Here is a 56,877-nt window from a genome sequence, read left to right as displayed (position 1 = left end):
CGCCCCCCGCCACAAGGAACTGCGTACCGAGGCCCTCGGCCTGCGTATGCACGGACCGTTCGGTCTCGCGGCCGGCTTCGACAAGAACGCCATCGCGATCGACGGCATGTCGATGCTCGGCTTCGATCACATCGAGATCGGTACGGTCACCGGCGAACCGCAGCCCGGCAACCCCAAGAAGCGCCTCTTCCGCCTCGTCGAGGACCGTGCGCTGATCAACCGCATGGGGTTCAACAACGAGGGTTCCGCGGCCGTGGCCGAGCGGCTGGCAGCCCGTAACCCCGTCTTCCGGACGACCGTCGGCGTCAACATCGGCAAGACCAAGGTCGTCCCGGAGGCCGAAGCGGCCGGCGACTACGTGAAGTCGACCGAGCGCCTGGCCGCCCACGCCGACTACCTCGTCGTGAACGTCTCCTCGCCCAATACCCCCGGCCTGCGCAACCTCCAGGCGACCGAGGCGCTGCGCCCGCTGCTCTCGGCCGTGCGCGAGGCCGCCGACCGGACCGTCACGGACCGGCGGGTCCCGCTCCTCGTCAAGATCGCCCCCGACCTCGCCGACGAGGACGTCGACGCGGTCGCCGACCTCGCGGTGGAGCTCGGCCTGGACGGCATCATCGCCACCAACACCACCATCGCCCGTGACAGCCTCGGCCTGAAGTCCTCGCCGTCCCTGGTCGAGGAGACCGGCGGCCTCTCCGGCGCGCCCCTCAAGGAGCGCTCCCTCGAGGTCCTGAGCCGTCTGTACGCCCGGGTGGGCGACCGGATCACGCTCGTCGGAGTCGGGGGCATCGAGAACGCCGAGGACGCCTGGCAGCGCATCCTCGCCGGTGCCACGCTCGTCCAGGGCTACAGCGCCTTCATCTACGAGGGCCCGTTCTACGCCCGCGCGATCCACCAGGGCCTGGCCGCACGCCTGGCCGCCTCCCCGTACGCCACCCTCGCCGAAGCCGTCGGCGCCGAGACACGGAAGGTCATGAAGTGACCCTTGAACCCTTCGGCGCACGTCTGCGCCGCGCCATGGACACCCGCGGCCCGCTCTGCGTGGGCATCGACCCGCACGCCTCGCTGCTCACCTCCTGGGGCCTGAACGACGACATCGCGGGCCTGGAGCGCTTCACGCGTACGGTCGTCGAGGCGCTGGCCGACCGGGTCGCGGTGCTCAAGCCGCAGTCCGCGTTCTTCGAGCGCTTCGGCTCGCGGGGCGTCGCCGTCCTGGAGAAGGCCGTCGCGGAGGCGCGGGCGGCCGGCGCCCTGGTCCTGATGGACGCCAAGCGGGGCGACATCGGCTCCACGATGGGCGCCTATGCGGCGACCTACCTGGACAAGGACTCGCCGCTGTTCTCCGACGCGGTCACCGTCTCGCCGTACCTGGGCTTCGGTTCGCTGCGCCCGGCGCTCGACGCGGCGGCGGTCTCCGGCGCCGGTGTCTTCGTGCTCGCGCTCACCTCCAACCCCGAGGGTGTGGAGGTGCAGCGCGCGACCGCGGCCGACGGCCGGTCGCTGGCTCAGGTGATGCTCGACCACATGGCCGCGGAGAACGAGGGCGTCACGCCGCTCGGCTCGGTGGGCGCGGTGGTCGGTGCCACGCTCGGCGACGCCGGGGTGAATCTGGCGATCAACGGTCCGCTGCTCGCTCCCGGCATCGGCGCCCAGGGTGCGACCCCTGCGGATCTTCCGGGTGTGTTCGGCGCCGCGGTGGGCAATGTGGTGCCCAGCGTGAGCCGGGGAGTGCTGCGTCACGGTCCGGACGTTTCCGGGCTGCGCGAAGCCGCCGGACGGTTCGCGGACGAGGTCCGTGCGGCCGTCTCGGAAAGCTGACCATGCCATGTAACAGCGTGTTGACGAATTCCTGACCAAAATCCGGGTCAATATGCCGGAAAAGTCCCGGTAGGCTGAGGCTGACCAGGACTTTTACTGCGTTCTCGCTGACTCTGGCGCCCTTGGCCGCTAGTCTCCGTCGAGAGTCAACGAGCACACGTTGTCCGTTGCTCACGTGGTGTGGGGCGACTAGGTTCCTCACCGGTCCGTATCCGACAGATCGACATCCGAGGTGACGTAGGCGTGGCTCTTCCGCCCCTTACCCCTGAACAGCGCGCAGCCGCGCTCGAAAAGGCCGCCGCGGCTCGCCGGGAGCGGGCCGAGGTCAAGAATCGACTCAAGCACTCCGGCGCCTCGCTCCATGAGGTCATCAAGTCGGGCCGGGAGAACGACGTCATCGGCAAGATGAAGGTCTCCGCGCTCCTGGAGTCCCTGCCCGGTGTGGGCAAGGTCCGTGCCAAGCAGATCATGGAGCGGCTCGGCATCTCCGAGAGCCGCCGGGTGCGGGGTCTCGGCTCCAATCAGATCGCATCTCTGGAGCGTGAGTTCGGCGGCAGCGCCGCCTGAGGTTCTCAGGCACTCCTGAGAACCTGGATAATCGCTCCATGGCTGCAACATCCCGGGGGACGTCCCCCGTACCCCCGGACGTACGTCCGCGGCTGACCGTGCTCTCCGGCCCTTCGGGTGTCGGCAAGAGCACGGTCGTCGCGCATATGCGCAAGGTCCACCCCGAGGTCTGGCTCTCCGTATCGGCCACGACCCGCAAGCCCCGACCCGGCGAACGCAACGGTGTCCACTACTTCTTCGTGGAGAACGAGGAGTTCGACAAGCTCGTCGCCAACGGCGAGCTGCTGGAGTGGGCGGAGTTCGCGGGCAACCGCTACGGCACACCGCGCCGCGCCGTCCTCGACCGCCTGGAAGCGGGCGAGCCGGTGCTGCTGGAGATCGATCTCCAGGGCGCCCGGCTGGTCCGCGAGTCGATGTCCGACGCACAGCTGGTCTTCCTGGCTCCGCCGAGCTGGGACGAACTGGTGCGCCGGCTCACCGGCCGCGGGACAGAAGCACCCGACGTGATCGAGCGCAGGCTCGCGGCCGCCAAGATCGAGCTGGCCGCCGAGTCCGAGTTCGATACGACGCTTGTCAACACCTCGGTCGAGGATGTAGCACGCGAGCTGCTAGCCTTGATGCTGCAGGCTTCCGGCAACCGTGACAGCAGCGGCTGACGCCACTGACACGGAGAGCCACCAGCACGGAACCCAGCGCGATCAAAGATTCTCTTTGATCTCTACCCCCTTCGGAAGGCAGAGAGTGTCCTCTTCCATCACCACGCCCGAGGGCATCATCAACCCGCCGATTGATGAGCTCCTCGAGGCCACCGACTCGAAGTACAGCCTCGTGATCTACGCCGCCAAGCGCGCGCGTCAGATCAACGCGTACTACTCGCAGCTCGGCGAAGGTCTCCTTGAGTACGTCGGCCCGCTTGTCGACACCCACGTTCACGAGAAGCCGCTCTCGATCGCGCTCCGCGAGATCAATGCGGGTCTGCTGACCTCCGAGGCCATCGAGGGCCCCGCGCAGTAAGCAGAAACCAGCACCTTCACCACAGGCCCGGCGGTCCCACCGCCGGGCCTGTGGTGTCTTATGGGACGGTGCGTACGCAGCCGGGTGCGCCGGGATCACGAGTGCGGGGAGAGGCAGTGGACAAGCCGAAGGTCGTCCTGGGGGTCAGCGGAGGCATCGCCGCCTACAAGGCGTGCGAGTTGCTGCGCCGGCTGACCGAGTCCGGTCACGACGTCCAGGTCGTGCCGACCGAGGCGTCGCTGCACTTCGTGGGGGCCGCCACCTGGTCCGCGCTCTCCGGCCACCCCGTGTCGACCGAGGTCTGGAACGACGTCCACCAGGTGCCGCACGTCCGTACAGGACAGGCCGCCGATCTCGTCGTCGTGGCGCCCGCGACCGCCGACATGCTCGCCAGGGCCGCCCACGGCCTCGCGGACGACCTCCTCACCAACACGCTGCTCACGGCCCGCTGTCCGGTGGTCTTCGCGCCCGCCATGCACACCGAGATGTGGGAGCACCCGGCCACCCAGGAGAACGTCGCCACGCTGCGCAGGCGCGGGGCCGTCGTCATCGAGCCGGCCGTCGGCCGGCTCACCGGAGTCGACACCGGCAAGGGCCGGCTGCCCGATCCGGGCGAGATCTTCGAGGTCTGCCGGCGGATTCTCGCCAGAGGAACCGCCGCCCCCGACCTCGCCGGCCGCCACGTGGTCATCAGCGCGGGCGGCACGCGAGAGCCGCTCGACCCCGTCCGCTATCTCGGTAACCGCTCCTCCGGGAAGCAGGGCTACGCCCTGGCCCGCACCGCGGTCGCCCGGGGCGCCCGCGTCACCCTCGTCGAGGCCAACACCGGCCTGCCGGACCCGGCGGGAGCCGATGTCCTGCGGGCCGGGACCGCCGTACAGCTGCGCGAGGCCATGCTGAAGGCCGCAGCAGACGCCGACGTGGTGGTGATGGCGGCGGCCGTCGCCGACTTCCGCCCCGCGGTGTACGCGACAGGCAAGATCAAGAAGAAGGACGGGCGGGAGCCGGAGCCCGTGGCCCTGGTCCGTAACCCGGACATCCTCGCCGAAATCTCCGCCGACAGGGCCCGGCCCGGTCAGCTCGTCGTCGGATTCGCGGCCGAGACGGACAACGTGCTGGCCAACGGTCGCGAGAAGCTCCGCCGCAAGGGCTGCGACCTGCTGGTCGTCAACGAGGTGGGGGAGCGCAAGACCTTCGGCTCCGAGGAGAACGAAGCCGTCGTGCTGGCCGCGGACGGCGGCGAGACCCCGGTGCCGTACGGGCCCAAGGAGGCCCTTGCCGACACGGTCTGGGACCTGGTGGCAGCGCGTTTCGGCTAGATTCCAGGTTCCCTCTTCTGGGTGGCCGAAAATATTGGAAATTGGATGTTTATGTCGCCCAGCAGGAGGGATTGTCACACTGGTGTCATCAGTGCCGCATGTCACAGAACTCCCAAGGAGCGAGACGCGTGGCCCAACCGCCGGAAGCGACCGATAAACTGGCCGACGGAATGTGCCGGGCGCAGCTCCCGGACGTTCCATCAATGATCAGCCAGCAGCCGCTGCAACCCCAGGGAGCGATGTGTCCCGCCGTCTCTTCACCTCGGAGTCCGTCACCGAGGGTCACCCCGACAAGATCGCTGACCAGATCAGCGACACGATTCTCGATGCGCTCCTGCGCGAGGACCCTTCCTCGCGCGTCGCCGTCGAGACCTTGATCACAACTGGTCTCGTGCATGTCGCGGGTGAGGTCACGACCAAGGCCTACGCCGACATCCCCAACCTTGTACGCAACAAGGTCCTGGAGATCGGCTACGACTCCTCCAAAAAGGGCTTCGACGGCGCCTCCTGCGGCGTCTCGGTATCCATCGGCGCGCAGTCCCCGGACATCGCGCAGGGCGTCGACACGGCGTACGAGCAGCGCGTCGAGGGCGACGAGGACGAGCTCGACAAGCAGGGTGCCGGCGACCAGGGCCTCATGTTCGGCTACGCCTGCGACGAGACGCCCGAGCTGATGCCGCTCCCGATCCACATCGCGCACCGGCTCTCGCGCCGGCTGTCCGAGGTACGCAAGAACGGGACCATCCCGTACCTGCGCCCCGACGGCAAGACGCAGGTCACCATCGAGTACGACGGCGACAAGGCCGTCCGCCTCGACACGGTCGTCGTCTCCTCGCAGCACGCGTCGGACATCGACCTGGACTCGCTGCTCGCGCCGGACATCCGTGAGTTCGTCGTCGAGCACGTCCTGGCGCAGCTCATCGAGGACGGCATCAAGCTGGAGACCGAGGGCTACCGCCTCCTGGTGAACCCGACCGGCCGCTTCGAGATCGGCGGCCCGATGGGCGACGCCGGCCTCACCGGCCGCAAGATCATCATCGACACCTACGGCGGCATGGCCCGTCACGGCGGTGGCGCCTTCTCGGGCAAGGACCCGTCGAAGGTCGACCGTTCGGCGGCGTACGCGATGCGCTGGGTCGCGAAGAACGTCGTCGCGGCCGGGCTCGCCGCCCGCTGCGAGGTCCAGGTGGCCTACGCGATCGGCAAGGCCGAGCCCGTCGGTCTGTTCGTCGAGACCTTCGGTACGGCCACGATCGACACGGAGATGATCGAGCACGCGATCGGTGAGGTCTTCGACCTCCGCCCCGCCGCGATCATCCGCGACCTCGACCTGCTGCGCCCGATCTACGCCCAGACCGCGGCCTACGGCCACTTCGGCCGCGAGCTCCCCGACTTCACCTGGGAGCGCACCGACCGCGTGGAAGCACTGCGCAGGGCCGCGGGTCTGTAACGAACGCCCGCAGCCGTCTGGCTCATGCCGGGGCCCGGACACCGATCGTGGTGTCCGGGCCCCGGCGTCGTGACGCCCGGCGCCGCTGTCAGTGCCGTCTGGTAGGAATTTGGCTGTGAGCAGCGACAACGAGCGATCCGCTGAACCCGACGCCGGGGCGCCGGAGCAGCTTGCGCTGATCCGGGAGGCCGTGCGCAAGGCACAGGTGCCGCGGGCCAAGCCGCGCACCTGGCGCGGGGCCGCGCTGGCCAAGGAGCTGCCCGTCGCCCGGGTCCTGGTCAACAAGGGCGTGCTCCATCTCGACCAGTACTTCGACTACGCCGTCCCCGAGGAGCTCGACGCCGACGCCCAGCCCGGTGTCCGGGTGCGGGTGCGGTTCGGCGCGGGGGGGCGCAACGTCCGCGGCGGCCGACGCGAGGGCGGCGGGCTGATCGACGGATTCCTCATCGAGCGGCGCGCCGAATCGGACTACCAGGGGGCGCTCGCCGCCCTCGCCTACGTCGTCTCGCCCGAACCGGTGCTCGGCCCGGAGCTGCTCGCGCTCTCGAGGGCCGTCGCCGACCGGTACGCGGGCAGCCTCGCCGATGTCCTCCAGCTCGCCGTGCCGCCCAGGAACGGCAGGGCCGAGTCCAAACCGTCCCCGGAGCCCTTGCCACCGCCTGCCCCGCCGGAGCCCGGGAGCTGGGAGAGATACGGCCAGGGGCCCGCGTTTCTCCGTGCCCTGGCCGAAGGCGGAGCGCCGCGCGCCGTATGGACCGCTCTGCCGGGCCCGCACTGGCCCGAGGAGATCGCCAGGGCGGTGGCCGCCACGCTCGCCTCGGGACGGGGCGCGCTCGTCGTCGTACCGGACGGCCGGGTCGCCGCGCGGGTGGACACTGCGCTGACCGGACTGCTGGGAGAGGGGCGGCACACGCTCCTGACAGCGGACTCCGGTCCGGAGAAGCGCTACCGGCAGTGGCTCGCGGTGCGCCGCGGTTCCCTGCGGGCGGTCGTCGGGACGCGTGCCGCGATGTTCGCACCCGTCGCCGATCTCGGCCTCGTCGTGATCTGGGACGACGGCGACTCCAGCCACAGCGACGACAACGCGCCGTTCCCGCATGTCCGGGAGGTGCTGGAGCTACGGGCCGCGCACGGCAGATGCGCCTTTCTGCTCGGCGGCACGAGCTGCACCGTGGAGGCCGCCCAACTCGTCGAGACCGGCTGGGCACTGCCCCTGAGCGCGGACCGGGAGCAGCTGAGGAGCGCGGCGCCCCTCGTGCGTACCGTCGGGGACGGCGAGCTGGCGCGGGACGGCGCGGCCCGGAGTGCGCGGCTGCCCAGCCTCGCCTGGCAGACCGTCCGGGACGGACTGCGCACCGGTCCGGTCCTGGTCCAGGTGCCCCGCCGGGGTTACGCGCCCCGGCTGGCCTGTGAGCGCTGCCGGACGCCCGCGCGGTGCCGGCACTGCGCCGGGCCGCTGGAGGCCCCGGACCAGCAGGACCTCAACTGCGCCTGGTGCGGGCGCGCCGAGACGTCCTGGCACTGCGAGAGCTGCGGGTCCTTCCGGTTGCGGGCCCAGATCGTCGGGGCCCGCAGGACGGCGGAGGAGCTGGGCAGGGCCTTCCCCGCCGTGCCGGTCCGGACGTCCGGGCGTGACCACATCCTGGATTCGGTGCCGGACGCGCCCGCGTTGGTGGTCAGCACCCCGGGCGCCGAACCGGTCGCCGAGGGCGGGTACGCCGCGGCGCTGCTGCTGGACGGCTGGGCCATGCTCGGCAGACCCGACCTGCGGGCCGGTGAGGAGGCGCTGCGCCGGTGGACCTCCGCCGCCTCGCTGGTACGCGGGCAGAGCGAGGGCGGCACTGTTGTGATCGTCGCGGAGCCGACGCTGCGGGCCGTGCAGGCACTGGTGCGCTGGGACCCCGCCGGGTACGCACGGCGTGAGCTGGCGGAGCGGGCCGAGCTCGGCTTCCCGCCGGTGTCCCGGATGGCCTCCGTCACCGGTCCCGCCGAGGCGCTGGCCGCGTTCCTCGCCGCCGCCGAACTGCCGCCGGAGGCGCAGATCCTGGGACCTGTTCCGGTGCCGGCCGCCGAGCCCGGACGGCCCCGCAGGCCGTGGGACGCCCCGCCGGGCGAGACCTGGGAGCGGGCGCTGGTCCGGGTGGAGCCAGGGCGGGGAGCGGCGCTCGCCGCGGCGCTGAAGACGGCGCAGGCGGCGCGGATGGCGAAGGGCGGTGGAGACCCCGTCCGGATCAGGATCGATCCGCCGGACATCGGCTGATCCACCGGACATCGGCTGAGGAAGAGCGGAGCAGCGGCGCACATGGGACTGCCCCGCCGTGCGCACGGCACGGAGGGGCAGAGGGTGTGGCGGCGCCGTCAGCCGTTGCGTGGGCCGGGGAAGGCGCCGGGGCGCAGCTCCTCCCGCAGCGAAGGACCGGCCGTCGAGGGCTGGGGCGGCATCGAGCGGGCCGCGGGTACGGAGGGAAGGGTGGGACCGGAGGGGGTAACAGGAGCCCCAGGCATACCGGGGACCATGGCCACGGGCCGCTGCGTGGCGTTCTCGGCGGCGACGGCCCCCTCGGCCGCTGCGGGGTTGGGCGCATTGCGGCGGGCACCGTAACGGCGGTGTACCGCCTGCTTCGTGACCCCGAGGGCCGAGCCCACCGCGTCCCAGGAGAATCCGAGCGAGCGGTCGAAGTCGACCGCCGCCGTGACCAGGGTTTCGACGCTGTCCCGCAGTTCCTGGGCCAGCCGGACGGTGGGGGCCGGGGCCCTGCCGTAGACGACGAAGCCCGCTGACGGGCCGGAGCGGCGCGGACGGTAGACGTTGCCCAGCTGGGCGGTGAGGGTGCGCAGCGCGTCCACCTGCCGCCGGACCCGCTCGATGTCCCGCACCAGAAGATGCAGACTGGCCCGCGCTTGGGCGTCGTGGGTTGCGTGGTCGGCCATGAAGAAGCCTCTCGAACCGGCGATGAAAGGGATCGGGGCCACACCGAGGCGGCCCACTTCGGTCAATCTCCTTTGACCAACGCGCCACCGGGGGATGTGGTCACGCTATCGGGGCGTATGTGCATTTGCGAGGGGCGCACGGCCACGCGTACGCCCCCGGCACGGGCGCGGTTCCGGGGCAAACGAGAGGCCCTAGACTGGTGTGCTGCTCATCACCGTACGTTTCGGCCCGAGAGGCAGTCAGCCCCCATGAAGCTCGTCTTCGCAGGCACCCCAGAGGTAGCCGTACCCGCCCTGGACGTCCTGCTCGCCTCCGGCCGACATGAAGTGGCCGCCGTCGTCACCCGGCCCGACGCACCCGCAGGGCGGGGGCGCCGGCTGGTCGCCAGCCCCGTCGCCGAGCGCGCCGAGGAGGCCGGGATCGAGGTCCTCAAGCCCCTCAAGCCGAGGGACGAGGACTTCCTCGCGCGGCTGCGGGAGATCGCGCCGGACTGCTGTCCCGTCGTCGCCTACGGGGCGCTGCTGCCCAAGGCGGCGCTCGCCGTGCCCGCCCGTGGCTGGGTCAACCTCCACTTCTCGCTCCTGCCCGCATGGCGGGGCGCCGCACCCGTGCAGCACGCGGTCATGGCGGGCGACGAAGTGACCGGCGCCTCGACGTTCCTGATCGAGGAGGGGCTGGACTCCGGACCGGTGTACGGCGTCCTGACCGAGGAAGTGCGTCCCACCGACACCAGCGGCGACGTCCTGACCCGGCTCGCCTTCGCCGGTGCGGGGCTGCTCGCCGCGACCATGGACGGCATCGAGGACGGCACGCTGCACGCGGTGCCGCAGCCGGCCGACGGCATCACCCTCGCGCCCAAGATCACCGTCGAGGACGCCCAGGTGCATTGGTCCGCACCCGCGCTGCGGGTCGACCGGGTGATCCGGGGCTGCACCCCCGCCCCCGGCGCCTGGACGCTCTTCCGCGGGGAACGCCTCAAGCTGATCCAGGCCGTGCCGGTCCTCGACCGCACCGACCTGGCCCCGGGCGAGCTGTCCGCCGCCAAGAACAACGTGTACGTCGGCACCGGCTCGCACGCCGTGGAGCTGCTGTGGGTGCAGCCGCAGGGGAAGAAGCCGATGCGGGGCGCCGACTGGGCGCGCGGGGTACGGATCGTGCCGGGCGAACTGGTGGGGATGTAGCCGCGACGTACCCTGTGAGGGTTCGTCCTCTCACCATCAGCGGAGCACCTTTCTCGTGACAGACCAGCAGCGTCGCCGTCCTGCCAAGCCGCATCGCCGTCCCCAGAAGGACCCTGTCCGGTTCCTCGCCTTCGAGGCGCTGCGGGCCGTCGACGAACGCGATGCGTACGCCAACCTCGTCCTGCCTCCCCTGCTGAAGAAGGCACGGGCCAAGGGCGACTTCGACGGCAGGGACGCGGCGCTCGCGACCGAGCTGGTCTACGGGACGCTGCGCCGGCAGGGGACGTACGACGCGATCGTCGCCGCCTGCATCGACCGGCCGCTGCGCGAGGTCGACCCGCCGGTGCTGGACGTCCTCAACATGGGCGTGCACCAGCTGCTGGGCACCCGGATTCCGACCCATGCCGCCGTCTCGGCCAGCGTGGAGCTGGCCCGGGTGGTGCTGGGCGAGGGGCGCGCCAAGTTCGTCAACGCCGTACTGCGGAAGGTGACGGCGCACGACCTGGACGGCTGGGTGGAGCTGGTCGCCCCGTCGTACGAGAAGGACGCCGAGGACCATCTCTCCATCGTCCACTCGCATCCGCGATGGATCGTCTCCGCTCTATGGGACGCCCTCGGCGGCGGCCGTGCGGGCATCGAGGACCTGCTCGAAGCCGACAACGAACGGCCCGAGGTGACCCTGGTCGCCCGGCCGGGCCGCTCCACCACCGAGGAACTCCTGACCGCTCTCGGCGAGGACAACGGTCTTCCCGGCCGCTGGTCGCCCTATGCCGTACGGATGGCCGAGGGCGGCGAGCCGGGCGCTCTGACCGCCGTCCAGGACGGCCGGGCCGGAGTGCAGGACGAGGGCAGTCAGCTCGTCGCCGCCGCGCTGGCCAACGCGCCGGTGGAGGGCAGGGACAGCCGCTGGCTCGACGGCTGCGCGGGACCCGGCGGCAAGGCCGCTCTGCTGGCGGCTCTCGCGGCCGGCCGGGGCGCGGCACTGCTCGCCGCCGAGAAGCAGCCGCACCGCGCGCGGCTCGTCGAGCGCTCGCTGGCCGGCAACCCGGGCCCGTACCAGGTGATCACCGCCGACGGCACCCGTCCGCCGTGGCAGCCGGGCTCCTTCGACCGGGTCCTGATGGACGTTCCGTGCTCCGGACTGGGCGCGCTGCGCCGTCGCCCGGAAGCACGCTGGCGGCGCAAGGCGGCGGACCTCGAAAGCTTCGCTCCGCTCCAACGAGGCCTGCTGCGCGAGGCGTTGAAGGCCGTGCGGATCGGTGGAGTCGTCGGCTACGCGACTTGTTCGCCGCATCTCGCGGAGACCCGGGTCGTCGTCGACGACGTACTCAAGGGCCGCGGCGGACAGCCCTTCGAGGCCGAGTGGGTGGACGCGCGTCCCCTGATGCCGGGAGTGCCCGCGCTGGGCGAAGGACCCGACGTGCAGCTCTGGCCCCACCTGCACGGCACGGACGCGATGTACCTCGCGCTGCTGCGCCGCACCGGCTGAACCGGAGGCAAAAGAGCGGCGAAAAGCCGGGATTGCGCGAACTGTGATGATCCCGTGAGGCTTTGAGACGCACCGAGGCGGGGAAGTGGCGCGGAACGTGGCAGGCTGGGGGCATGGCCCAGATCAACCCCAGCATCCTGTCCGCCGACTTCGCGCGTCTCGCCGAGGAGGCGAAGGCCGTCGAAGGCGCCGACTGGCTCCATGTCGACGTGATGGACAACCACTTTGTGCCCAACCTGACGCTCGGCGTGCCGATCGTGGAGGCGCTGAGCAAGGCCACGGACACTCCGCTGGACTGCCATCTCATGATCGAGGACGCGGACCGCTGGGCGCCGCAGTACGTCGAGGCGGGTGCCGGTTCCGTCACCTTCCACGTGGAGGCCGCGGCGGCGCCGGTGCGGCTGGCCAGGGAGATCAGGGCGAAGGGGGCGCGCGCCTCGATGGCGCTCAAGCCCGCCACGCCCATCGAGCCGTACGAGGATCTCCTCCCCGAACTCGACATGTTGCTGATCATGACGGTGGAGCCGGGCTTCGGCGGCCAGTCGTTCCTCGACATCATGCTGCCGAAGATCCGCCGCACCCGTGAACTGATCTCGAAGCACGGTCTCGAACTGTGGCTCCAGGTGGACGGCGGAGTCTCCGCCACGACCATCGAGCGGTGCGCCGAAGCCGGCGCCGATGTGTTCGTCGCGGGCTCGGCGGTGTACGGAGCCGCGGACCCGGCCGAGGCGGTGCGGGGACTGAGGGCCCAGGCGGACGCGGCCACGGCCGCCTCCTCCTGGGCATGCAACCACTGAACCAAGGGCAGATGAACGCGGCCCGACGTGGCTGATCAAGGATCGCCGGATCTGACAGGATGAACGGCGTATCGAGCGTGTGAACAGCAGTGAGGAGATCGCGGTGTCTGGCATCTCGGCGGGTCGGTCAGCCATGCGGATGGGACCCGCGGAGCTTGTGCAGGCGGCGGCCATGGCCCGCCGGTTCTACCTCGAGGGAAAGTCGAAGATCCAGATCGCCGAGGAGTTCGGCGTCAGCCGCTTCAAGGTGGCCCGGGTTCTGGAGACCGCCCTCGAGCGTGATCTCGTACGCATCGAGATCCGGGTGCCGGCCGAACTGGACGCGGAGCGCTCCGATGCGCTCAGGGCCCGCTACGGGCTGCGCCACGCGGTCGTCGTCGAGTCCCCGGCCGAGGAGCAGGAGGACGCCCCCGACCCGGAGAACCTGGGTGAGGTCGCGGCCGACCTTCTCGGCGAACTGGTGAACGAAGGCGATGTGCTGGGCCTGGCCTGGGGCCGGTCCACCATTCATATGGCAGCAGCCCTCGACCGGCTGCCGCCCTGCACGGTCGTGCAGCTCACCGGGGTGTACGACGCGGGAACGGCCGAGCGCGGCTCGGTCGAGGCGGTCCGCCGTGCCGCACAGGTGTCCGGCGGCGAGGCGCACCCGATCTACGCGCCGATGCTGCTGCCGGACCCGGCGACGGCGGCCGCGCTGCGGCACCAGACGGGCATCGCCCGCGCCTTCGAGTACTTCGACAAGGTGACGGTCGCCGCGGTCTCCATCGGTTCCTGGGAGCCGGGCATCTCCACCGTCCACGACATGCTCTCGGACGAGGAGCGGGCCCACTACGCCTCGCTCGGCGTCGCGGCCGAGATGTCCGCGCACCTCTTCGACACCGAGGGGCGCAGGGTCGGCCGTGACCTCGGCGAGCGGTGCATCACCGTGGAGGCGGACCGGCTGCGCCGGATTCCCGAGGTGGTGGCGATCGCGGGCGGCCAGCGCAAGGCGGCGGCGATCGGCGCGGTCCTGCGGTCCGGCCTGGTCACCAGCCTGGTGACGGACACGGCCGCCGCGGACTTCCTGCTGACGGAGTCGGCGCCCGGACCCCGTCCGGCGCTGGAGCGCGCGGACCCGGACAGCGTCTGAACAGCGGGAGAGCGGGCAGACGGAAGGCCGGGCGCAGGGTGCGCCCGGCCTTCGTCGTCGCTCAGCCCTTCCGGGCGTCGCTCACACTTTCCGCGGCGCGGCCGGCGGAGAAGCCGAGGACCGTCTCCTCCAGATACTCCTCAGGCTCCTCGTACTGGCTGACGTCCGCCGGGTTGTAGCGGGGGGTGAGCCGGGACCAGTCCAGATTCCCGCGCATCCAGCTGCGCATGCCGTCCAGATACGGGACGAGCACCTCGGCCAGCTGCGGATACATCTCCAGGAGCTCGTCCTCGGCGGTGAGGAACCGCTCGGTCTCGGTGGCTATCCGGGCGCAGACGTGGTCGATGGCCTGCTGTTCCCCGTAGCCCCGGTGATGGCGGACCAGATGCACGAGGTTGTGGATCTCGCCGAGGACCTGCTCCTTCTCGAAGGAGTAGACGTCATTGGCCCAGCACACCACGTTGCACGAGGCCTCCAGCGCGGTGATGAAGCGGGGATCGTTGTGAATCGACTCCGGTGCCTCGATTCCGGCCACGATCTCTATCAGGTCCATGCAGACATGGATCGCACCGGTGTGCCGGCGCTTGGCGATGTACGTCTCCTCCGAGGGCACCACGCCGTCGGCCCGGTTGCCGGCCTCCCAGCTGGTGGCCGTCGTCAGATACGTGGTGAGGTGCCAGGCGAAGCGTCTGCGCCAGTGTGCGGCCATGCCGGGAATCGTTCGCGCCCACAGATCCTCCAGGGCGACGACGGCGGCCGGGAGCTCCGCGTCCGGTACGGGGGCGGTGTCCATGCCGTCGACCACGGCCAGCATCCGGGCGACCACGTCGCGTACACGTTCCGGATCGCGGCCGAGCTGGCCGTCGTCGAGCTGGTCGTCGACGAGGAACAGCCAGACGAACCAGTCGGCCACCAGATCGAGGTGCTCGCCGCCCGCCGTCGGATAGACCATGCCGACGAAGGATCCGAAGTCGGCTTGTTCGAATCTGGCTCTCGCGGAGGCCCTGTGCACGAGTCCGGTCAGGCGTGTCCAGGTGTCGAGGTGCTCACGGGTCTGCCCGACGTGCGGACTGGTCCGCTGGGGGAACGGGCAGTAGATGTCCGGCAGTTCGCTCTCCACGGGCGAGTCTGAATCCTCTCCGGTCAAACACGCGACAGGTGTTCCGGCTGTTGATCGTCGGCGCTGCGTTGCCTCTGAGACCTGCGGATTTGAAGCTACCTGACCCCCTGTCACCGGGTCCAGGGATGGTGATCACGAATGGTTCGAATGCCGTTCGGGTAAGGTCTGTGGGTAAGGCAGGTTCCACTTGCCCGGCCCTCCCGAACTCCTCCTTGGAGGAACAGACGAACGCGGGGGTCTTTTGCTGTGTCTTCGTGGAAACGACCTGCACCGTTTCGTATGAAAAAATGAGTGTTATGCGTTTTCTTGAGCCGGGCACCGGTCGCTACACAGAGTCCCCCTCGGTCCCGTACGACCTCACGTACGACGATGTCTTCATGGTTCCCGGACGCTCCGCGGTCGGGTCCCGGCAGGGTGTGGATCTCTCCTCGCCCGACGGCACAGGCACCACCATCCCGCTCGTCGTCGCCAACATGACCGCGATCGCGGGCCGCCGAATGGCCGAAACCATCGCCCGCCGCGGTGGCCTCGTCGTCATCCCCCAGGACATCCCGATCGAGGTCGTGACCGAGGTCATCAGCTGGGTCAAGACCCGCCACCTCGTGCTGGACACCCCGATCGTGCTGGCCCCGGGGCAGACCGTCGCGGACGCCCTCTCCCTGCTGCACAAGCGCGCCCACGGCGCGGGCGTCGTCATCGACGACGAGTACCGCCCCATCGGTGTCGTCACCGAGCACGACCTGACCGGCGTCGACCGCTTCACCCAGCTCACCGAGGTCATGTCGAAGGACCTGGTCCTGCTCGACGCGGACATCGACCCGCGCGACGCCTTCAACAAGCTCGACGGCGCCAACCGCAAGCTCGCCCCCGCCGTGGACGCGGAGGGCAGGCTCGTCGGCATCCTCACCCGTAAGGCCGCACTGCGCGCGACTCTTTACACCCCCGCCACCGATGCGGCGGGCAAGCTGCGCGTCGCCGCCGCCGTCGGCATCAATGGCGACGTCGCGAGCAAGGCCAAGCAGCTGCTCGACGCGGGCGCCGACACGCTCGTCGTCGACACCGCGCACGGCCACCAGGAATCCATGATCGCCGCGGTGCGGGCCGTCCGGGCGCTCGACCCCCAGGTCCCGATCGTCGCGGGCAACATCGTGGCCGCCGAGGGTGTGCGCGACCTGATCGAGGCCGGCGCGGACATCATCAAGGTCGGTGTCGGACCCGGCGCCATGTGCACCACCCGGATGATGACCGGTGTGGGCAGGCCCCAGTTCTCCGCCGTTCTGGAGTGCGCGGCCGAGGCGAAGAAGTACGGCAAGCACGTCTGGGCCGACGGCGGTGTCCGTCACCCGCGCGATGTCGCGATGGCACTCGCCGCGGGCGCGTCCAACGTGATGATCGGCTCCTGGTTCGCCGGTACGTACGAGTCGCCGGGCGACCTCCAGCAGTCCGCCGACGGGCGCTTCTACAAGGAGTCCTTCGGTATGGCGTCGGCGCGTGCGGTGAAGAACCGTACGTCGGAGGAGTCCGCGTACGACCGCGCACGCAAGGCGCTGTTCGAGGAGGGCATCTCCACGTCGCGGATGTTCCTGGACCCGACCCGGCCCGGCGTCGAGGACCTGATCGACTCGATCATCGCCGGCGTCCGCTCCTCCTGCACCTACGCGGGCGCGGCCTCCCTGGAGGAGTTCGCGGAGAAGGCGGTCGTCGGCGTGCAGAGCGCCGCCGGATACGCCGAGGGCAAGCCGCTGCACGCCAGCTGGAGTTGATCCCGCCCCGTCCGTAACAGCTGAGCCCCTTCCGGTGATTGATGCCGGGAGGGGCTTTTGCGTTGGGCTCGTCCGGTGGCCGGGGCGCTCCGGTGCTGCCCCTGAGAGCGCTTCAACTCGGTTGAAAATTAAGTAATATGAAGCGCAATCAGCTGCCCGCCTCTCTGCGGTAAGGGATCTCATGTCCTTCTTCACTGACCTGGCCCATCAGTACATCGACGGCGAGTGGAGGCCGGGGAAGGGGTCGTGGGACATCATCGACTTCAACCCGTACAACGGGGAGAAGCTCGCGTCGATCCAGGTCGCCACGGCCGACGAGGTGGACCAGGCATACCGTGCGGCCGAGCGGGCCCAGCAGGCGTGGGCGGACACCAACCCGTACGCCAGGCGGGGTGTGCTGGAGAAGGCGCTGCGGATCGTCGAGGAGCGCGAGCCGGAGATCAGTGAGGCGATCGTCGCCGAGCTGGGCGGCACGCGGCTCAAGGCGGGCTTCGAGATCCACCTGGCCAAGGAGTTCCTGCGCGAGGCGATACAGCTCGCGCTCCGGCCCTCCGGGCAGATACTTCCCTCGCCGACCGAGGGCAAGGAGAACCGGGTCTACCGGGTGCCCGTCGGCGTCGTGGGTGTCATCAGCCCCTTCAACTTCCCCTTCCTGCTGTCGCTCAAGTCGGTCGCGCCCGCGCTGGCCCTCGGTAACGCCGTGGTCCTCAAGCCGCACCAGAACACCCCGATCTGTGGCGGCACCCTGCTGGCCAGGGTGTTCGAGGACGCGGGTCTGCCCGCCGGTCTCCTGAACGTCGTGGTCACCGACATCGCCGAGATCGGCGACACGCTGCTGGAGCACCCTGTCCCGCAGGTCATCTCCTTCACCGGCTCGGACAAGGTGGGCCGGCACGTCGCGACCGTCTGTGCGGCGAACCTGAAGCGCGCCGTGCTCGAACTGGGCGGCAACAGCGCGCTCATCGTGCTCGACGACGCCGATGTGGACTACGCCGTCGACGCGGCCGTCTTCAGCCGGTACATCCACCAGGGCCAGGTCTGCATGGCGGCCAACCGGATTCTGGTCGACCGGGCGGTGGAGAAGGAGTTCACCGAGAAGTTCGTTGCCAAGGTGGCCTCGCTGCGGGTCGGTGACCCGGCCGACCCGGCGACCCAGATCGGCCCGCTGATCAACTCCTCGCAGGCCGAAGCGGTGTCCAAGCTGGTGGACCAGACCGTCGAGGCCGGCGCGACGGCGCTGCTGCACGGCCGGGCCGACGGCAATGTGGTGAGCCCGTCCGTGCTCACCGGGCTGGCCGCCGACTCGCCCGTCCTGCACCAGGAGATCTTCGGCCCCGTCGCGCTGCTGGTGCCGTTCGACGGCGAGGACGAGGCGGTACGCATCGCCAACGACACCCCGTACGGGCTGAGCGGCGCCGTGCACACCGGCAATATCGAGCGCGGTGTGCGGGTCGGGCAGCGCATCCACACCGGGATGATCCACATCAACGACGGCACGGTCCATGACGAGCCCATCGTCCCGTTCGGCGGCGAGAAGGCGTCGGGGCTGGGGCGGCTGAACGGTGAGTCGATGATCGAGGCGTTCACCACCCAGAAGTGGATCTCGGTGCAGCACGGGCGCTCGCAGTTCCCGTTCTGACCGGTCGGTGGCCGTGAGCGCGCCGCGGGTGGGTGCGCGTGGTCTACTTCGGGGGCGGCGGCAGTGCCGTCGCCTCCGAACCGGCCCGCAGAGAAGTGAACCGCCCGAAGTGCGCCTGAACGACCTCGACGAACGCATCGTCCACGCCCTCGCCGAAGACGCCCGGCGCTCCTACGCCGATATCGGCGCGCTGGTCGGGCTGTCCGCCCCCGCCGTGAAACGCCGCGTCGACCGGCTGCGTGCGGAGGGGGCGATCACGGGGTTCACCGTGCGAGTGGACCCGGCGGCCCTTGGCTGGGAGACCGAGGGGTTCATCGAGATCTACTGCAGCCGTAATACGTCGCCGGAGGCGATCAGGCGGGGGCTCGCGGTGTATCCGGAGGTCGCGTCGGCTTCGACGGTCACGGGGGAGGCGGATGCGATCGTGCAGGTCTTCGCTGCGGATATGCGGCACTTCGAGCAGGTGCTGGAGCGGATTGCGGGCGAGCCGTATGTGGAGCGGACGAAGTCCGTGCTTGTGCTGTCGCCGTTGTTGCGGCGGTATTCGGCGGGGTTGCCGCCGGCGTGAGCCGGGTGCGTGTGGTGGGCGTCTTGTCCTCAATCGCCGGACGGGCTTGATCGGGCCGGGTTCGTGGCGGCGGCCGGCTGGAGCTGTGCCGGGTCCTCGGGCGAGGGTTCCGTCCTCAAACGCCGGACGGGCTTGAGTTTGGCGAGGGTTTCGTCCTTGGGTGCCGGGCGGGCTTGAGTTTCGGTGAGGGCTTTGTCCTTGGTGCCGGACGGGCTGGAGTTCGGTGATGTGGCCGTGCTCGGGCGCCGGGTGGGCTTGATGTGGCTGAGACCCAGATCACCCTTCTGACCTGGGAAGACGTCCGGCGCAATGAATCGCCGTCCTGAGGTCGGCGGGCGCAATGGATCGTCGTGGGGGCGCAATGGTCGCGCCTTGTCCGGGGGGATCGGCGGGCCGTACCGTCAATACGTCTCCCCACCCTGCCCGCACCGCCCGAGGTCAGCCATGCCGTCGTTGCGTACCGCCCTGCTCCAGAGTTCCGGTCGGCCCGGTGCCGTGGACGAGAATCTCAAGGTTCTCGACGAGGCCGCCGGGCGTGCCGCCGGGGCCGGGGTGCAGCTGCTCGTCTGTCCCGAGATGTTCCTGACCGGCTACGCCATCGGCGACGCCGTCCCCCGGCTCGCGGAGGCCTCCGACGGACCCGGTGCGCAGGCCGTCGCCGACATCGCCGTACGGCACGGGCTCGCGGTGCTGTACGGCTACCCGGAGCGCTCCGGGGAGCAGATCTTCAACGCGGCGCAGCTCATCGGGCCGGACGGGGCCGCGCTCGCGAACTACCGCAAGACCCATCTCTTCGGCTGCTTCGAGCAGGAGTGGTTCACCCCCGGTGAGCAGCCCGTGGTGCAGGCCGAGCTCGGTGGCGTACGCATCGGCCTGCTGATCTGTTACGACGTCGAGTTCCCGGAGAACGTCCGGGCGCACGCCCTCGCGGGCACCGGTCTGCTGCTGGTGCCGACCGCGCAGATGCACCCCTTCCAGTTCGTCGCCGAGTCCGTCGTACCGGTACGTGCCTTCGAGAGTCAGATGTATGTGGCGTACGTCAACAGGACAGGCCAGGAAGGCGAGTTCGAGTTCGTCGGCCTGAGCTGTCTGGCCGGGCCCGACGGTGTCGTGCGGGTCCGTGCCGGCCGTGGCGAGGAGCTCGTCATCGGCGAGGTCGACCCCGAGGTGCTGACCGTGTCGCGTGCCGCCAACCCGTATCTGATCGACCGCCGCCCGGGACTCTACGGCTCCCTCGTCTGAGTACGCCCGCCCCCGTTCCACTGTTTCGCGCAAGGAGTCCCCACCCCATGACGTCCACGGTGCCCAACGCCGTCCAGCACACCGACGCGCAGCCGCCGATCACCATGTTCGGGCCGGACTTCCCCTACGCGTACGACGACTTCCTCGCCCACCCGGCGGGCATCGGACAGATCCCGGCCACCGAGCACGGAGCCGAGGTCGCCGTCATCGGTGGCGGGCTCTCCGGCATCATCGCCGCCTACGAACTGATGAAGATGGGGCTCAAGCCCGTCGTCTACGAGGCGGACCAGATCGGTGGCCGGCTCCGTACCGTCGGCTTCGAGGGCTGCGACCCCGAACTGACCGCCGAAATGGGCGCGATGCGCTTCCCGCCGTCCTCCACGGCGCTCCAGCACTACATCGACCTGGTGGGCCTGGAGACCGAGCCGTTCCCCAACCCGCTGTCCCCGGCCACCCCGTCGACCGTCGTCGACCTCAAGGGCGAGTCGCACTACGCGGAGACCATCGCCGACCTGCCACAGGTCTACCGCGATGTCATGGACGCCTGGAACGCCTGCCTGGAGGAGGGCGCGGACTTCTCCGACATGAACCGGGCGATGCGCGAGCGCGACATCCCGCGCATCCGCGAGATCTGGGCGAAGCTCGTCGAGAAGTTCGACAACCAGACCTTCTACGGTTTCCTCTGCGACTCCGAAGCCTTCAAGTCCTTCCGGCACCGTGAGATCTTCGGCCAGGTCGGCTTCGGCACCGGTGGCTGGGACACCGACTTCCCCAACTCCATCCTGGAGATCCTGCGCGTCGTCTACAGCGAGGCGGACGACCACCACCGCGGGATCGTCGGCGGCAGCCAGCAGTTGCCGCTGCGCCTCTGGGACCGCGAACCGCAGAAGATCGTCCACTGGCCGCTCGGCACGTCACTGGCCTCCCTGCACAACGGTGAGCCGCGCCCCGCCGTGACCCGGCTGAACCGCACAGCGGGCAACAAGATCACCGTCACCGACGCGAGCGGCGACATCCGTACGTACCGTGCCGCGATCTTCACCGCGCAGTCCTGGCTGCTGCTCTCCAAGATCGCCTGTGACGACGCGCTCTTCCCGATCGACCACTGGACGGCGATGGAGCGCACCCACTACATGGAGTCGTCCAAGCTGTTCGTCCCGGTCGACCGGCCGTTCTGGCTGGACAAGGATGAGGTGACCGGGCGCGACACCATGTCGATGACGCTCACCGACCGGATGACCCGGGGGACGTACCTGCTGGACGAGGGGCCCGACAAGCCCGCCGTCATCTGTCTCTCGTACACCTGGTGCGACGACAGTCTGAAGTGGCTGCCGCTCTCCCCGAACGAGCGCATGGACGTCATGCTCAAGTCGCTCGGTGAGATCTATCCGAGTGTGGATATTCGCAAGCACATCATCGGGAATCCGGTCACCGTCTCCTGGGAGAACGAGCCGTATTTCATGGGTGCGTTCAAGGCCAACCTGCCCGGTCACTACCGTTACCAGCGGCGGCTGTTCACCCACTTCATGCAGGACCGGCTGCCCGCCGACAAGCGGGGCGTCTTCCTCGCGGGCGACGACATCTCCTGGACGGCCGGATGGGCCGAGGGCGCCGTGCAGACCGCGCTCAACGCCGTGTGGGGTGTGATGACCCAGTTCGGCGGTGCCACGGACGCGACGAACCCCGGCCCCGGCGATGTCTTCGACGAGATCAGCCCGGTGGAGCTTCCCGAGGACTGAGAACGGCCGTTACGCGGGCCGGCAGACGCTGCGCTGCCGGCCCGGGCCGGAGATCTCGATCTCCATCACATCGTCCGGCTCCAGGTAGGGGAAGCGGCCGGACGGCGCCACGCCGAAGATCATGTCCGCGGTGGGCGAGTCCTGGCGCGGCTCTCCGTTGACGTGACTGCGCAGCCGGAGCTGTTGCGGGTCGCCGGCCTCGTCGGCGGTCACCACGTCGTCGTGCGGACCGACGACCGTGTTCGGTGATTTGCAGAAGAGGATCGGCTGCTCGGGCGGCTCCGAGCCGGACTCCGCCGCGTGGGCCGCGTAATTCTGGCCGATGCAGAGCAGTGCGGACGGGCGGGCCACGGGGGCGCCGATCCGCTGCCCGGTGATGTCGATCTCCGGGAGCTTCGGCTCGGCGGGGATCAGGTGCGGCTTCTCGGCGAGCGCGGAGAGGAAGGCGCCGTCGATGTCGTCGGTGATCGCCGACAGGTCCGAGTGGCGGCCTTCGGGCACACGAGCACCGGACGCTCATGGCCCGGCTCGCCGACGCGCATGAGGCGCATGGGGTTCAACTCTCCTGGAAGGTAATGCGGGTTGGGGTGCAGGTGTGCGGGTCAGCGCAGGCGGGTGAGCGCGTCGACGCCGACCGCGTGGGCCGCTGGGCGTCCGGACAGCAGCCGCAGCACCTCGTCGACCGCGCTCGCGCCCAGCCGCTGCCGGCACTCGACGCTGCCCGCCGCCTGGTGCGGGGTGAGCAGCACATTGGGGAGCGTGCGGAAGGGGTGGTCGGTGGGCAGTGGCTCGGCGTCGAAGACGTCGATCGCCGCGTCCAGACGCCCCGAGGACACCTCCGCGAGCAGGGCGTCCTCGTCGACCAGCCACGATCTGGCGGTGTTCACCAGGCCCGCCCCATCCGGCATCAGCGCCAGCTGCGCAGCGCCGATCATCCGGTGGGTCTCCTCGGTCACGGGCGCGTGCACGGCGACGATCCTGCTGCGCGAGAGCAGTGTGTCCAGGGGGACGGACTCCACGCCGAGCGACGCCGCGTCCTCCTCGGACAGGAACGGGTCGCTGACACTCACCCGCGCCCCCATCGCCCGCACCATCGCGATGTAAGCACGACCGGTACGGGACGCGCCGATCACCCCGATGTCGCTGTCGTGGATCTCGTGACGCGGTGGCGCCTGACTCGCCGTCGCCCACTCCGCCCCGCCCCGCAGGGCGTGGTCGAAGCGCTGGATGCGGTGCAGCAGGGAGAGCGTGAAGGCGAGCGCGACCTCGGCGACCGGCCGCGCCATCTCGTCCCCGGCCTGGGTGACCAGGACCTGGCGGCGGAAGACCTCCTCGGTGACGTACGGGGCGACGGCGGAGCCGGTGTGTGCCACGAGCTCCAACCGGTCGGCGGCGTCCAGGAGTTCTTTGTCGGCCTTGGGGCTGCGCCAGGAAGTGATCAGAGCGCGGGCGCCGGGGATCGCCTCGATCAGCGCCGCCCGGTCGGTGTGCTCGTCGAGGACGGTGAGTTCCGCCACGCGTTCCAACTCCTGCCACACCTCGGACGTGAAGAACTGGGCGCGCAGCTTCGGCGGTACGGAGACGACCACCCGGGGGCGGTCGGAGCGGTCGGATCGGGCGGCGTGAGGAGAGCCAGGCATCGAGGTGCTCCGCAATGAAGGCGTCATCGGTCAGCCAAGGGTAGGTCTCGGACGCCCGGGTGATCTCGTCGGCCTGTCCCGGCGACAGCGTCTCGGCCGGGTCGAGGCAGCTGATGGTCTCCAACAGGCCCTGGCAGCAGAGCACTTCGTGCACTCCGGCGATGCAGCCGCGGAACGCCCCGCGTACGTCCAAGACGGCGCTTTTGGCGTCCGTGAGTCCGGACGGCGGGCCAGGCAGCGCACCATCGCCTCGTGGTCACCGGCGCGGGCGGCCCGTACGTCGTCGAGGAGCGTCACGGCGGAGCTCGTCCACGCGGCCCACTGGCCGAGCAGCCCTCCGGCGAACCAGCGACGCGCACCGCTCGCGGTCTCGTACGGGGTGAGCAGGTCGCCGATGATGTCGTCGTCGTTGCCGGTGTACAGCGCGACCTCGTCCGCCCGGTCGGCGGCCGACACCACCCGGATGACATCGGCGGTGCGGTAGCGGTCGAACGGGGCGATCTTCAACCCCTTCGGCGCCGTCCTCTCCTTCCGAGGCACCTTCACCGACGCCACCGTCGAACACGCGCTCTCCGCCAAGGTCATCGAACTCACCGACACCTTGGCCCCCGTCGTGGGCGGCGGCGCCGACGAGCGCGAGCTCCAGAAACTGGTCGAGATCATCGACGCCACCCACATCCGGATCTCGACGCCACCCACATCCGGATCGGCTACCTCAACGGCTGGGAGCTCGCCGCCGGGCGCAAGCTGCCGCGCGGCCGTAGTCGACGGTGGGCGGTCTACGGGGAGCGGACCGGGGGAGCGTCAGCGGCACGGCGTGAGCAGACAGCGCCCCACGAGTCCCGCTCCCGCGTCCATCCGCTCCCTGAACTCCGCTGCCAGCAGCGGGAATCCGCGCAGCTCCCACAGCATCCCGGCCGCCGACCAGGAGGCTTCGCGGGCCCGTTCCAGGCTCCAGGACTCCATCAGATGAGTGAGCGGGTCCGTGACTTCCAGTAGATCGGGCCCCGCGTCCAGGTCCTCCAGGATGCGCTCCTCCAGCATCACGAGGAGATCCCCGACCCGGTCGAACTCCTCCTCCAGGTCGGGCGGAGCGCAGCCGAGCGCATGGCAGGCGTCCACCACGGCGAGCGCGAGGTCGTGGCCGATGTGCGCGTTGATCCCCGCGAGCGCGAACTGCGCGGGGTGTACGCCGGGATGGCGCCGGTACTGGAACAGCGGACGCCAGCACGCGGGCGGGCGCAGCCCCACCGCAGCGGTGTCGACCACCGTCAGATAGCGCTCGGCGAGCAGGACGTCCAGCGTGTCCGGGACGGTCCCGTACCCGCTCTGCCGCCCGAGGGTCTCCGAGACCGCCAGATAGACCTGGTTGAAGACGGCGACCCCGTCGCGCGGCGGCCAACCGGAGCGGAAGGCACGCATCCGCCCGATCACCGCGGGGGCGTCCACGGTCGCTGTGCCGGGTCCTGCGGGGTCTGCGTACTGCTCGAACTGCGCCATGCGGGCAGCGTCCCAGTCCCGGGCCGGACGTGGCGCCGACGGGCCGGGGGTTCATCGGAACGGGCGAAGAACCGCCCGTACGCCTCAGTCCTCGACACCCTTGACACCTCAGTCCTTCGCGGTGGGCTGCTCCTCGTCGTACGTGGAGGTGCCCGAGTCCAGGAGGGGTTCCTGCGTCTTGAGGTGGGCCGGCGCGAAGGCCCGCAGCACGTGGTAGCCGGTGATCACGACGATGGTGCCGAGCGCGATCCCGCTCAGCTCGAAGTTGTCGGTGATCTTCAGGCTGACCCCGCCGACGCCGATGATGATGCCCGCCGCGGCCGGCACGAGGTTGAGCGGGTTACGGAGATCGACCTTGGCGCTCGTCCAGATCTGGGCGCCCAGGAGGCCGATCATGCCGTACAGGATGACGGTGATGCCGCCGAGCACACCGCCGGGGATCGCGGCGACGACCGCACCGAACTTGGGGCAGAGCCCGAAGAGCAGGGCGAAACAGGCGGCGGCCCAGTACGCGGCGGTGGAGTAGACCCGCGTCGCGGCCATCACGCCGATGTTCTCGGAGTACGTGGTGTTCGGCGGGCCGCCCACCGCGGTGGAGAGCATGGAAGCGGCGCCGTCGGCCGCGATGGCCGTGCCCAGCTTGTCGTCGAGCGAGTCACCGGTCATCTCGCCGACGGCCTTCACATGGCCGGCGTTCTCCGCGACCAGCGCGATCACGACGGGCAGGGCCACCAGGATCGCGGACCACTCGAAGCTGGGGGCGTGGAAGGACGGCAGCCCGATCCAGTCGGCCTGCGAGACGGCGGAGAGGTCCAGCCGCCAGTGGTCGACGGCCTCGGCGCCGCCCGCCGGGGAGTGGATCTTCCCGAAGATCCCGTCGAGCGCCCAGGAGAGCAGGTAACCGAAGATCAGACCGAGGAAGATCGCGATCCGGGAGAAGAATCCGCGCAGACAGACCACGGCCAGTCCGGTGAACAGCATCACCAGGAGCGCCGTCCACTGATCCTGCGGCCAGTACGTCGACGCCGTGACGGGCGCCAGGTTGAAACCGATCAGCATGACGACCGCGCCGGTCACCACCGGCGGCATCGCCGCGTGGATGATCCGTGCGCCGAACCTCTGCACCGCGAGCCCCACCAGGAACAGCACCGCGCCCACGACGAGGACCGCGCCCGTGACGGTCGCACTGCTGCCCCCGCTCGCCCGGATCGTCGCGGCGACACCGACGAAGGAGAGCGAACAGCCGAGATAGCTGGGCACCCTGCCCTTCGTCGCCAGCAGGAAGATCACCGTCGCGACACCGGACATCATGATCGCGAGGTTCGGGTCCAGGCCCATCAGCACCGGCGCGACGAACGAGGCGCCGAACATGGCCACCACGTGCTGGGCGCCCAGGCCGAACGTACGGGGCCAGGAGAGCCGCTCGTCGGGGCGCACCACGGCCCCCGGAGCGGGGGTCTTCCCGTCGCCGTGCAAGGTCCAGCGCACGCCGAGGCCGCCCATGGTTGCTCCCTGTGTGTCCGTGCGGAGTGTTCACCGCGTATGTCCCTGCGGAGTGTTCTCCCGCGGAAAAGATCAGCGCCATGTTAGTGCCGCAGGCTGCCGGACCCTCGCAGCGCCCCAGGTGCCGGCCCCGGCACCGCCGGTCTCAGGTCCCGGTCCCGGCCTTCGCCGGAGCCGGGTCCGGGACGCCACCGCCCGTGGACGTACGGTCCGCGCCGCGGAGCACGCCCGCACCCAGTACCAGGCCGAAGGCCAGCACCGTCACCAGGCCGAACGACACGATCAGCGAGGTCGCCTCCGCCAGCGAACCGATCGCGGAGGGGGCGATGAGCCCGGAGGTGTACGTGATGGTGGCGACGCCCGCGATCGCCTGACTCGGGTTGGGGCCGCTGCGCCCCGCGGCGGCGAACGCCAGCGGGACGACGACAGCGACCCCGAGGCCGAGCAGTCCGAAGCCGCACATGGCCAGGGCCGCGTTCGGTGCCAGGACCACGAGCAGTCCGCCCACCGTTGCCAGGACGCCGCCGACCCGGACCGTCCTGACCGCGCCGAAGCGGTCCACGACCTTGTCACCGGCGATCCTGGCCACGGCCATCGTCAGCGCGAACGCCGTCGTGGACGCGGCGGCCAGTCCGGCGGAGCTGCCCATGATGTCCTTGAGGTAGACCGCCGACCAGTCCAGGCTGGCTCCCTCGGCGAACACCGCGCAGAAGCCCACCGCGCCGATGACCAGCGCCGACTTCGGCGGCAGGGTGAAGCGCGGCGGCGGCTCCTCGTCCGCGTCGCTGCGCAGGTCCAGCACCCCCTGGCAGGCGATCAGCCCGAGTGCCGTGAGTGCGAGGGCGGCGATGGTGTGGTGCAGCCTGGCATCGGTGCCGAGGTGGGCGGCGACCGTGCCCGCCGCCGAACCGATCAGTGCGCCGACGCTCCACATGCCGTGAAGACCGGACATGATCGACTTGTCGAGCCGGTTCTCCACCTCGACACCGAGCGCGTTCATCGCCACGTCCGACATCCCGGCCGTCGCTCCGTACACGAAGAGCGCCGCGCAGAGCGTCACGAGGTTCGGGGCCAGCGCCGGCAGGATCAGCGCCAGCGTCCAGAGCACCAGCAGTCCGCGCAGCGCGGTCCTGGCACCGAAGCGGTGGCTGATCCGGCCGGCCAGGGGCATGGAGAGCGAGGCGCCGATGGCGGGGAAGGCGAGGGCGAGGCCGAGCTGTCCCGCGCTCACCGAGGCGTGGTCCTGAATCCAGGGCACCCGGGTGGCGAAGCTGCCGGTCACCGCTCCGTGCACGGTGAAGACCGCGGCGACCGCGATCCTGGCCCGCTTCACCTGCTCCTTGCCAAAAACTGTGCTGCCGGAATCCGTCGTCATACCGCCGTGCCCTCCCCTGGAAAGTGTGGCCAACCGAGGTCCCGGCAGCCGTCTCCACAACACGGGCCGTAAACTATCAGGAACCCTGCCTGATAAATAGACGGCCCTGTACGGGACGGGATCTGGAAGGATCGCGGCATGCCCGCTTCACCGAGCACTGCCCGGGCCATCAACGACCGGCTCGCCCTGGAACTGTTCCAGCGGGACGGCCCCCTGACGGCCACGCAACTGAAGACGCTCACCGGACTCTCCCGCCCCACGGTCGCCGACCTCGTCGAGCGCCTCCAGGGGGCCGGGCTCATCCGGGTCGTCGGCGAGAGCGGCGCCGAGCGACGCGGGCCCAACGCCCGGCTGTACGGGATCGTCGCCGACCGCGCGCACCTCGCGGCCCTGGACGTGCGTACCGACAGCGTCGCCGTCGTCGTCGCCGACCTCCTCGGGGTGACGCTCGCCGAGGACACCCTGCCCATCGACGGCGGGACCGGCACCGGACCGGCCATCGAGCAGGCCGTCGCGCTGCTGGAGCGCACGGCACGGAGGGCGGGCCCCGCCCCCCTGCACAGTGTCGGCATCGGCGCCCCCGGGCTGATCGACCCGGCCACCGGGGAACTCCGTGACACCACCGGCCTGCCCGCCTGGCACCGGGGGCTCGTCGCCGCACTCCAGCAGCAGTTGCCCGCCACCGTGCTCGTGGAGAACGAGACCAACCTCGCGGCCGTCGCGGAACAGCGCGTCGGCGCGGCCCGCGACCGCGACACCTTCGTCCTGCTCTGGCTCGGCCAGGGCATCGGCGCCGCCGTCATGCTGGACGGCAAGCTGCGCCGCGGGGCCTCCGGCGGTGCGGGCGAGATCGGTTTCCTGCCCGTGCCGTGGACGACGGGGGTGCCCTCGGCCGTCAACTGCGACGGAGGGTTCCACTCCCTGGCGGGCTCGGCCGCCGTCTGTGAGCTGGCCGCCCGGTACGGCGTACCGGCCGAGGCGCCGGCGGGTGCGCGGGGCGGCGAACAGGACCCGGCGGCGGTCCACGCGGTCCACGCCGCGCTGGCGGGGGCCGCGAACGGCGACGCCTTCCTGGACGCACTCGCCGACCGCGTCGCGCTCGGGGCCGCCGCCGTGGTCTCGGTGCTCGACCCGGGCTGCCTGGTCCTGGCGGGCGAAGTGGGCCACGCGGGCGGCGGCGAACTGGCCTCGCGGGTCGAGGAACGGCTGGCCAGGATGTCGCCGTTGCCCACGGAGGTGAGGGCGGGGGAGCTCGGCGGAGCGGCGGTGCTGCGCGGCGCCCTGGTGGTGGCCCGTGAGGCCGCACAGGACGCCCTGTTCGCCCCGGGCAGCTGACGCACCTCCGGGACGTGCGCGCACATGGCCGTGCGGTGACCGGGGGCGTTCCGGTCGCCGCACGGCTGTCGAGCCGGGCTCAGCAGGCCCCGAGGTCCTGCCAGACACCCCATTCACCGGTGGTGCCGGGGGTTTCGCCCTTCGTCCACCACTTGGCCTTCCACTGGTGGGCGGCGTGGCTGACGGTCGCGCCCGAGCCGTACTCGGCGGCCGAGCTCCAGGCCGCGGCCGAGCAACTGCCGCCCGGGGAGGGGCTGGTGGCCGGGTCCGGTGAGGGGGTGGTGCCTGTGCCGGGTTCGACCATGGTCGTTCCGCGGGCCAGGTCACCGGCGAGGGCGTTGGCGACGGCCGCGCCGGCTGCGAAGAGGGTGGCTCTCGCACGAGTGGGGGACAGTATTTGTCGTTCCTCCTGGGGAGGTCGGCAGAACACAACTGGCAAGAGGGATGGGTCGTGTTGGGGTCCGGGCGTGCGCACACCCGGGACCGGACCTCGGAAGTGACGCAGAGATTAAGAGGACTAGACCAGTGAGTCAATAGGTCTGGACCATCTGCACCCAACTGTCCCGTGCGTACCCCTGCCGCGGGATCCTGTGAGTCAGCCCACAGGCACTCGCCCGTATGGCCGACGAGCGACCGTGGCAGACTGGTCCCGTACCAGCAGCAGCGCACTCCGGGGTCGGTGTAATTCCGAACCGGCGGTTATAGTCCGCGACCCGTCCGCATCCAGCGGCCGGTTGATCAGGTGAGATTCCTGGACCGACGGTGAAAGTCCGGATGGGAGGCAGTGCGCGGCGGGCCGTCACAGGTACGCCGCCGTCGGCGGATGCGTTTCGGGATCTCCCGGGACACCTGCATCCGTGTCTTCGGTTTGGCGTTCCCCTGTTGCGTTCCGCTTCATCTGTCGTCATCGACAGGCCCCGGAGTCCGTGCCCGAAGAGGCAGGAGGACCCGGTGGACACCGCAGCCGACATCACCGCCATGCGGCGAGCGATCACGCTCGCAGCCCGCGGTCTCGGCTCCACCAGCCCCAACCCGGTCGTCGGATGCGTCATTCTCGACGCCGCCGGGGCACCGGCAGGCGAAGGCTTCCACCAGCGGGCCGGCGGCCCCCACGCCGAGATCCACGCCCTGCGCGCGGCCGGCGGGCGCGCCCGTGGCGGCACCGCCTACGTGACCCTCGAACCCTGCAACCACACCGGCCGGACCGGCCCCTGTGCCCAGGCGCTCGCCGAGGCCGGTGTGCACAGGGTCGTCTACGCGGTCGGGGACCCGAACCCGCAGGCCACCGGCGGTGCGGACACCCTCCGTGCGGCCGGGATCGAAACCGCGCAGGGTCTCCTCGCCGACGAGGCCGAGGCGGGCAACGCCGCCTGGCTCACCTCCGTGCGCCTCGGCCGCCCGTACGTCCTGTGGAAGTACGCGGCGACCCTCGACGGCCGGATCGCGGCCGCCGATGCCACCAGCCGCTGGATCACTTCCCCCGAAGCCCGCGCCGACGTCCACCGGCTGCGCGCCGAGGCCGACGCCGTGATCGTCGGCTCCGGCACCGCACGCACCGACGACCCGCAGCTCGGCGTACGCGGCATCGACGGCGCACACCAGCCGCTCAGAGTGGTCGTCGACACCGGCGCCACCGCCGTACGGCCCGGCGCCCGCGTCCTCGACGGCACGGCGCCCACCCTGATCGCGGTCGCCGAGGACGCCGACACGGCTCATCTCCCCGAAGAGACCGTGCTCCGGCTGCCCCGCTCCGTCACCGGGCCCGGTCTCGACATCGAGGCCCTGCTCGGCGCCCTGCACGCCCGCGATATCCGCTCCGTACTCCTCGAAGGCGGGCCGACCCTGGCCGGCGCCTTCGTCGCCGCGGGAATGGTCGACAAGGTCGTCGGCTATCTCGCTCCGGTCCTCCTCGGCGCGGGCCCCGCGGCCCTTGCCGACGCCGGAATCTCCACCATCTCCCGGGCGTTGCGCCTCGATGTGACCGAGACCGAACGCATCGGCCCCGATCTGCGCATCACCGCCGTCCCCGTCCCTGCTCGGAAGGGAAACTGAGTGTTCACCGGAATTGTCGAAGAACTGGGTGAGGTCACCGCCGTCGAGAAACTCGACGACGCCTCCCGCTTCCGACTGCGTGGTCCTGTCGTCACCGAAGGCGCCAAGCACGGCGACTCGATCGCCGTCAACGGAGTCTGCCTCACCGTCGTGGACCTCGGCGAGCAGGAGTTCACCGCCGATGTGATGGCGGAAACCCTGAACCGCTCCAGCCTCGGCGCCCTGGCCGCCGGCTCCCGGGTCAACCTGGAGCGGCCCATGGCGCTCGGCGGCAGGCTCGGCGGACACATCGTCCAGGGACACGTCGACGGCACGGGCCGCATCATCGACCGCGAGGTCTCCGAGAACTGGGAGATCGTCAAGATCTCGCTGCCCGAGGACCTGACCCGTTACGTGGTGGAGAAGGGCTCGATCACCGTCGACGGCGTGAGCCTGACCGTTGTCGAGGCCGGACCCGACTACTTCACCATCAGTCTCATCCCCACCACCCTCGCCCTGACCACGCTCGGCCTCAAACAGCCCGGCGACCCGGTCAACCTCGAGGTGGACGTCATCGCGAAGTACGTCGAGCGCCTGCTCGGCGACCGCGCGGCCCAAGAGCCCGAGGAGCCGGTGAAGTGAGTGCCCTGACCTGGCTGAACTCGGAGGCGTTCACCGCCTTCGACCAGCACATCATCTGGTCGGACCTGATCGGCAACACGATCGGTCTGATCGCCCTGACCCTGGGCTGGCTCCGCTCCGTCTGGACCTGGCCCGCCCAGCTTCTCTCCGGCCTCGTCCTCGTCGCCGCCAACGTCTCCGTGCAGCAGGCGGGCAGCGTCGGAAAGCAAGTGATTGTCGTCGCCGTGGCCGTCTGGGGATGGCAGCAGTGGACCCGCGGCAGGCAGCAGGCGCAGGACGGCTCGATCGCCGTCCGCTTCGCCACCTGGCGCGAACGCGGCTATCTGATCGGCGGCGCCGCGCTCGGCACGCTCGCCGTGGGCGGCCTCTTCACCGCGTTCCCCTCGCTCTCCTGGAGCCCGTGGGCGGACGCGTACATATTCGCCGGCACTCTCGTCGCGATGCTCGCCCAGGCCCGCGGCATGGTCGAGTTCTGGTTCGCCTGGCTCCTCGTCGACCTGGTCGGCGTACCGCTGAACTTCCACAGCGGTCTCGCCTTCTCCGGTCTCATCTACGTCGTCTACGGCGCCCTCGTCCTGTGGGGCATGCGCGACTGGTGGCTGCGTACGCGGACACCCGCTCTGGAAGGAGCCACGGCATGACTGCCCAGCCCACCTGGTTGCACCCGGAACACGGCTCCCACGTCGTCGACCTCTCCCTCGACCCCGTCGAACAGGCCATCCGCGACATCGCCGCCGGACGCCCCGTCGTGGTCGTCGACGACGAGGACCGCGAGAACGAGGGCGACCTCGTCATCGCCGCCGAGAAGGCCACCCCCGAGATCATCGCCTTCATGATGAGCGAGTGCCGCGGTCTGATCTGCGCACCCATGGAGAACGACGAGCTGGAACGGCTCGAACTGCCGCAGATGGTCGACCACAACACCGAATCCATGAAGACGGCCTTCACCGTCTCCGTGGACGCCTCCGCCGCGTACGGCGTGACCACCGGCATCTCCGCCGCCGACCGCGCCACCACGCTCCGCATGCTGGCGGCCGGCGAAGCGGGCCCCGGCGACTTCGTCCGCCCCGGCCACATCTTCCCGCTCCGCACCCGCCCGGGCGGAGTCCTCGTCCGTAACGGCCACACCGAGGCCGCCGTCGACCTGGCCCGGCTCGCCGGGCTGCGGCCCGCCGGCGCCATCGTGGAGATCGCGGGCGAGGACGGCGTCATGCTGCGCCTGCCCGAGCTGGTGCCGTTCGCCCGCAAGCACGGGCTCACGATCATCTCCATCGAGGACCTGATCGCCTACCGCCGCAGCTCCGAGCCGACGGTCCGCCGCGAGGCCGAGGTCCGGCTGCCGACCGCGTTCGGCGAGTTCACCGCGTACGGCTACCGCTCCATCACCGACGGCGTGGAGCACGTGGCCCTCGTTCACGGTGACATCGGCGACGGCACGGACGTCCTCGTCCGGGTCCACTCCGAGTGCCTGACCGGCGACATCTTCCAGTCCCAGCGCTGCGACTGCGGCCCCCAGCTGCATGCCTCCATGGAGCGCATCACGCAGGAGGGCCGTGGCATCGTCGTCTATCTGCGCGGCCACGAGGGCCGGGGCATCGGCCTGCTCTCCAAGCTCCGCGCGTACGAGCTCCAGGAGCAGGGCGTCGACACCCTCGACGCCAACCTGGAACTCGGTCTGCCCGCCGACGCCAGGGACTACGCCGCGGGCGCCAGGATGCTCCTCGACCTCGGCGTCCACAGCGTCCGGCTGATGACCAACAACCCCGACAAGACCGCGGCGGTCCTGCGCCACGGTCTGGCGGTGACCGGCCGCGAGCCCATGCCCGTCCAGGCCGGCGAACACAATCTGCGGTACCTGCGCACCAAGCGCGACCGGATGGGGCACGACCTGCCCTGGCTCGACGCGGTCCCCGCGTCGACGTGCGGCAACCAGTAAAGATCACAGAACGAGCGGGAGAGAGACATGAGCGGCAAGGGCGCACCCGAACTGTCCGTACGCAACTGCGGTGACCTGCGGGTCGCGGTGATCGCGGCCCAGTGGCACGAGAAGGTCATGGACGGCCTCGTCGACGGCGCGCTGCGCGCCCTGCACGACCTCGGCATCGACGAGCCGACCCTGCTCCGCGTCCCCGGCAGCTTCGAGCTCCCGGTCGTGGCGAAGGTCCTCGCCGGACGCGGTTACGACGCGATCGTCGCCCTCGGCGTGATCATCCGCGGTGGCACACCCCACTTCGAGTACGTGTCCCACGGCGTCACCACCGGCCTCACCCAGGTCACCGTCGACACCGGGGTCCCCGTCGGTTTCGGCGTCCTCACCTGTGACACCGAGGAGCAGGCACTCGACCGGGCAGGCCTCGAAGGGTCCAACGAGGACAAGGGGCACGAAGCGGTCACCGCCGCCGTCGCGACCGCCGCGACGCTGCGTACCGTCAGCGAACCCTGGCGCTGAGTTCCCTCCCGTCGCCCGCCGCCACCCCTCAACCGAGGCGCTGCGCGCCCGTCTTATTGGACCCCGTATTCTAAGGACCATCATGGCGAACAAAACCTTCGAAGAGCTCTTCGCCGAGCTGCAGCTCAAGGCCGCCAACGGCGACCCCTCCACCTCCCGCACCGCCGAACTGGTGGACAAGGGAGTGCATGCCATCGGCAAGAAGGTCGTCGAGGAGGCCGCCGAAGTCTGGATGGCCGCCGAATACGAGGGCAAAGAGGCCGCCGCCGAGGAGATCTCGCAGCTGCTGTACCACGTCCAGGTGATGATGGTCGCCCGCGGAATCTCTCTCGACGACGTCTACGCCCACCTCTGAGCCGACGCACCTTCCCGCTCCGTACACGCAGAACACCCCTTCGCACAAAGGAAACCTGACCTCATGCTGCGCATCGCCGTCCCCAACAAGGGTGCACTCTCCGGGCCTGCGATGGCGATGCTCCATGAGGCCGGCTACCAGCAGCGCAAGGAGTCGAAGGAACTCGTCCTGGTCGACCCGGAGAACGAGGTCGAGTTCTTCTATCTGCGACCGCGCGACATCGCGATCTACGTCAGCTCCGGCCGCCTCGACATCGGCATCACCGGCCGGGACCTGCTGCTGGACTCCGGTGCCGATTCCGAGGAGATCCTCCAGCTCGGCTTCGCCCGCTCCACGTTCCGCTACGCCACGAAGCCCGGCACGGCCGAGGGCCCGCAGGACTTCGACGGCATGACGATCGCCACGTCCTACGAGGGCATCGTCGCCAAGCACCTCGCAGAGGTCGGCGTCAACGCCTCCGTCGTCCACCTCGACGGCGCGGTCGAGACCGCCGTCGAGCTGGGCGTCGCCCAGGTCATCGCCGACGTCGTGGAGACGGGCACCAGCCTGCGCAACGCCGGACTCGAAGTCATCGGCGAGCCGATCATGAAGTCGGAAGCCGTCGTCATCCGCCGCACAGGCGCCCCCGACGACGACCCCAAGGTCCAGCAGTTCCTCCGCCGCCTCCAGGGCGTCCTGGTCGCCCGCAGTTACGTGATGATGGACTACGACTGCCGCGTGGAGCACCTGGAGCGCGCCGTGGCCCTCACCCCGGGCCTGGAGTCGCCGACCATCTCCCCCCTGCACCACGAGGGCTGGGTCGCCGTCCGTTCCATGGTCGCCGCCAAGGAGGCCCAGCGGATCATGGACGACCTGTACGAACTGGGTGCCCGCGCCATTCTCACCACGGCCATCCACGCCTGCCGCCTCTGACGGCCGGAGAACACCGAACACCGGAAGACAGAGAACCTGATGACCGCCCCCGCGTCCCGGCCCGAACTGCCCGTCCTCCCGGTGACCTTCAGGCCCACCCTCACCCGGGTGGTCCTGCTGACCGTCGGTCTGGCGATGTTCGTCGTCATCACCGTCGTCGCCCTGGCGCTGGAGAAACTGAGCGCGGGGGAGCGGACCAGCTTCATCTTCGTGGCCCTGCTCTTCTTCGGCGTCCTCGCCCTGCTCAGCAGGCCCAAGGTCGTCGCCGACGAGACCGGGGTCATGGTCGTCAACCTCACCCGTACCCGGAGGCTGGCCTGGGCGGAGATCCTCCGCGTCAACCTGCGGGTCGGAGACCCCTGGGTCTTCCTCGACCTCAGCGACGGCACCAGCCTGCCGGCCCTTGGCATCCAGCCCGGAATCGCCAAGGAACAGGCCATCCGCGACGCCCGTACGCTCCGTGCACTCGCCGAATTCCACGGCACCGGAGCGGACGCCGGTACGGAGAACGGCTGAGCCCCCTGCCCCGTACGGCCCCTTCTTGACTACTCTTGAGGGCGGCGGCGCCCTGTGCGCCCCGCCCCGCACGAGAGGTCCACGAGGCCGGCGGGGCTTTCCTGCGACCCAAGGAGTGACTCCCTCCAGCAATGGACGGATCGTCCGGTAGTACCTGCGCCGCCCCAGCAGAGCCCACGCTCTCCCCGGAGGCGGCGGTATGACCACCCCCCTGCTGCTGCTCGCTGCGGCATTCCTTCTCATCCTCGCCAACGGATTCTTCGTGGCAGCCGAATTCGGGCTCGTCACGGTGGAGCGGCAGGACGCCGAACGCGCCGCCGCCGAAGGCGACCGGCGGGCCCGTACCGTCGTCGCCGCCCTGCGCGAACTCTCCTTCCAGCTCTCCGGCACCCAGCTGGGCATCACCATCACCTCGCTGGTCGTCGGCATGCTCGCCGAACCGGCGCTCGCCCAGCTGCTCGCCGGACCACTCACCGCCACCGGACTGCCCGTAGGGGCCGTCCCCGGGGCGGGCGTCGTGATCGGCATGCTGCTGGCCGCCGCCGTGCAGATGGTGATCGGCGAACTCGTACCGAAGAACTGGGCGGTCTCACGGCCGCTCCAGGTCGCCCGGTTCGTCGCCGGCCCCCAGCACCGCTTCGCCGCGGTCTTCCGGCCGGTGATCACTGCGCTGAACACTGTCGCCAACCGGCTGGTACGGCTGCTGGGCGTCGAGCCCACCGACGAACTGGCCTCCGCCCGTACCCCGGGCGAGCTGGTCTCGCTGGCCCAGCACTCGGCCGAGGCCGGCGCCCTGGAACAGGACACCGCCGACCTCTTCGTACGTACCCTGTCGCTCGCCGGGCTCACGGCGCAGCACGTCATGACCCCGCGGGTGAAGGTCAGCGCCCTCCAGTCCTCGGCGACCGCCGCGGACGTCCTCAACCTCACCCGTGCCACGGGCCTCTCCCGCTTCCCGGTCTACCGGGAACGCATCGACGAGGTCGTCGGCATGGTCCACCTCAAGGACGCCCTCGCGGTCCCCGCCGGGGACCGGCTGCGTACCCCGGCCGGCCGGATCGCCGTACCGCCGCTCCTGGTCCCCGAGACGCTTCCGGTGGAGCAGCTGCTCCACCGGCTGCGCAATGAGCAGCCGATCGCCGTGGTGGTCGACGAGTACGGCGGGACCGCCGGTGTCGTCACCCTCGAAGACATCATCGAGGAGCTCGTCGGCGAGGTCAGGGACGAGCACGACGCAGTCGGCGCCGACCGTCCCGAACTCGTCCCCGCCGTCGCCGATGACGGACGTCCCGCCTGGGACGTCGAAGGCAGCTGCCGGGTCCTCACCCTGCGCCGGATCGGCCTCGACGTGCCCGACGGGCCGTACGAGACCGTGGCCGGCCTGATCGCCGGCCTGCTGGGGCGCATCCCCGCCCCCGGTGACAGGGCCGAGCTCCCCGGCTGGCGGATTGCGGTCCGCCAGGTCGGCCACTACCGGGCCGAACAGGTCCGTTTCGTGCGCCTGACCGATGTGCCGGGACCGGCCGCCGAAGGGTTCTCCCACAGCCGGCTGGAGGCCGTGCGATGAGTCTCGTCCAGTTGCTGTTCGCCGGGCTGCTCGTGCTCGCGAACGGATTCTTCGTCGGTGCCGAGTTCGCGCTCGTCTCCGTACGCCGCAGTCAGGTCGAACCGCTCGCGGCGAGCGGATCGAGCCGGGCCAAGCAGGTCCTGTACGGGCTGGAGAACCTGCCGCAGATGATGGCGGCCGCCCAGTTCGGCATCACCCTCTGCTCCCTCACCCTCGGAGCCGTCGCCGAACCGACCGTCGCCCATCTCCTGGAGCCGGTCTTCCACGCGATGCACGTCCCCGAGGGGCTCATCCACCCCCTCGGATACGCGCTGGCCCTGGCCCTCGTGGTCTTCCTCCATCTCGTCATCGGTGAAATGGTCCCGAAGAACCTGGCGATGGCCGCCCCCGAGAAAACCGCGCTGTGGCTCAGCCCCGGGCTTGTCGGCTTCGCCCGGCTCTGCCGTCCGGTCACCGCCGCCCTGGGCGTCTGCGCCCGGCTCGTGCTGCGGCTCTTCAAGGTCGAGCCCAAGGACGAGGTCGAGGCGGTCTTCACCAGCGAGCAGCTCAACCGGCTCGTCGAGGACTCCGGGCAGGCGGGTCTGCTGGAACCGGCTGCTCAGGAGCGGCTGGAGGACGCGTTGGAGCTGGGCAGCAGGCCTGTCACCGACGTGCTGCTCGACCGGGCCTCCCTGGTGACGGTCGACCCCTCGGTCACCCCGCGCCGGCTGGAGGAACTGACCGTACGGACCGGCTATTCCCGCTTCCCGGTCTGCGCGGAGGGCGGCGGCCCGTTCATGGGTTACCTCCACGTCAAGGACGTGCTGGACCTGGAGGACGACGAACGCGCGGTCCCGCAGCAGATCTGGCGCCCGATGGCGACGGTACGCGCGGAGCTCCCGCTCGACGACGCCCTGACCGTGATGCGCCGAGCCGCGACACACCTGGCCCAGGTCGCCGACGCCTCGGGCCGAGTACTCGGCCTCGTCGCGATGGAGGACGTCCTGGAAATGCTGGTCGGCGAGGTCAGAGACCCGGCCCACCGAATCTCGGTGCCACGCCGCACGGTGGACGTACCAACGGACCAGAAAGAACACAAAGCAATGGCCGGCCGCCCCTGACCCGAGCGACGCACATCAGGCGCCGAGCGCGGCCGAACCTTCTTCGTCAGGCGGCAAAATCAACCGCCGAGCGCGGCCGAACCTTCTTCGCCGGGCGGCAAAATCAACCGCCGAGCGCGGCCGAACCTTCTTCGCCGGGCGGCAAAATCAACCGCCGAGCGCGGCCGAACCTTCTTCGCCGGGCGGGAAAATCAAGCGCCGAGCGGCGCTGAACCTTCTTCGCCGGGCGGGCAAGATCAACCGCCGAGCGCGGCCGAACCTTCAATCGCCGGGCGGGCAAAAATCAAGCCCGTCCGGCGATTGAGGACAGTCTTTCAGCCGGTCCGGCGATTGAGGACAACCCGGCCGCCGTACGCCCCGGCACCCCGCCCCCTCACGCCGCCCCCGGCTCCTGCGGCCCCCGATTCACCGGCCCCCGGCCGGACAGCACCTCGCCGTACGCCTGCATGAGATCCGGCAGCCGCAACGTGGCCAGATCATCCCGGGTAGGCACCGCCGCGTACCCCGACAGCCGCAGATCACGGTACGCGCAGGACTTCTCGTACAGGGTCCGCAGGAACCGGCCGTTGCCCAGCTCGTCGATCCACCCCTGATCCACGACATGCCCGCTGATGCTGCGGAGCTCCTCCAGGGACTCCTCGTCCCACGCGTCCCCGTTCTCCGCGGCCAGCACCCCGCCGATCGCGGTCAGTTCCAGCGGCCGGTAGCTGGGGAAGTCGACGCGGCTCGTGAACCGCGAGGAGAGCCCGGGGTTCGTGGCGAGCAGCCGGTCCATGCCCTCCGGGTAGCCCGCGAGTATCACCACGAGATGGTCCCGGTTGTCCTCGGCCCGCTTGAGGAGGACCTGCAAGGCCTCGTCCCCGTACGCGTCGCCCTTGCTGTAACCGGAGTTGGAGAGGCTGTACGCCTCGTCGACGAACAGCACCCCGCCGAGCGCCGAATCGATCAGCTCGTTCGCCTTGACCGCGGTCTGACCGAGGAACTCGCCGACCAGATCGGCCCGTTGGGCCTCCACGAGATGGTCACCACCCAGCAGACCCAGCGCGTAGAAGACCCTGCCCAGAATGCGGGCGACCGTCGTCTTGCCGGTGCCGGAGGGGCCGGAGAAGACGAAGTGCCGCTTCGGCGGCTGGACGGGCAGCCCCTGCTCGGCGCGCAGACGCGCCATGTTCAGCTGGGCGGACAGGGCCTTGACCTGACGCTTCACCGGTTCGAGGCCGACCATCCGTTCCAGCTCGGCCAGTGCCTCGGCGAGCAGGGCCGGGTCACTGGGCCCCGCCGGGAGGACCGAAGGCCCCGGCCGGCCGCCCACCGGCGACTTCTCCCGCACCCCGTCGGCCGGCGGCGGCGCGGCCATCCCGGCCAGGCCCTGCGGATCGCCGCCGAGCCACGGCTCCCGGCCGTCCACCAGATCGGTGCCCAGTAACGCGTCGCCGTCGATCTGCGTCTCCGTGCCCAGACCGTCCGAACCGAAGCCCGTCAGGGCCACGGAGGCCAGATCGGCCGAATCGTCGTACCCGTCGCCTTCGGAGATCGCCGCGAGCCGGGCGGAGGTGTCCATGAACGCCGGATCGACCCGGTGCACCGCACGGTAGAGGGGCAGGGCCGCGGCGCTGCGGCCCGTGCCCTCGTGGGCCCTCGCCAGCCAGTAGCGCAGTTCCTTGCGCTGCGGCTGCTCGCTGCGGCAGCGCATCAGGGCCGCGGAGAGCAGCGGTTCGGCCTGCCCGTACATCTCCAGACGCACCCGGGCCATGCCCCCGAACAGCCCCGCCTCGATGCCGAGCAGCGGGTCCCCCACGAGCTGCTCGGTGTTGCGTACGAGCTGGTCCCAGTCCTTGACCAGATACGAGCGGCAGGCGTGCAGGAACCGCACCTGCGGGTCCGCGTCGACCGGCGGCAGCCCGGCCAGGGCCCGGTCGAGCTCGGGCACGTGCCGGCCGTCCAGCCAGTGGGAGGCGTGCGCGAGCAGCAGGTCGCGCGGGCTCTCCAGCACGGGCTGCACCCACCAGCCCAGCCAGTACCAGGAGTTGAGGGTGCGGCGGTGGCGGGCGCGCTGGTCGCCGAAGCGTTCGCGATGGCGGTACATGCGCAGCAGCGCCGTGGTCGTGTCGACCCGCAGGGCATGGAGACCGAGCCAGCCGTCCGCCATGCCGGGATCGAAACGCACCGCGGTTCTGAACTCCTCCTCGGCCTGCGGATACGCGCCCATGGTGTAGGCGTCCACGCCGCGCAGCCAGGCGAGGTCGGCGGGGGCTTGTGCGCCCTGCGTGCCGATGTCCATCAGGTCCCCCACAAAACCGTGCCCCCAGGATGTCCCGCCCGCACAGCATGCCCACCTGGGCACGTCGAATCACTGTGCCGGGGACGGGAATTGACCGCACCGCAGTGCATCGTACCTGCGAAGGCAGCAGGCGGCTAAGGGTGTGGCCGACGGTCGACCGTGACCGTGGGTAAGCGAAAAGGTCCGCACGGGGCCGTCGAAAGAGGGGCTGCGCGCAGAACGAAGCCCCCGATCACGGGGGAACAACCGGGGGCTTCGCGTCTACGGGGGCTCCGAAAAGCCGCACATTGAGAACGTAAGACCTGTACGGCCCGTCGGTCAAGCCGAGTTGAGGGACTTCCGGACCGATTCCCGACTGCTCAGGAGGGCGGCGCCACGTCTTCACTGTGGGTGACGAAATGGTTCACCCCTGTGGTGGCGCGGGGTCCCTTCAGCCACTCGTACCCCACCTGCAACTGCCGTATCAGGGCATCGGCGAAGGGCCGCGAGGGGTCGTCGGCGAAATGCCGTTCCTCGGCGGCCGTCCAGCCGTCCCAGAACGTCCCGAGCGCGGGGCCGTCGCGGTGCCGGCCGCGTTCCCAGGAAGGGCCGCTCGCCAACTCCATCCACAGCAGCCCCGAGAGCAGCGGCCGTACCTCCCGCCGCCCCGATCCCACGCCCTCCATCAGCACCACGGGCGCGGGCTCCAGCGTCCGCGCGGGGCCGAAGCACCGCCGCGTCCAGTCGTACGGCGCGTAGTGCGCGCGCTCGCCGTGCGCGAGCGGGACGAGCACCTGCTCGCGCAATCGGTCCGTCCACGCGAAGAACTCGTCATGGGTCGCGAGGTCGTCCAGGTGCAGTACGGGCGCGTCGCCGAGCGCCGCCGAGAGCCGGGCCGCGAACGTGCTCTTGCCGGAACCGGCGTGCCCGTCGACCGCGATCAGCCGCACCGGACCGCAGGACGGCGGAAGGGTCCGCAGGCGGCGGGCATGCTCATCGAGGTCGTTCATCCGCCCAGCCTACGAGCCCGGCTGGACCAACCGCAGGTCACGTCAGTGGACCAGACCAATATTGGTCCGGCGGCACGAGCCGAATCGCTGGCCGAACGGTGCCGCGACCCGCAATAGTTGGCCCACTGATCGGCACCCGCAGCCCCATTCCGCTCACAACCGGGGGTCTCGCCCATGACCAGACCGACTTCGCGCAGAACCGTGCTGAGCGCCGCGATCGCGGCAGCGGCAACCGGCGGCGCGGTGGCATCCGCCGGGCCCGCTACGGCCGCGGTACCCCGCCCCGCCGCCCCCACCGCGACGACCTCGCAGGTGGACAACCGTTTCTGGAATACGTACACCGACTGGCGTGCCGGCTCCGGAGCCGGCACCCGCGTGGTCGCGGGCCGCAGGCCGGGGCTGGTGATCTCCGCCCCCGTCGGTCGCAGCGACTACACCGACCCGCACACCGGTGCGACCAGCTCCTGGGAGTACGCGACGTGGACCTCGCCGGTCCACCGTTCCAGCGTCCCGGCCACCGAAGTGATCGCCTCCTGGAACGCCCACGCCCCCGCGGGCACGTGGATCCAGATCGAGCTGCTCGGCAGCTACTCCGACGGAACCGACACCCCCTGGTACGTGATGGGCCGCTGGGCGGCGGGCGACGGGGACATCCGGCGCACCTCCGCCGACGACCAGAGCGACGGCAAGAGCTCGATCTGGACCGACACCTTCTCCGTGGACGACGCGGCGAGCGGGCTCCGGCTGGTCTCGTACCGGCTGCGGCTCACCCTCCACCGCACGCCAGGGACCACCCTCACGCCCACGGTCTGGCGGCTCGGCGCGATGGCCTCCGACATCCCGGACCGCTTCACCGTCCCCGCCACCGCACCCGGGCTCGCCCGCGAGCTCCGGGTACCGCGCTACTCGCAGAACGTCCACGTGGGGGAGTACCCCGAGTACGACAACGGGGGCGAGGCATGGTGCAGCCCCACCTCCTCGCAGATGATCATCGAGTACTGGGGGCGCAGGCCCACGGCCGAGGACCTGGCCTGGGTCAGGCCGGACATCACCGACCCGCAGATCTGCCACGCGGCCCGGTACACGTTCGACTACCAGTACGAGGGCTGCGGCAACTGGCCCTTCAACGCCGCCTACGCCGCCACCTACAAGGACATGAGCGCCGTGGTCACCCGGCTCGGCTCGCTGACGGACCTGGAGAAGCTGGTCGGCGCGGGCATCCCGGTAATAACGTCCCAGTCCTTCATCAAGGAGGAGCTGACCGGCGCGGGCTACGGGACCTCGGGCCACCTGATGACGGTGATCGGCTTCACCGCCGAGGGCGACGTGGTCGCGAACGACCCGGCGTCGCCGTCCAACGAGGCCGTACGCCGTGTCTACCGGCGGCGCGAATGGGAGAACATCTGGTTGAGGACCAAGCGGTACGACGCGAACGGCAAGGTCAGAAGCGGTACAGGCGGTGTCTGCTACGTCTACTGGCCCGCTGAGCCAGCACCGAGTCAGCACCGCGTGCTGCGGTCGCTCGGCCTGGCGTGAGCATGTACGGCCCCACGGCCCTCTCGACGACCTGACGGCAGCGTTCCTGGCCGTCCTGTGTGAGGTGGCCGTACCGGTCCACCGTGACCTTGATCGAGCGATGTCCGAGCCAGCGAGACACCTCGTGGATGGACACGCCGCTCGTCAGGGTCACGGTGGTCCACTTGTGTCGCAAGTCGTGCGGATTGTATTCGGGCAGACCGAGTCGCCTGATGGCGCGATTCCATGACTTGCGCAGGAGATCGGGATACGGCAAGCCGCTATTTTGCACGAGGTGACCTGGCCAGCCATCCGGGCCAAGGCGAAGGCGAAGAACGGCGAAATCCTCTTCGGTGACCAGGTCGGGATCCGCTCGGACCAGGGCACCGGCCGCACCTGGGGCGCCAAAGGCAGGACGCCGGTCGTCCGCCGCACCGGGAGCCGGTCCTCCGTGAACGCGATGTCCGGCCTGCGGGCGTAGTGCTCACTTTCGCGTTGGCGGGCGAGTGCTTGCGTCGCTCTGTGCGTGCCCTTGGCGGAGCGTCTGATGCGATGGCATCACCGCAGAACAGACGATGTGAGCGAGAGCAGGTGTCCGACCGAGTCGGTTTGGAGCCTGTGTGGCGGGTACGCGCCGTGAATCCCACGAAGGGACCACGCCGTGCCCGTACAGCGGAAGAACATCTTCGTACTCGGCCTGGACGAGGCGAATCTGCCGACTTTGGAAGCTGTCCCGGAATCCGACACGTACCGGTTCCATCCTCTGCTGAGCATCGGCGAGCTGCAGGAGGGAGAGGTCTCGGTGGCCGATCTGATGAGTCGGGCCCGCGAGATCCTCGACGCGCATGAGGGCAGCATCGACGCGATTGTCGGCTATTGGGACTTCCCCGTGAGCACGCTCGTGCCGATGCTCGGCAGCGAGTACGGCACGCGCACCACGAGTCTTGAGTCCGTCGTCAAATGTGAGCACAAGTACTGGAGCCGGCTGGAACAGCAGAAGGCGATCGACGAGTACCCGGCTTTCGGGCGGGTGGACCTGCACAGCGCGGATCCTCAGCCGCCCGACGGCGTGAGCTTCCCCATGTGGCTCAAACCTGCCCTCGCCTATTCGTCGGAACTGGCATACGGCGTCTCGGACATGGCGGAGTTCCGCGCGGCCGTGGACAAGATACGGGAGGGGATCGGCCGGGTCGGAAGGCCGTTCGACTCGGTACTCGAGCTCCTGGAACTTCCGCCGGAAATGGCGGGGGTGGGCGGTCAGGTCTGTCTGGACGAGGAAGCGATGACCGGCATCCAGGTGGCCGTCGAGGGTTTTGTGTACGACGGGGAGGTCACCGTCTACGGAGTACTGGACTCGATCAACTACCCCGGTTCCCCCTGCTTCCTGCGTCACCAGTACCCGAGCACTCTCCCGCCCTCGGTGATCCAGAAGCTGCACGAGGTGAGCGAGCGGACCATCCGACAGATAGGCATGGACTCGGCCACATTCAGCATTGAGTACTTCTACGACCCGAAGACCGGTGACATCTGCCTGCTGGAGATCAACCCACGGCACTCCCAGTCACACGCGGAGCTGTTCGACTACGTCGACGGTGCCCCCAACCACCGCCGGATGATCAGTCTCGCGCGCGGACGCGACCCCGTGTCGCCGAGTGGGCAGGGTCCGTATCGCATGGCCGCCAAGTGGTACTACCGGTGGTTCGGCGAAGGGAGGGTGCACCAGGTGCCCATGCGCGACGAACTCGCAACCATCGAACGGGCGATTCCCGGAGTGCGCATCGACGTCGTGCCGGGCTGCGCCACCAGCACCGCGACGAGTACTGGCGCCATGCGTCGCTCAGTGAGAACTACCAGGCCCTGCGTTGCCTCGTGCTTGCCTCCAGCGGCTGGGCAGACGGGTACTCCAATGCCGTCACGCGGCTACTGAGCCGTGTCCATGTACCTCGCAAGGGCCTGATCGGACCTTGGTCGCACAAGCTGCCGCACCTCGGCGAGCCGGGACCGGCCATCGGATATCTCCAGGAGGTGGTCCGATGGTGGGACCACTGGCTCAAGGGAGCGGAAAACGGTGCGATGGACGGACCCATGATCCGTGCCTGGATGCAGGAAAGCGTGCCGCCATCCACGTCCTACGAGGAGCGCCCGGGCCGCTGGGTGGGGGAGCCGAGCTGGCCCTCGCCGCACGTCCAGCAGGTGCTGCACCCACTGCGTGACCGCGCCATCGTGCGCGTCGATGAGGAGCCTTCCTCATGGGAGGAGGGCGAATCTGCGGGCCGTGTCCACACGGTGCAATCGCCGCTTTCGGTCGGGCAGTTTGCGGGAAAGTGGGCTTCGTACAACGCCCCGCCGGATTTGCCGTACGACCAACGGGAGGAGGACGGCGGCTCACTCGTTTTCGATACGCAGCCGCTGACGGAACGCGTGGAGATCCTCGGCGCGCCCGCAGTGGAACTCCTGGTGTCCTCGTCCAAGGAGACAGCACAGATCACCGTCCGGCTGTCCGATGTGGCGACCGATGGCCGGGCGACCAGGGTGACCTACGGTGTGCTCAACCTCGCACACCGAGCAGGCGACGACCGACCCGAACCACTGGAGCCGGGCAGGAAGTACCGCGTCCGTATCCCCCTCAACGGAGTCGCTCAGGTCTTCCCGGCCGGGCATCGCATCCGGCTCTCGCTCTCCACTTCGTACTGGCCGCTGGTCTGGCCGGCACCCGCACCCGCCCTCTTGAGCGTCCACGAGACCGGCAGTTCCCTCACTCTGCCGATCCGGCCCACCGACGCCCCGCACGACGCGTCCTCAACGCCCTTTGGTGAGCCCGAAGGCTGCACACCGGCGGACGTGACCCAGCTGACGGAGCCCGAACAGGCCTGGACCGTGTCGAGGAACCTGGTCGACTACCACTCCTCGCTCGACATCGTCAAGGACCGCGGACTTCAGCGGTACGAGGAGAACGGGATCGAGGTCGGGTTGCGGGCCGTCGAGAAGTACACCTCCATCGCGGACGATTTCGGATCGGTGAGCGGCGAGTCCGCCTGGACGCTGCGGTTCAGGCGCCCCGCATGGGACATCCGAGTGGAGACTCGCACCACCCTGACGTCGGACGAGAACGAGTTCCATGTCGATGCCACGCTGGACGGCTACGAAGGTGGCCGCAGGGTGTTCTCCCGGACCTGGAACGAGAGCGTTCCGAGGATGAACGTCTGAGTCGCACCCCACATCGAAGCAGCTCAGCCATCCGACAGTGCGGCTTGCGAGGGCACGGCATCAACCTTGCCGAGGTGCGCCCATGTGTGCAGGATGCCGCCCCGGGGGCCGGCCGATTGCCCGTCAGTTCACCGGATGGCCCGGTGTGATGCCGTGCCCGTCGGCCAAGGACAGCAGACGGAGGCCGTTGCCCGCGGGGTGCTGTGCGGCCTCCGGGGCGAGCAGGAACCCGACGTGGTCGCCGCCTTCGAGACGGCTCTCGATGCGGCCGACGAACCAGGCCGGCGCCTCGTCGAGCACCGGCGCCCCGCCCGGGCCCGGGTGCCATGCGGTGCGGGCGAACTTGTCGGTGCTGTCACCGGTCTCGCCGCCGAAGAGGCGGGCCAGGTGGCCCTGGTCATGGCGGAGCAGATGGACCGCGAGCCGATCGGCACGGGCGGCGACACGGTACGTGCGGTTGGCGTTCGACAGCCACACCACGAACCGGGGCGGCCGGATCGAACACTGCGAACCGAAGCCGACCAGGCAGCCGGCCCGTTCACCGGCCGCCTCGGCGGTCACGACATACAGCGGACAGTTGAGCACGTCGGTGAACGGATCCAGGTCGGTCACGGTTCTTGGCTCCTAGCCCGGGGTCGGATGCCGGGGCCATGTTCGAAGACTTCGAAACGCAGTCGGCCCAGGTCGAGGGAACATTCATCTTTGTACGCCGCGACCGCCCTCGAACGGGGCTTCAGCGCCACTCGATCACGAGGATGGTGGCATCGTCATTCAGTTTGTCGTTCTGGCGCTCTCGAAGCGAGTGGATCAGCTGTCGGAGGGCTTCCGAGGCGGATTCTCCCGCAGCAGTGGAGCGGATGATGGACGCCGTGAACCCTTCCAGCCCGAATTGTGATCCGCCTGCCAAGCGCGCTTCGGTCACTCCGTCCTGAATGAGGTGGGCACGCGCCTGGCGAGACGAACGGAGACCTGAACCTGTCTGTCCCCTCACGGAGGCTTCGGATGACGACTGCTGCCGCACCTTCCGCCGGCCTCGGGAACCTGTGGACACTGCCAGGGGTCTACGCTCCCCAGGCCGACACCTACCTGCTTGCCCAGGCTCTTCGCGCCGAAGGGATCACAGCGGGCATGGACGTCCTCGACGTCTGCACCGGAAACGGCGCGCTCGCTCTGCTGGCCGCGCGGATGGGAGCCCGGGTCTCGGCGACCGACATCTCCCGGCCGGCGGTGATGACTGCGCGGATAAACGCCGCCCGCTCCGGCCACCGCATCCGGGTGATGCACGGCGACCTCACAGGGCCGGTCGCCGATCAGCGCTTCGGCCTGGTGATGAGCAATCCGCCGGACACGGTGGACGGCAGGCCCTGGACCGGATCTGCACTCACACCCCGGACGTTCTCCGGCCTCACGGCGTACTGCTTCTGGTGCACTCCGGGCTCTGCGGCGTCGAGGAAACGCTCAGACGGCTGACCGGACACCGGTCTGCGCTGCTCGGTGACGGACCGGTCCTACGTACCCTACGGACCCGTGATGCGGGCTCAGGGCATGATCGGCGCCGACGAGGACCGAGAGGAACTGGTGGTCATCCGTGCCGAACGAGGCTGACCACGCCAGGCGTTTGACCGTTGTCCGCGACGGTCCGATTCTGATCGAAGGGCCGGTGGAGATCATCCAGGAGGACGGCACGATCGCCGCTTCCGACCGGTTCGTCGTCGCCGTCTGCACCTGGCGCCGCAGCCGCGTGTACCCGTGGTGCGACACCAGCCACCGCCGCCGTACGAAATCTCCCGGCGCCGACGGCCGCGAGGGCTGCGACCATTCTTCCGGTACCTGCCCCGATCACAACGACGTCCGCAGTTGTATCGGTGTCCAGTGCCGACCGCTGTTGTCCCGAGCCGAGCCGGTGCGCGCCGTGGCCGCGCCGGTTTCGACAACGCTGCTGAGCACATGGGCAGAGGGAATTGCCTGCGCTGTGCAGTGACGATGTCTGGCCTTCTGCATGCTGGTGGACCTCAGGTCGCGTCAGGCGTGACGGCGGTGGCGTGGTGTTCGCCCTTGCTGGCGTCCAGGCCGAGGAAGACGTCGATGTCGCCGGTGTCGATTACGAGCAGGCCCCTCCGCTCACGCTTCCGTCCGGCCTACCACGGCACCGAGCTGCCACATCCACGTTCCATCAAGGGGGTATGCCGGACCCGAAGCCCGGAGGCCCCATTGCGGAGCCACGAAGAAGGTAACGGGGAGCGAGCCGCACTTCGCCGGTTGCGGGCTCAAAACGAACGGCGCAAGGTTGTGTACGTGGTACGTCAGCCCTCTCGCAGTGAAGGGCGGGATCGTCATGGGTAAGGCAAAGGGGAAGGCGAAGCAGGCCAAGGGCAAGCTCCAGGAAACCGTCGGCGGCGCTATGGATGACAAGGAAATGAAGGCAGAGGGCCGCGGCGAGCAGGTCAAGGGCAAAGCAGAAGAGACCGCGGCAAAGGCGGCCGAGCGGGTGAAGAAGTCTGGTCGGTAGGGTCCAGAGCGGGCTGCGCACTCGGGGTGACCGCTACCGGGCCTCATTCACGCCCGTTTCACGGTCGCTGAGTCCGGCGCCGCTTCTGCTCCGTGGCCGGCCTCCCAGGGGCACGCACCGTAGGCGCGGGCGCGCTGGTGCCGACCGCCCCTGCCACGGCTCCTATTGGCGACGTACGTGACGCGCTCTATGCCTTCGACGAAGCTTGTGTGCACCGGCAGCCTTCGTGCTGCCGGTGCCGAGTGTGTGAGCAGGACCCAGGGCTGACACCGGGAACGGCCTCGTCTCGCGTAGGGACACCGGACGCGTTGTCACCCACGAAGCCGCATCGCGGCAACGTCTTTGGGGAACACGGGCTGATCTTCGCCCCTGCCAGTGATCGCCTTCAGTCGTACATCAGCGCGGCCTTGGGGATCGCTCCAGGATCGTGCCAACCCCTCGACCTTCGCGGTCCTGGCCGGGCTGGACCAGATCGAGGGCACCAAGGTGGCGCATTGGCACTGCGACCAATGGCGCTAGAGGATATCCAGAGCACCAAGCTCCAAGCCGCGGGAATTGCCGAGCGCGGTGATGGCGTGTGCATCTCGGATCGGCCAAGGCAGACCCGTCCCGATCACGCAGCACCCGATGCCCTCGGCGCCTTCGAACTGCTGCTGAATGCGCGCTCACGCCACGGTTGCCATTCGGCATCGCTCTTCCATCCATCGCCGAACTTCCGCCGGAGAGAACCGTAGCTGTTGACCTACCCGGAAGCTCGGCACTTCTTCACGCCAACGGAACCCCGGCACCTGGCCCGCACGAGCGCATCTGCGCTTAACAAGCCTCACGCGTTCCGTTCCTGTGACCTGTCAGGGGAGGCACGGGAGGCGTCTGCTACGTCTACTTCCCCGCCGCTCCGACGGCGGCGCAGAGCCGCGTCCTGAAGGCGCTCGGAATCCACTGACGGCGCAGAGGCGGGGAGCGCACCCGGCTCCCCGCCCCACCGGCCCGCCCGGAAGGCGCACCGGTCGGTGGAACCCCGGACGGACCGGACCAGTTGGGTCAAAGGTTCGGACCATCTCCAGGACTGCCGGGCCCGCCGTGCACCCCGTGACGGCAGCGCTCCTATCGGGCATACTCAAGCCGCCACAGCCGCTGGCCAGCGCCTCTTGTGATCCGAGAGGGCAGGATCGGTTGGGGAGTCATCTATTTCCGGGCCATGCCCGGGATCACCCGGCGGCGCCGCTCCTACCCCGCGCGTGCGACCGCCGCTACGCCCGACAGGGAGGAGAGCGCCGTCATGTCCGACCGTGCCCCGCAGCTGGTGGAACGCAGCCTGCCCACCGAGGAGTCCCGGCAGCTCGTCGCGCTCGTCCGCGACATCGTGTCCAGGGAGATCGCGCCCCGCGCGGCCGAGGAGGAGGAAGCGGGCCTGTTCCCGCGCGAGGTCTTCACCCTGCTCTCCGAGTCCGGACTGCTCGGACTGCCCTACGACTCGGACCACGGCGGCGGCGACCAGCCGTACGAGGTGTATCTCCAGGTCCTGGAAGAGCTCGCCGCCGCCCGCCTCACCGTCGGCCTCGGCGTCAGCGTCCACTCGCTGGCCTGCCACGCCCTTGCCGGTTACGGCACCAAGGAGCAGCAGGCCGCGCATCTCCCGGCGATGCTCTCCGGCGGCCTGCTGGGCGCCTACTGCCTCTCCGAGCCGGCGTCCGGCTCCGATGCCGCCTCGCTGCGTACGAAAGCCGTACGCGACGGTGACGACTGGGTCCTCACGGGCACGAAGGCGTGGATCACCCACGGCGGTATCGCCGACTTCTACACGGTGCTGGCACGCACGGGCGTCGACGGTCCCCGTGGCATCACCGCCTTCCTCGTCCCGGGTGACGCCGAAGGGCTGAATGCTGCCCTCCCCGAGAAGAAGATGGGCATGAAGGGCTCGCCCACCGCTCAGCTGCACTTCGACGGCGTCAGGATTCCCGACTCCCGTCGCATCGGCGAGGAGGGGCAGGGGTTCGCCATCGCCCTGTCCGCGCTCGACTCCGGGCGGCTGGGCATCGCGGCCTGCGCCGTCGGGGTGGCCCAGGCGGCCCTCACGGAGGCGGTCGAATACGCCACCGGGCGGCGCCAGTTCGGCCGTCCCATCGCCGATTTCCAGGGGCTGCGGTTCATGCTCGCCGACATGGCCACCCAGATCGAGGCCGGGCGTTCGCTCTACCTGGCGGCGGCCCGGCTGCGTGACGCCGGCCGGCCGTTCTCCCGCGAGGCGGCGATGGCGAAGCTGTTCTGCACGGACGCGGCGATGCGCGTGACCACGGATGCCGTCCAGGTGCTCGGCGGCTACGGCTACACGCTCGACTTCCCCGTCGAACGGCTGATGCGCGAGGCCAAGGTGCTCCAGATCGTCGAAGGCACCAATCAGATCCAGCGCATGGTCATCGCCCGTCACCTCGCGGGCCCCGAGACGCGCTGACGCGACCGGGGCTGTCCGACCACACAGGCGTCGTCATGATCCGGTTCCACTCCGTGTCCTGGCGGCCCGGCAGCGTCCGTCCCGTGCTCTCCCAATGGCGCAGCATGGCCCGGTAGATGGGCGGGTCGGCCGAGTACGGCAGGCCCGACCGGCCCATGGCCCGGCTCGTGGGCTGAGGTGCGGGGCGCTGTTGCGCCGGCTGCTCGGGCTGGGGCACGGCAGGCGGGCCGGGCTGCGGAACCGATTCTTCGGGGGCCGGAGCGACGAGACGGCGTCGACCGGGGCCGGCCGTGGAGTGCAGCATGGTCATGCAGGGCCAACGCCGGAAGCCGGGGACGGGTCACTGCCGGGCCCTTTCGGGCGCCAGTTCGTCAGGTGTACGTGCCGCTCCGGGCCTTTCCGGCCGGGCTCTTCGCCGTGCCGGTCCATGGAGGGACCGGCCGGTGGATGACCATCGGGTGGGTGGCTGTTGCGGAGCGGCAGGGGTACGTCAGGCGGCGTGACGCCGCATCTGCGGAACCCGCAGCGGGCGCGAACCCACGCCGCCGGCGTGCGAGAACGGCTGCATCCGCCAGTCGAGACCCTGGGGGAGCGTCAACAGCAGGGCCGTTTCCTGCTCCTGGGCGTCGAGCGACTCGTCGGCAGGGCGCGCCTTGGCGGCGGAGCGGCCCGTGCCCGCGCAGACCGTGAGGACGAACGGGTTCCACGGGCTCGGGCACAGAGCGTGCTCCGGCAGGATGTCCTCGTCCGCCAGCAGCGCGATCGGCTGCGCGCAGTCCGGGCAGATCACCCGGTACATCTCGAATGTGTCGTACGCGTCGAGTGCGGCGTCCTCGTCCGGATCAACAGGTTCCGGTTCGATACGTCCGGTGAGCTTCAGGCTCTGCATGGGAATTCCCCCCTCGGGTGGGCCGACAAGGCGCCGTGGCCTCGGCCAAAGCAAGCACTTCCCGTCACGCGTCGGCCGTAACCGCGAGGCCGTCCGCTACCCATCCGTAAACCTGTGGCATTCGTCACATGCCCGCCGCAGGTGCCCTTCCGGAGCCCTCACGGCTGTGCCGGAAGGGGCCTGGGGCATAGGTTGATCCGCATGGAGGAGCTGGACCGTCAGATTGTGGAGTTGCTCGTCAAGGACGGGCGGATGAGCTACACCGACCTGGGCAAGGCCACGGGCCTGTCCACCTCGGCGGTTCATCAGCGTGTCCGCCGGCTGGAGCAGCGCGGGGTGATCCGGGGCTACGCCGCGGTCGTCGACCCCGAGGCCGTCGGCCTGCCCCTCACCGCGTTCATCTCGGTGAAACCCTTCGACCCCAGCGCGCCCGACGACATCTCGGAGCGGCTCGCCGAGGTGCCGGAGCTGGAGGCGTGCCACAGCGTGGCGGGCGACGAGAACTACATCCTCAAGGTACGGGTGGCGACCCCCCTCGAACTGGAGCACCTGCTCACCCGCATCCGCACCCTGGCAGGCGTCTCGACGCGCACGACCGTCGTCCTCTCCACCCCGTACGAGGCGCGGCCGCCGCATATCTGAGGGGGCCGCGGACGGGGGCGCTCCGGGCAGGCGCGAGACTGGTGCCATGACCGAGAGCACCGCCCCCCAGAGCGACCACCGCACCGTGCTGCTGCGCGGTGGAGACGTCCACAGTCCAGCCGACCCGTTCGCCACCGCGATGGTCGTCGAACGCGGGCACGTCGCCTGGGTGGGCTCCGAAGGGGCGGCCGACGCCTTCGCGAGCGGCGTCGACGAGGTGATCGACCTCGACGGGGCCCTGGTCACCCCGGCGTTCACCGACGCCCACGTCCACACCACGTCCACCGGCCTCGCCCTCACCGGCCTCGACCTCTCCGGCGCCCGCAGCCTCCCCGACGCCCTCGGCCTCGTACGCGCGTACGTGAGCACCCACCCCGGGGACCGGGTCCTGCTCGGCCACGGTTGGGACGCCACACGCTGGCCCGAGCAGCGCCCTCCGTCGCGCACCGAGCTCGACGCCGCGGCCGGCGGCCGGCCCGTCTACCTGCCCCGGATCGATGTGCACTCCGCGGTCGTCACGACCGCACTCCTGGACCTGGTCCCCGGCGTCACCGAGCTCGCCGGATATCACCCCGACGCCCCCCTCACCGGCCCCGCCCACCACGCCGTGCGCTCCGCCGCGCACGGCGCCCTGTCGCCGCGCCAGCGGATGGAGGCCCAGCGCGCCGCACTACGGCACGCCGCCTCGCTCGGCATCGGGACGGTCCACGAGTGCGCGGGACCCGACATCTCCGACGAGGACGACTTCACCGGCCTGCTCGCGCTCGCCGCCGAGCAGCCGGGGCCGAGGGTGCACGGCTACTGGGCCGAGCGCATCAGCGACGAGAAGGGCGCCCGTCGCATCCGCGAGCTCGGGGCGATCGGGGCGGCCGGTGACCTCTTCGTCGACGGCTCGCTCGGCTCCCACACCGCGTGCCTCCACGAGCCGTACGCCGACGCCCCGCACACCGGCACCGCCCATCTGGACGCCGCCGAGATCGCCGCCCATGTCACGGCCTGCACCGAGGCCGGACTCCAGGCCGGTTTCCACGCCATCGGCGACGCGGCCGTCTCCGCCGTCGTGGCGGGCGTCCGGGCCGCGTCGGAGACCCTCGGGCTCGCCCGTATCCGCGCCGCCCGGCACCGCGTCGAGCACGCCGAGATGCTGACCCCCGAGACCATCGCGGCCTTCGCCGAACTGGGCCTGACCGCCTCCGTCCAGCCCGCCTTCGACGCCGCCTGGGGCGGCGAGGACGGCATGTACGCCCAGTGCCTGGGCGTCGAGCGGGCCAGGACCCTGAACCCGTACGCGGCGCTCCTGCGCACCGGGGTGCCCCTGGCCTTCGGCTCGGACAGCCCGGTCACGCCCCTCGACCCGTGGGGCACCGTCCGGGCTGCCGCGTTCCACCGGACGCCCGAGCACCGGATCTCCGTACGGGCCGGCTTCACCGCCCATACCCGCGGGGGCTGGCGGGCCGTCGGCCGCGACGACGCCGGCATCCTCGTGCCGGGCGCCCCGGCCGACTACGCGATCTGGCGTACGGACGAACTGGTCGTCCAGGCCCCCGACGACCGGGTCGCCCGCTGGTCGACCGACCCCCGGTCCGGTACCCCTGGCCTGCCGGATCTCACTCCCGGAGCCGAGCTTCCGGTCTGTCTGCGCACCGTGGTCTTCGGACAAAGTGTCTACGTACGGCCGAACGAGTGACGTGCGGACATTTCGTACCGCCGACCGAAGGTGTGCCCACTCTGCCGCGACCTGCGGATCTTCGTCACTGACCAGGCGTTTTCGTTAAAAGCCGCAGGTCAGACGACTATTGACAGAACGCGCCCACCGGCCGGTAGGTTCGGCGAGTCCACCACAGGACGTCCGACCGGTTAAGCGTCCACGCAGTCGTCGAACGCCGCTGGGTCATGAGGTGGTGTGCCGCACCGGCGCACCACCACTGACAGCCAGGTTCAGCGCCCGCGCCTCGGGGGCGAGGGAAGGTTTCAGCCGGACGGAGGGTGCGACCCGGGTGGGGCCCGGACGTTCAGTAGACAACGGCTTTCGGTCGACCCGCAGCCAGCGGGTCCCAGGTCGGCCCGAAGGACGCCGGGCCCCGATCCGCAGTTCTGTCCGTAGTTCCGTGCTTCTGTCCGGTGCCGTGTTGGCGCCCCGCGACCGCGTCGGCGACCGGTGCCGGGGTGCTGGATATGGTGGACACCTGCGTACGGACTTTAAGGGGCAGTTGTGAACGACGGCGGTCAGCGGCAGTACGGCCCGCTCGGCAGAGTCCTGGTCATCATTCCGACCTACAACGAGGCCGAGAACATCGGGCTGATCGTTGGCCGGGTGCGTGCCGCCGTTCCGGATGCCGACATCCTGGTCGCCGACGACAACAGCCCCGACGGCACCGGTAAAGTCGCCGACGAGCTCGCGGCGGGCGACAGCAACGTCCACGTCCTGCACCGCAAGGGCAAGGAAGGGCTCGGCGCCGCCTATCTGGCGGGCTTCGGCTGGGGCACCGAGCACGGCTACGGCGTCCTGGTCGAGATGGACGCCGACGGCTCGCACCAGCCCGAGGAGCTGCCCCGGCTGCTCACCGCGCTGAAGGGCGCCGACCTGGTCCTCGGTTCACGCTGGGTGCCGGGCGGGCGGGTCGTCAACTGGCCCAAGCACCGCGAGGTCATCTCCCGCGGCGGCAGCCTCTACTCCCGGATGCTGCTCGGACTGTCGGTGCGGGACGTCACCGGCGGCTACCGGGCCTTCCGTACGGAGACCCTGGCCGGCCTCGGGCTCGACGAGGTCGCCTCGCAGGGCTACTGCTTCCAGGTCGACCTCGCCAGACGCTCCGTCGAGGCGGGCTATCACGTCGTCGAGGTCCCGATCACCTTCATGGAGCGCGAGATCGGCGACTCGAAGATGAGCCGCGACATCCTCGTCGAGGCGCTGTGGCGGGTCACCGGCTGGGGCATCACGAGCCGGGCGAACAAGGTCCTGGGCCGCAAGGCTCCCTGACCGCACGCCGTCGCGGCGTCATGATCACCCCCTTACGCCGTTTGCACGTCCGTACGGGCACACTGGGGGCATGACGACGGCCACACCGCCCCCCGAACGTCCACGGCGCTCACGCGCCCGCAGGCTGCTGCCCCTGGCGCTCGCCGCCTGGGTGGTGCTGGAGATCTGGCTGCTGACCGTGGTCGCGGAAGCGACGAGCGGCTTCGTCGTGCTGCTGCTCCTGGTGGCCGGGGCCGTGCTCGGGGCCGTGGTGATGAAGAGCGCCGGCCGGCGGGCCTTCCGCAATCTCACCGAGACGCTCCAGCAGATGCCGGGCGGGCCGGGCGCCTCCGCCGTGCCACCCGGCCCCGCCACGGGCCGCAAGGGTAACGGCTTCCTGATGCTGGGCGGCCTGTTCCTCATCATCCCGGGCCTGATCTCGGACGTGGCGGGCCTGCTCCTGCTGCTGCCGCCGGTCCGTACCGCCCTCGGGCGGTACGCGGAGCGGTCTCTCGAGCGTCGGATGCGGGCCGCTTCTCCCGGCAGCCTCTCGGACGCCTTCCAGCAGGCCCGGATGCACCGGCCGGACGGCAAGGTCGTCCAGGGCGAGGTCATCCGCGAGGACGGCACTCAGCCGCATCCCCGCCCCGACGAGGGCCCCAGGCCGCCCCTGACCCCCTGACCGCACACAGAAACCCCCGGCACACAGAAAGCTGCGGGCCCGGACACACATTCTGTGTCC

General features: G+C 70.1%; 48 protein-coding genes, 7 pseudogenes and 1 riboswitch (1 of these 56 only partly in view). Of the genes and pseudogenes, 40 read left to right on the top strand and 15 right to left on the bottom strand.

Going from position 1 to position 56,877, the window contains the following annotated elements:
* From ACFT7S_RS08370 to ACFT7S_RS08335, 8 genes are all read left to right on the top strand, one after another.
* Positions 1-982: the 3' portion of a quinone-dependent dihydroorotate dehydrogenase gene (locus tag ACFT7S_RS08370; RefSeq protein WP_382729213.1), read on the top strand. It extends 128 nt beyond the left edge of the window; only the last 982 of its 1,110 coding nucleotides appear in the window; its start codon lies beyond the left edge, outside the window; it ends in the stop codon at positions 980-982.
* Positions 979-1,818 (top strand): orotidine-5'-phosphate decarboxylase, encoded by an 840-nt coding sequence (gene pyrF / locus ACFT7S_RS08365; RefSeq protein WP_382728706.1) that lies wholly within the window; start codon positions 979-981, stop codon positions 1,816-1,818. The genes ACFT7S_RS08370 and pyrF overlap by 4 nt, the downstream gene beginning before the upstream one ends.
* Positions 1,819-2,061: 243 nt before the next feature.
* Entirely contained in the window at positions 2,062-2,385 is a 324-nt protein-coding gene (locus tag ACFT7S_RS08360; RefSeq protein ID WP_056787057.1) for an integration host factor, read from the top strand.
* A 38-nt stretch (positions 2,386-2,423) separates the two neighbouring features.
* On the top strand, positions 2,424-3,041 hold the full coding sequence (gmk, locus tag ACFT7S_RS08355; protein WP_382728702.1) for a guanylate kinase: 618 nt from the start codon (positions 2,424-2,426) through the stop codon (positions 3,039-3,041).
* Positions 3,042-3,126: 85 nt separating this feature from the next.
* Complete coding sequence (gene rpoZ, locus ACFT7S_RS08350; protein ID WP_003970369.1) at positions 3,127-3,399, top strand: DNA-directed RNA polymerase subunit omega; 273 nt, start codon at positions 3,127-3,129, stop codon at positions 3,397-3,399.
* Between the two features lie 116 nt (positions 3,400-3,515).
* Positions 3,516-4,718, top strand: a complete 1,203-nt coding sequence (gene coaBC, locus ACFT7S_RS08345; protein WP_382728699.1) for a bifunctional phosphopantothenoylcysteine decarboxylase/phosphopantothenate--cysteine ligase CoaBC — start codon at positions 3,516-3,518, stop codon at positions 4,716-4,718.
* A 241-nt stretch (positions 4,719-4,959) separates the two neighbouring features.
* Complete coding sequence (gene metK, locus ACFT7S_RS08340; protein WP_382728698.1) at positions 4,960-6,168, top strand: methionine adenosyltransferase; 1,209 nt, start codon at positions 4,960-4,962, stop codon at positions 6,166-6,168.
* 115 nt (positions 6,169-6,283) lie between these two features.
* On the top strand, positions 6,284-8,428 hold the full coding sequence (locus ACFT7S_RS08335; protein WP_382728695.1) for a primosomal protein N': 2,145 nt from the start codon (positions 6,284-6,286) through the stop codon (positions 8,426-8,428).
* Positions 8,429-8,526: 98 nt separating this feature from the next.
* Here the strand turns inward: ACFT7S_RS08335 and ACFT7S_RS08330 are convergent, their stop codons facing one another.
* Positions 8,527-9,099 carry a hypothetical protein gene (locus ACFT7S_RS08330; RefSeq protein WP_382728692.1) on the bottom strand — a complete coding sequence of 191 codons (573 nt, stop codon included), beginning with the start codon at positions 9,097-9,099 and terminating at the stop codon, positions 8,527-8,529.
* Positions 9,100-9,348: 249 nt separating this feature from the next.
* Between ACFT7S_RS08330 and fmt the strand changes: the two genes are divergently transcribed.
* From fmt to ACFT7S_RS08310, 4 genes are all read left to right on the top strand, one after another.
* Positions 9,349-10,281, top strand: a complete 933-nt coding sequence (gene fmt / locus ACFT7S_RS08325; protein WP_382728690.1) for a methionyl-tRNA formyltransferase — start codon at positions 9,349-9,351, stop codon at positions 10,279-10,281.
* 55 nt (positions 10,282-10,336) lie between these two features.
* The gene (locus ACFT7S_RS08320; protein ID WP_382728688.1) at positions 10,337-11,770 is read left to right on the top strand and encodes an RsmB/NOP family class I SAM-dependent RNA methyltransferase; all 1,434 of its coding nucleotides are present in this window, start codon (positions 10,337-10,339) and stop codon (positions 11,768-11,770) included.
* Between the two features lie 113 nt (positions 11,771-11,883).
* Entirely contained in the window at positions 11,884-12,567 is a 684-nt protein-coding gene (rpe, locus tag ACFT7S_RS08315; protein ID WP_382728685.1) for a ribulose-phosphate 3-epimerase, read from the top strand.
* A gap of 79 nt (positions 12,568-12,646) precedes the next feature.
* Positions 12,647-13,696: a sugar-binding transcriptional regulator gene (locus tag ACFT7S_RS08310; RefSeq protein ID WP_382728683.1), complete on the top strand. Its 1,050-nt coding sequence runs from the start codon at positions 12,647-12,649 to the stop codon at positions 13,694-13,696.
* A gap of 61 nt (positions 13,697-13,757) precedes the next feature.
* Here the strand turns inward: ACFT7S_RS08310 and ACFT7S_RS08305 are convergent, their stop codons facing one another.
* Positions 13,758-14,816 (bottom strand): terpene cyclase, encoded by a 1,059-nt coding sequence (locus ACFT7S_RS08305; protein ID WP_382728680.1) that lies wholly within the window; start codon positions 14,814-14,816, stop codon positions 13,758-13,760.
* Between the two features lie 296 nt (positions 14,817-15,112).
* Between ACFT7S_RS08305 and ACFT7S_RS08300 the strand changes: the two genes are divergently transcribed.
* The 5 genes from ACFT7S_RS08300 to ACFT7S_RS08280 all read left to right on the top strand — a co-directional run bounded on the left by ACFT7S_RS08300 (position 15,113) and on the right by ACFT7S_RS08280 (position 21,767).
* Entirely contained in the window at positions 15,113-16,579 is a 1,467-nt protein-coding gene (locus ACFT7S_RS08300; protein WP_382728677.1) for a GuaB1 family IMP dehydrogenase-related protein, read from the top strand.
* 181 nt (positions 16,580-16,760) lie between these two features.
* Positions 16,761-18,218 carry an aldehyde dehydrogenase family protein gene (locus ACFT7S_RS08295; protein ID WP_382728675.1) on the top strand — a complete coding sequence of 486 codons (1,458 nt, stop codon included), beginning with the start codon at positions 16,761-16,763 and terminating at the stop codon, positions 18,216-18,218.
* Positions 18,219-18,327: 109 nt separating this feature from the next.
* Positions 18,328-18,786: an Lrp/AsnC family transcriptional regulator gene (locus ACFT7S_RS08290; protein WP_382728672.1), complete on the top strand. Its 459-nt coding sequence runs from the start codon at positions 18,328-18,330 to the stop codon at positions 18,784-18,786.
* Between the two features lie 444 nt (positions 18,787-19,230).
* A complete protein-coding gene (locus ACFT7S_RS08285) occupies positions 19,231-20,028 on the top strand; it encodes a carbon-nitrogen hydrolase family protein (protein ID WP_382728669.1) in 798 nt (265 codons plus the stop codon).
* A gap of 47 nt (positions 20,029-20,075) precedes the next feature.
* Positions 20,076-21,767, top strand: coding sequence for a flavin monoamine oxidase family protein (locus ACFT7S_RS08280; protein ID WP_382728666.1), 1,692 nt, complete (start codon positions 20,076-20,078; stop codon positions 21,765-21,767).
* Positions 21,768-21,776: 9 nt separating this feature from the next.
* Here the strand turns inward: ACFT7S_RS08280 and ACFT7S_RS08275 are convergent.
* From ACFT7S_RS08275 to ACFT7S_RS08250, 6 genes and pseudogenes are all read right to left on the bottom strand, one after another.
* Positions 21,777-22,318: pseudogene (locus tag ACFT7S_RS08275) on the bottom strand (fumarylacetoacetate hydrolase family protein).
* 51 nt (positions 22,319-22,369) lie between these two features.
* Entirely contained in the window at positions 22,370-23,407 is a 1,038-nt protein-coding gene (locus tag ACFT7S_RS08270; protein ID WP_382728663.1) for a hydroxyacid dehydrogenase, read from the bottom strand.
* Positions 23,397-23,914, bottom strand: a pseudogene (locus tag ACFT7S_RS08265) (dihydrodipicolinate synthase family protein); the annotation flags it as partial. The pseudogene ACFT7S_RS08265 and the gene ACFT7S_RS08270, both read right to left, overlap by 11 nt.
* A gap of 297 nt (positions 23,915-24,211) precedes the next feature.
* Positions 24,212-24,907, bottom strand: a complete 696-nt coding sequence (locus ACFT7S_RS08260) for a DUF5995 family protein (RefSeq protein ID WP_382728660.1) — start codon at positions 24,905-24,907, stop codon at positions 24,212-24,214.
* 108 nt (positions 24,908-25,015) lie between these two features.
* Entirely contained in the window at positions 25,016-26,410 is a 1,395-nt protein-coding gene (locus tag ACFT7S_RS08255; protein ID WP_382728658.1) for a uracil-xanthine permease family protein, read from the bottom strand.
* 145 nt (positions 26,411-26,555) lie between these two features.
* Entirely contained in the window at positions 26,556-27,785 is a 1,230-nt protein-coding gene (locus ACFT7S_RS08250; RefSeq protein WP_382728655.1) for an MFS transporter, read from the bottom strand.
* A gap of 138 nt (positions 27,786-27,923) precedes the next feature.
* On the opposite strand from ACFT7S_RS08250, the gene ACFT7S_RS08245 reads away from it, so the two are divergent.
* Positions 27,924-29,120 carry an ROK family transcriptional regulator gene (locus tag ACFT7S_RS08245; RefSeq protein WP_382728652.1) on the top strand — a complete coding sequence of 399 codons (1,197 nt, stop codon included), beginning with the start codon at positions 27,924-27,926 and terminating at the stop codon, positions 29,118-29,120.
* A 79-nt stretch (positions 29,121-29,199) separates the two neighbouring features.
* Here ACFT7S_RS08245 and ACFT7S_RS08240 read toward each other — a convergent pair.
* Positions 29,200-29,457, bottom strand: a pseudogene (locus tag ACFT7S_RS08240) (carbohydrate-binding protein); the annotation flags it as partial.
* A gap of 324 nt (positions 29,458-29,781) precedes the next feature.
* A riboswitch (FMN riboswitch) is annotated at positions 29,782-29,912 on the top strand.
* 159 nt (positions 29,913-30,071) lie between these two features.
* Between ACFT7S_RS08240 and ribD the strand changes: the two are divergent.
* The 10 genes from ribD (at position 30,072) to ACFT7S_RS08190 (ending at position 38,692) form a co-directional block, all read left to right on the top strand.
* Positions 30,072-31,172: a bifunctional diaminohydroxyphosphoribosylaminopyrimidine deaminase/5-amino-6-(5-phosphoribosylamino)uracil reductase RibD gene (gene ribD / locus ACFT7S_RS08235; protein WP_382728649.1), complete on the top strand. Its 1,101-nt coding sequence runs from the start codon at positions 30,072-30,074 to the stop codon at positions 31,170-31,172.
* Positions 31,173-31,793, top strand: coding sequence for a riboflavin synthase (locus ACFT7S_RS08230; protein ID WP_382728646.1), 621 nt, complete (start codon positions 31,173-31,175; stop codon positions 31,791-31,793).
* Positions 31,790-32,434 carry a nicotinamide riboside transporter PnuC gene (locus ACFT7S_RS08225; RefSeq protein ID WP_382728644.1) on the top strand — a complete coding sequence of 215 codons (645 nt, stop codon included), beginning with the start codon at positions 31,790-31,792 and terminating at the stop codon, positions 32,432-32,434. The genes ACFT7S_RS08230 and ACFT7S_RS08225 overlap by 4 nt, the downstream gene beginning before the upstream one ends.
* Positions 32,431-33,729: a bifunctional 3,4-dihydroxy-2-butanone-4-phosphate synthase/GTP cyclohydrolase II gene (locus ACFT7S_RS08220; protein ID WP_382728641.1), complete on the top strand. Its 1,299-nt coding sequence runs from the start codon at positions 32,431-32,433 to the stop codon at positions 33,727-33,729. Before ACFT7S_RS08225 ends, ACFT7S_RS08220 begins: the two co-directional genes overlap by 4 nt.
* A gap of 27 nt (positions 33,730-33,756) precedes the next feature.
* Positions 33,757-34,242: a 6,7-dimethyl-8-ribityllumazine synthase gene (gene ribH / locus ACFT7S_RS08215; protein ID WP_382728639.1), complete on the top strand. Its 486-nt coding sequence runs from the start codon at positions 33,757-33,759 to the stop codon at positions 34,240-34,242.
* A gap of 82 nt (positions 34,243-34,324) precedes the next feature.
* Complete coding sequence (locus ACFT7S_RS08210; RefSeq protein WP_056787177.1) at positions 34,325-34,597, top strand: phosphoribosyl-ATP diphosphatase; 273 nt, start codon at positions 34,325-34,327, stop codon at positions 34,595-34,597.
* Between the two features lie 63 nt (positions 34,598-34,660).
* The gene (gene hisG / locus ACFT7S_RS08205; RefSeq protein ID WP_382728636.1) at positions 34,661-35,509 is read left to right on the top strand and encodes an ATP phosphoribosyltransferase; all 849 of its coding nucleotides are present in this window, start codon (positions 34,661-34,663) and stop codon (positions 35,507-35,509) included.
* A 39-nt stretch (positions 35,510-35,548) separates the two neighbouring features.
* Entirely contained in the window at positions 35,549-36,025 is a 477-nt protein-coding gene (locus ACFT7S_RS08200; RefSeq protein ID WP_382728634.1) for a PH domain-containing protein, read from the top strand.
* A 199-nt stretch (positions 36,026-36,224) separates the two neighbouring features.
* The gene (locus ACFT7S_RS08195; RefSeq protein ID WP_382728631.1) at positions 36,225-37,592 is read left to right on the top strand and encodes a hemolysin family protein; all 1,368 of its coding nucleotides are present in this window, start codon (positions 36,225-36,227) and stop codon (positions 37,590-37,592) included.
* Positions 37,589-38,692, top strand: a complete 1,104-nt coding sequence (locus ACFT7S_RS08190; protein ID WP_382728628.1) for a hemolysin family protein — start codon at positions 37,589-37,591, stop codon at positions 38,690-38,692. Before ACFT7S_RS08195 ends, ACFT7S_RS08190 begins: the two co-directional genes overlap by 4 nt.
* Positions 38,693-39,065: 373 nt before the next feature.
* Here ACFT7S_RS08190 and ACFT7S_RS08185 read toward each other — a convergent pair whose 3' ends face one another.
* Positions 39,066-40,973 carry an AAA family ATPase gene (locus tag ACFT7S_RS08185; RefSeq protein ID WP_382728625.1) on the bottom strand — a complete coding sequence of 636 codons (1,908 nt, stop codon included), beginning with the start codon at positions 40,971-40,973 and terminating at the stop codon, positions 39,066-39,068.
* A 359-nt stretch (positions 40,974-41,332) separates the two neighbouring features.
* The gene (locus tag ACFT7S_RS08180) at positions 41,333-41,962 is read right to left on the bottom strand and encodes a uridine kinase (RefSeq protein WP_382728622.1); all 630 of its coding nucleotides are present in this window, start codon (positions 41,960-41,962) and stop codon (positions 41,333-41,335) included.
* A gap of 174 nt (positions 41,963-42,136) precedes the next feature.
* On the opposite strand from ACFT7S_RS08180, the gene ACFT7S_RS08175 reads away from it, so the two are divergent.
* Positions 42,137-43,498, top strand: coding sequence for a peptidase C39 family protein (locus ACFT7S_RS08175; RefSeq protein ID WP_382728620.1), 1,362 nt, complete (start codon positions 42,137-42,139; stop codon positions 43,496-43,498).
* Here the strand turns inward: ACFT7S_RS08175 and ACFT7S_RS08170 are convergent.
* The gene (locus ACFT7S_RS08170; protein WP_382728617.1) at positions 43,404-43,769 is read right to left on the bottom strand and encodes a tyrosine-type recombinase/integrase; all 366 of its coding nucleotides are present in this window, start codon (positions 43,767-43,769) and stop codon (positions 43,404-43,406) included. The genes ACFT7S_RS08175 and ACFT7S_RS08170 overlap by 95 nt on opposite strands.
* Between ACFT7S_RS08170 and ACFT7S_RS08165 the strand changes: the two are divergent.
* The 3 genes and pseudogenes from ACFT7S_RS08165 to ACFT7S_RS08155 all read left to right on the top strand — a co-directional run.
* Positions 43,767-43,949 (top strand): annotated as a pseudogene (locus ACFT7S_RS08165) (IS630 family transposase); the annotation flags it as partial. The gene ACFT7S_RS08170 and the pseudogene ACFT7S_RS08165 sit on opposite strands and share 3 nt — an antisense overlap.
* Positions 43,950-44,138: 189 nt before the next feature.
* Positions 44,139-45,269, top strand: a pseudogene (locus ACFT7S_RS08160) (acetyl-CoA carboxylase biotin carboxylase subunit family protein); the annotation flags it as partial.
* Positions 45,161-46,684, top strand: coding sequence for a CocE/NonD family hydrolase (locus ACFT7S_RS08155; protein ID WP_382728614.1), 1,524 nt, complete (start codon positions 45,161-45,163; stop codon positions 46,682-46,684). The pseudogene ACFT7S_RS08160 and the gene ACFT7S_RS08155, both read left to right, overlap by 109 nt.
* Positions 46,685-46,807: 123 nt before the next feature.
* Here ACFT7S_RS08155 and ACFT7S_RS08150 read toward each other — a convergent pair whose 3' ends face one another.
* Positions 46,808-47,296: a flavin reductase family protein gene (locus ACFT7S_RS08150; RefSeq protein ID WP_382728612.1), complete on the bottom strand. Its 489-nt coding sequence runs from the start codon at positions 47,294-47,296 to the stop codon at positions 46,808-46,810.
* 121 nt (positions 47,297-47,417) lie between these two features.
* The gene (locus tag ACFT7S_RS08145) at positions 47,418-47,606 is read right to left on the bottom strand and encodes a SpoIIE family protein phosphatase (protein WP_382728610.1); all 189 of its coding nucleotides are present in this window, start codon (positions 47,604-47,606) and stop codon (positions 47,418-47,420) included.
* Between the two features lie 80 nt (positions 47,607-47,686).
* Here ACFT7S_RS08145 and ACFT7S_RS08140 point away from each other — a divergent pair.
* From ACFT7S_RS08140 to ACFT7S_RS08125, 4 genes and pseudogenes are all read left to right on the top strand, one after another.
* Positions 47,687-48,289 (top strand): annotated as a pseudogene (locus ACFT7S_RS08140) (methyltransferase).
* Positions 48,273-48,467: pseudogene (locus tag ACFT7S_RS08135) on the top strand (CDGSH iron-sulfur domain-containing protein); the annotation flags it as partial. The pseudogenes ACFT7S_RS08140 and ACFT7S_RS08135, both read left to right, overlap by 17 nt.
* A 534-nt stretch (positions 48,468-49,001) precedes the next feature.
* On the top strand, positions 49,002-49,193 hold the full coding sequence (locus ACFT7S_RS08130; protein ID WP_382728607.1) for a CsbD family protein: 192 nt from the start codon (positions 49,002-49,004) through the stop codon (positions 49,191-49,193).
* Between the two features lie 1,279 nt (positions 49,194-50,472).
* Positions 50,473-51,645: an acyl-CoA dehydrogenase family protein gene (locus ACFT7S_RS08125; protein ID WP_382728604.1), complete on the top strand. Its 1,173-nt coding sequence runs from the start codon at positions 50,473-50,475 to the stop codon at positions 51,643-51,645.
* A gap of 490 nt (positions 51,646-52,135) precedes the next feature.
* Here the strand turns inward: ACFT7S_RS08125 and ACFT7S_RS08120 are convergent, their stop codons facing one another.
* Positions 52,136-52,534, bottom strand: a complete 399-nt coding sequence (locus tag ACFT7S_RS08120; RefSeq protein WP_382728602.1) for a hypothetical protein — start codon at positions 52,532-52,534, stop codon at positions 52,136-52,138.
* 201 nt (positions 52,535-52,735) lie between these two features.
* Here ACFT7S_RS08120 and ACFT7S_RS08115 point away from each other — a divergent pair, with 201 nt between their 5' ends.
* The 4 genes from ACFT7S_RS08115 (at position 52,736) to fxsA (ending at position 56,817) form a co-directional block, all read left to right on the top strand.
* Positions 52,736-53,176, top strand: coding sequence for an Lrp/AsnC family transcriptional regulator (locus ACFT7S_RS08115; protein ID WP_382728599.1), 441 nt, complete (start codon positions 52,736-52,738; stop codon positions 53,174-53,176).
* Positions 53,177-53,222: 46 nt separating this feature from the next.
* Positions 53,223-54,863, top strand: a complete 1,641-nt coding sequence (locus ACFT7S_RS08110) for an amidohydrolase (protein WP_382728596.1) — start codon at positions 53,223-53,225, stop codon at positions 54,861-54,863.
* Between the two features lie 525 nt (positions 54,864-55,388).
* Positions 55,389-56,156: a polyprenol monophosphomannose synthase gene (locus ACFT7S_RS08105; RefSeq protein ID WP_382728593.1), complete on the top strand. Its 768-nt coding sequence runs from the start codon at positions 55,389-55,391 to the stop codon at positions 56,154-56,156.
* 70 nt (positions 56,157-56,226) lie between these two features.
* Positions 56,227-56,817, top strand: coding sequence for an FxsA family membrane protein (fxsA, locus tag ACFT7S_RS08100; RefSeq protein WP_382728590.1), 591 nt, complete (start codon positions 56,227-56,229; stop codon positions 56,815-56,817).
* Positions 56,818-56,877 lie beyond the last annotated feature (60 nt).

Source organism: Streptomyces sp. NPDC057136 (genome assembly GCF_042670885.1).
In the GTDB taxonomy this organism is placed as follows: domain Bacteria; phylum Actinomycetota; class Actinomycetes; order Streptomycetales; family Streptomycetaceae; genus Streptomyces.
The sequence above is the reverse complement of the archived record's forward strand: the minus strand, read 5'-3'. Positions and strand labels throughout refer to the sequence as shown.

What these genes read in the sequence shown, in the direction of transcription:
- gmk (WP_382728702.1), top strand. Translation starts at nt 2,424, where the DNA reads ATGGCTGCAACATCCCGGGGGACGTCCCCCGTACCCCCGGACGTACGT.
- ACFT7S_RS08330 (WP_382728692.1), bottom strand. Translation starts at nt 9,099, where the DNA reads ATGGCCGACCACGCAACCCACGACGCCCAAGCGCGGGCCAGTCTGCAT.
- fmt (WP_382728690.1), top strand. Translation starts at nt 9,349, where the DNA reads ATGAAGCTCGTCTTCGCAGGCACCCCAGAGGTAGCCGTACCCGCCCTG.
- rpe (WP_382728685.1), top strand. Translation starts at nt 11,884, where the DNA reads ATGGCCCAGATCAACCCCAGCATCCTGTCCGCCGACTTCGCGCGTCTC.
- ACFT7S_RS08300 (WP_382728677.1), top strand. Translation starts at nt 15,113, where the DNA reads ATGCGTTTTCTTGAGCCGGGCACCGGTCGCTACACAGAGTCCCCCTCG.
- ACFT7S_RS08295 (WP_382728675.1), top strand. Translation starts at nt 16,761, where the DNA reads ATGTCCTTCTTCACTGACCTGGCCCATCAGTACATCGACGGCGAGTGG.
- ACFT7S_RS08285 (WP_382728669.1), top strand. Translation starts at nt 19,231, where the DNA reads ATGCCGTCGTTGCGTACCGCCCTGCTCCAGAGTTCCGGTCGGCCCGGT.
- ACFT7S_RS08280 (WP_382728666.1), top strand. Translation starts at nt 20,076, where the DNA reads ATGACGTCCACGGTGCCCAACGCCGTCCAGCACACCGACGCGCAGCCG.
- ACFT7S_RS08270 (WP_382728663.1), bottom strand. Translation starts at nt 23,407, where the DNA reads ATGCCTGGCTCTCCTCACGCCGCCCGATCCGACCGCTCCGACCGCCCC.
- ACFT7S_RS08260 (WP_382728660.1), bottom strand. Translation starts at nt 24,907, where the DNA reads ATGGCGCAGTTCGAGCAGTACGCAGACCCCGCAGGACCCGGCACAGCG.
- ACFT7S_RS08255 (WP_382728658.1), bottom strand. Translation starts at nt 26,410, where the DNA reads ATGGGCGGCCTCGGCGTGCGCTGGACCTTGCACGGCGACGGGAAGACC.
- ACFT7S_RS08250 (WP_382728655.1), bottom strand. Translation starts at nt 27,785, where the DNA reads ATGACGACGGATTCCGGCAGCACAGTTTTTGGCAAGGAGCAGGTGAAG.
- ACFT7S_RS08245 (WP_382728652.1), top strand. Translation starts at nt 27,924, where the DNA reads ATGCCCGCTTCACCGAGCACTGCCCGGGCCATCAACGACCGGCTCGCC.
- ACFT7S_RS08220 (WP_382728641.1), top strand. Translation starts at nt 32,431, where the DNA reads ATGACTGCCCAGCCCACCTGGTTGCACCCGGAACACGGCTCCCACGTC.
- ribH (WP_382728639.1), top strand. Translation starts at nt 33,757, where the DNA reads ATGAGCGGCAAGGGCGCACCCGAACTGTCCGTACGCAACTGCGGTGAC.
- ACFT7S_RS08210 (WP_056787177.1), top strand. Translation starts at nt 34,325, where the DNA reads ATGGCGAACAAAACCTTCGAAGAGCTCTTCGCCGAGCTGCAGCTCAAG.
- hisG (WP_382728636.1), top strand. Translation starts at nt 34,661, where the DNA reads ATGCTGCGCATCGCCGTCCCCAACAAGGGTGCACTCTCCGGGCCTGCG.
- ACFT7S_RS08200 (WP_382728634.1), top strand. Translation starts at nt 35,549, where the DNA reads ATGACCGCCCCCGCGTCCCGGCCCGAACTGCCCGTCCTCCCGGTGACC.
- ACFT7S_RS08195 (WP_382728631.1), top strand. Translation starts at nt 36,225, where the DNA reads ATGACCACCCCCCTGCTGCTGCTCGCTGCGGCATTCCTTCTCATCCTC.
- ACFT7S_RS08190 (WP_382728628.1), top strand. Translation starts at nt 37,589, where the DNA reads ATGAGTCTCGTCCAGTTGCTGTTCGCCGGGCTGCTCGTGCTCGCGAAC.
- ACFT7S_RS08185 (WP_382728625.1), bottom strand. Translation starts at nt 40,973, where the DNA reads ATGGACATCGGCACGCAGGGCGCACAAGCCCCCGCCGACCTCGCCTGG.
- ACFT7S_RS08180 (WP_382728622.1), bottom strand. Translation starts at nt 41,962, where the DNA reads ATGAACGACCTCGATGAGCATGCCCGCCGCCTGCGGACCCTTCCGCCG.
- ACFT7S_RS08175 (WP_382728620.1), top strand. Translation starts at nt 42,137, where the DNA reads ATGACCAGACCGACTTCGCGCAGAACCGTGCTGAGCGCCGCGATCGCG.
- ACFT7S_RS08125 (WP_382728604.1), top strand. Translation starts at nt 50,473, where the DNA reads ATGTCCGACCGTGCCCCGCAGCTGGTGGAACGCAGCCTGCCCACCGAG.
- ACFT7S_RS08120 (WP_382728602.1), bottom strand. Translation starts at nt 52,534, where the DNA reads ATGCAGAGCCTGAAGCTCACCGGACGTATCGAACCGGAACCTGTTGAT.
- ACFT7S_RS08115 (WP_382728599.1), top strand. Translation starts at nt 52,736, where the DNA reads ATGGAGGAGCTGGACCGTCAGATTGTGGAGTTGCTCGTCAAGGACGGG.
- ACFT7S_RS08110 (WP_382728596.1), top strand. Translation starts at nt 53,223, where the DNA reads ATGACCGAGAGCACCGCCCCCCAGAGCGACCACCGCACCGTGCTGCTG.
- fxsA (WP_382728590.1), top strand. Translation starts at nt 56,227, where the DNA reads ATGACGACGGCCACACCGCCCCCCGAACGTCCACGGCGCTCACGCGCC.